This window comes from Escherichia sp. MOD1-EC4550 (assembly GCF_963876935.1).
Lineage (GTDB): Bacteria > Pseudomonadota > Gammaproteobacteria > Enterobacterales > Enterobacteriaceae > Escherichia > Escherichia coli_F.
Window position 1 is genome coordinate 115344 of the sequence record NZ_CAWNSE010000001.1, and the last position, 57671, is coordinate 173014.

Below are 57671 nucleotides of genomic sequence, written 5' to 3' on the forward strand. Positions count from 1 at the left end.
TAATTGCCTGCAAATTACTTCCGTTGCCGGAAATAAGCACCACAATATTCATTATTCGATAACCACGCGTTGTTCGGAATCAGAGGCTTTGATGATACCGATTTTCCACGCGTTTTCACCGTTGGCATTGAGCAGGGCGAGGGCTTTGTCCACTTCCGGAGCAGGCAGGGCAATAATCATCCCGACGCCGCAGTTGAAGGTGCGATACATTTCATGGCGCTCAACGTTACCTGCCGTTTGCAGCCAGTTGAACACTTCCGGCCACTGCCAGGAAGATTCATCAATCACTGCCTGGGTATTATCTGGCAATACGCGCGGAATGTTTTCCCAGAAGCCGCCGCCGGTCAGGTGCGCAATAGCATGCACATCGACCTTTTCAATCAACTCCAGCACGGACTTCACGTAAATGCGGGTTGGTGCCAGCAGATGATCGGCTAATGGCTTACCATCAAGTTCGGTGGTTTGCGGATCACAACCGCTGACTTCGAGAATTTTGCGCACCAGCGAGTAACCATTTGAATGCGGGCCGCTGGAGCCGAGTGCAATCAGTACATCGCCGTCGCTGACTTTAGAACCGTCAATGATTTCTGATTTTTCTACTACCCCGACACAGAATCCGGCGACATCGTAATCTTCACCATGATACATCCCCGGCATTTCTGCCGTTTCGCCACCCACAAGCGAACAGCCCGATTGCAGACAACCTTCCGCAATGCCGCTGATCACCGCTGAAGCGGTATCAACATCCAGTTTTCCGGTTGCGTAATAGTCGAGGAAAAACAGCGGTTCCGCACCTTGCACCACCAGGTCATTAACGCACATGGCGACCAGATCAATACCAATGGTGTCGTGACGTTTTAAGTCCATCGCCAGACGCAGCTTGGTACCTACGCCGTCAGTGCCGGAAACCAGCACGGGTTCACGATATTTTTGCGGCAATGCACACAGCGCACCGAAGCCGCCCAGACCGCCCATCACTTCCGGACGACGCGTTTTCTTCACTACGCCTTTGATTCTTCCAACCAGAGCATTACCCGCGTCAATATCAACACCGGCATCTTTGTAGCTAAGAGAGGTTTTATCGGTCACTGCTTGGGTCCCCACGCGTTACTTGCGGTAGAAAAATAAAATTCGGCGCAATTCTAACAGGGAAAGCAAACGTTTGCGAGACTGCTTTACACAACCTTTTTGCACTTCATTTTCCCAAGCGCGCGGCGAAAGAATAGCTGCACCGTGGCAAAGGATCGTTTTCGGATGGAATAATCTTCTTTCATAACCATTTGAATACAAAATAACTTTATCTCAAACCGTTATCATTTTGACTAAAGTCAACGAAAATAATATTGCCGCCTTGAAGAAAGGAGGTATAATCCGTCGATTTTTTTTGTGGCTGCCCCTCAAAGGAGAAAGAGTATGAAGATCGTGGAAGTCAAACACCCACTCGTCAAACACAAGCTGGGACTGATGCGTGAGCAAGATATCAGCACCAAGCGCTTTCGCGAACTCGCTTCCGAAGTGGGTAGCCTGCTGACTTACGAAGCGACCGCCGACCTCGAAACGGAAAAAGTAACTATCGAAGGCTGGAACGGCCCGGTAGAAATCGATCAGATCAAAGGTAAGAAAATTACCGTGGTGCCAATTTTACGTGCCGGTCTGGGGATGATGGACGGTGTGCTGGAAAACGTTCCGAGCGCGCGTATCAGCGTTGTCGGCATGTACCGTAATGAAGAAACGCTGGAGCCGGTACCGTACTTCCAGAAACTGGTTTCAAACATCGATGAGCGTATGGCGCTGATCGTTGACCCAATGCTGGCAACCGGCGGTTCCGTTATCGCGACCATCGACCTGCTGAAAAAAGCAGGCTGCAGCAGCATTAAAGTGCTGGTACTGGTAGCTGCGCCAGAAGGTATTGCTGCGCTGGAAAAAGCGCACCCGGACGTCGAACTGTATACTGCATCGATTGACCAGGGACTGAACGAGCACGGATACATTATTCCGGGCCTCGGCGATGCCGGTGATAAAATCTTTGGTACGAAATAAAGAATAAAAATAATTAAAGCCGACTTTAAGAGTCGGCTTTTTTTTGAGTAAAGCGCCTATAACACATAATACAGAGGATAATACTATGACGCGCCGTGCTATCGGGGTGAGTGAAAGACCGCCACTTTTACAGACAATCCCGCTTAGTTTGCAACATTTGTTCGCCATGTTTGGTGCAACCGTCCTGGTGCCCGTCTTATTTCATATTAACCCGGCGACTGTACTGTTATTTAACGGTATAGGAACGCTGCTGTATCTCTTCATCTGTAAAGGGAAAATCCCGGCTTATCTTGGTTCAAGTTTTGCCTTTATTTCGCCAGTATTGTTACTGTTGCCGTTGGGTTATGAAGTCGCGCTGGGCGGCTTTATTATGTGCGGCGTGCTGTTCTGCCTGGTTTCTTTTATCGTGAAGAAAGCGGGGACCGGCTGGCTGGACGTGCTGTTTCCACCTGCGGCAATGGGCGCAATCGTTGCCGTCATCGGTCTGGAGTTGGCGGGCGTAGCTGCCGGTATGGCAGGTTTACTCCCGGCTGAAGGGCAAACGCCAGACTCCAAAACCATCATCATCTCTATTACCACCCTGGCGGTCACGGTTTTAGGTTCCGTCCTGTTTCGTGGTTTCCTGGCAATTATCCCAATTTTAATTGGTGTGCTGGTAGGGTATGCGCTCTCTTTCGCAATGGGGATTGTCGATACCACGCCGATTATTAACGCCCACTGGTTTGCGCTGCCAACTCTCTATACGCCGCGCTTCGAGTGGTTTGCCATTCTGACTATTCTGCCAGCGGCGTTAGTGGTTATTGCCGAACACGTAGGGCACCTGGTAGTAACGGCTAATATCGTCAAAAAAGATCTGCTGCGCGATCCAGGTCTGCACCGTTCGATGTTTGCTAACGGCTTGTCGACCGTGATCTCCGGCTTCTTTGGCTCCACGCCAAACACCACCTACGGGGAAAACATTGGCGTGATGGCGATCACCCGCGTTTACAGTACCTGGGTTATCGGCGGGGCGGCGATTTTCGCTATCCTGCTTTCCTGCGTCGGTAAACTGGCTGCTGCTATCCAGATGATCCCATTGCCGGTGATGGGCGGCGTTTCGCTGCTGCTTTATGGTGTTATCGGTGCTTCCGGTATTCGTGTTTTGATCGAATCGAAAGTGGATTACAACAAAGCACAGAACCTGATCCTGACTTCCGTGATTTTGATCATCGGTGTCAGTGGCGCGAAGGTAAACATCGGCGCGGCGGAGCTGAAAGGTATGGCGCTGGCGACCATCGTCGGTATCGGCTTAAGTTTGATCTTCAAACTGATTAGTGTGCTGCGCCCTGAAGAAGTGGTGCTGGACGCAGAAGACGCGGATATAACAGACAAATAATGTACCGACCGGGCAGTGTTGCTGCCCGGTTCAAACATCATGGGATTCTGTGGTAAACTTCTCGCGATTTTGTGAAATCCTGGTTGAGGTATCTCTGAACACACCGGCACAGCTCTCTTTGCCACTTTATCTTCCTGACGACGAAACCTTTGCAAGTTTCTGGCCGGGGGATAACTCCTCTTTACTGGCCGCGCTGCAAAACGTGCTGCGTCAGGAACATAGCGGTTACATCTATCTCTGGGCACGCGAAGGCGCGGGGCGCAGCCATCTGCTGCACGCGGCTTGCGCGGAATTGTCGCAGCGTGGCGATGCGGTGGGCTATGTCCCGCTGGATAAACGCACCTGGTTTGTTCCGGAAGTGCTCGACGGTATGGAGCATTTGTCGCTGGTCTGTATCGACAACATTGAGTGTATTGCAGGCGATGAGTTGTGGGAGATGGCGATTTTCGATCTCTACAATCGAATTCTGGAATCGGGTAAAACAAGGTTGTTGATCACCGGCGATCGTCCACCGCGGCAGTTGAATCTGGGATTACCGGATCTCGCGTCGCGACTCGACTGGGGGCAGATCTACAAATTGCAGCCTCTTTCTGATGAAGATAAGTTGCAGGCGCTACAGTTACGCGCGCGTTTGCGTGGTTTTGAACTGCCAGAAGATGTGGGGCGTTTCTTGCTGAAGCGGCTCGACAGAGAGATGCGCACGTTATTTATGACGTTGGATCAGTTGGATCGTGCGTCGATTACCGCGCAACGTAAGCTGACCATTCCGTTTGTGAAAGAAATTCTGAAACTGTAGACAAGACGTTTATCGTCGGATGCGCGCCCATAGTATTCGTCGGCCGGATAAGACGCGGCAAGCGTCGTATCCGGCAACGTGACTTAACTCGCGAAAAGGCGCATATTAACCCACGATTTCCAGTACCTGCTCCGGTGGACGACCAATCCGCGCTTTGCCATTAGCGACCACAACTGGGCGCTCCATTAGCTTCGGATTATCCACCATCGCCTGAATCAGCGCCTCTTCGCTAAGCGAACTGTCAGCCAGGTTCAGCTCTTTATAAAGATCCTCTTTCTGGCGCATCAACTCACGGGCGCTGTTCATCCCCAGCATTTTCAGCAAATCGCGCAGCGTTGCCGCATCGGCGGGTGTCTCAAGGTAGAGCACCACTTCTGGCTCCACGCCGTTTTCTTTCAGCAGGTTCAGCGTTTCCCGGCTCTTTGAACAGCGTGGGTTATGGTAGATTTTTACCTGTTTGGTCATTGTTCTTCCTTTAATGCGAATTACATTTTTGTATAAGGCTTAAAGCGTTCTTGCAGCTGGCGCAACTGGTCGATGCGCGCATCGTAACGCGCTTGTTGCAGGCTGCCTAATTTCACCTGAGAACTGGCGCTACTCAACAAGGAAATGGCCTGATCGAGTCGTCCGGCGAGCGCATAACCTTCTGCTCGCGCAGCCAGTTCCTGATCGCGGTTATTTAGTGCGGCTTCCGCCTGTGCCAGTAAATCCCAGCCGTTGCTGTCATCTTTATTGTTAAAAGTGTAGCGATTCAGAATATTGGCCGCTTCCTGTGGTTGCCCCCCTTGCAGATAAGCGTTCGCCAGGTTGAGCTGCAACACCGGATTGGTGCGCAAATCGCGGGCATTTTTCAGGCGATTGATAGCGTCATTGGCTTTGTTTTGCCCAAGATCGATATCGGTAGCCAGATCGAGATACCATGCGTTGCCAGGTTCTGCCGCCAGTAACGGTTGCAGCGTTTTACGCGCTTCGTCGTATTTATTGGCTTCCATCGCCTGTAAAGCACGACCATATTGCGCCGCTCGTTGCTGACGAACGTTTCCTTTCGCCCATTCATCCAGCAAATCACTGGTGAGCTGATTACGTCCGGAATTATACATCCCCAGTGTGCGCGCTTTCGCCAGATAGAAATCCTCCGACGACTGCACCACCATCGGGCGCATCTGATTAGCACGGTTGCGGGCATCTGCCAGACGACTTTCCGGCAATGGGTGAGTCAATAAAATTTCCGGCGGACGCGAGGAGTAACGCGCCTGATCGAGCAATTTTTCGAGGAAGGTTGGCATCGCCTGCGGATCGAATCCTGAGCGTTGCAGCACCTGAATACCAATGCGGTCCGCTTCCTGTTCATTTTGCTGGGTAAAACTGATCATACCCTGGCGCGTTCCCGCCAGCGTACCGGTTAGCGCCGCCATCCCTGCTTGTGGACTGGCCATCGCCAGTAAAATAGAACCTAACGCGCCGACCCAGGTAAGTGGTGCGCTGCGCTGTTGATCTTCCATCGCTCGTGCCAGGTGACGTTGGGTGACGTGGGAGATTTCGTGCGCCATAACTGAAGCCAGTTGACTTTCGTTATCGGAATAACGGAACAGGGCAGAGTGCAACACCACGTTGCCGCCAAAGAAAGCAAAGGCATTAATTTCGTCGTTATTGATCAAAAAGAAATGGAACGGCGTCTTAACCGAATTGGCATGCGAAACCAGACGCATCCCCAGCGAATTAATGTACTGCGTTAACAACGGGTCATTAATTAACGGCGCACTGCCGCGTAATTGGCGGACATAATAGTCGCCCATCTGCATTTCCTGACCAATGGAAAGCGTGCTTCCTGCGGAGGTTCCCATATCCGGCAAGGTGTCTGCACTATCGGCAAACGCCGGGGCTACCTGACCAATGGTCATGGCAGCAATGAGGGTTGCAACCAGGTTTTTTTTCAACTGCCTGAACATAACCTCTATCCTGTGTTTCTGGAGATAGTCATTTGACCGATACTGTGAAATATCGTTCCCACCGCGCCGCCTTTGAGTGTAACGGCGAAGATTAGTCCACTCAAATGACTTTTCAGTTTCCTGAATCCGTCATAAAAAGCGAAGTCTTTTTTGTGACATTTCGATACAATTGCGGATCGCAATCCCGCTCTTGAGGTTCAGGGAAGGTCTTTATGCTCGAAATGTTGATGCAATGGTATCGCCGCCGTTTTAGCGACCCGGAAGCGATTGCCTTGCTGGTTATTTTAGTTGCCGGATTTGGCATTATTTTTTTCTTTAGTGGCCTGCTTGCTCCGCTGTTGGTGGCTATTGTGCTGGCCTATTTGCTGGAATGGCCAACCGTGCGCCTGCAATCTATTGGCTGCTCCCGCCGCTGGGCGACGTCGATTGTATTGGTGGTTTTCGTCGGTATATTGCTATTGATGGCGTTCGTGGTAATGCCTATCGCCTGGCAACAGGGCATCTACTTAATCCGTGATATGCCGGGGATGCTCAATAAGCTCTCTGATTTTGCCGCCACGTTGCCGCGCCGCTATCCGGCGTTAATGGATGCGGGGATTATTGATGCAATGGCCGAAAATATGCGCAGCCGAATGCTCACCATGGGCGATTCGGTGGTGAAAATTTCCCTCGCCTCGCTGGTCGGTTTGCTGACCATTGCCGTCTATCTGGTGCTGGTGCCATTGATGGTCTTCTTCCTGCTGAAAGACAAAGAGCAGATGCTGAACGCCGTTCGCCGGGTGCTGCCGCGTAACCGTGGACTGGCAGGACAGGTGTGGAAGGAGATGAATCAACAAATCACCAACTATATCCGCGGCAAAGTGCTGGAGATGATCGTGGTGGGGATTGCCACCTGGCTGGGATTCTTACTCTTCGGGCTGAACTATTCGCTGCTGCTGGCGGTGCTGGTCGGCTTCTCGGTACTTATTCCGTACATTGGTGCATTTGTGGTGACCATTCCGGTGGTTGGCGTGGCGCTATTCCAGTTTGGTGCTGGCACGGAATTCTGGAGCTGCTTCGCGGTGTATCTGATCATTCAGGCGCTGGACGGCAACCTGTTAGTACCTGTGTTGTTCTCCGAAGCGGTTAACCTGCATCCGCTGGTCATTATTTTATCAGTAGTGATCTTCGGTGGTTTGTGGGGATTCTGGGGCGTATTCTTCGCCATTCCATTGGCGACGCTGATCAAAGCCGTGATTCACGCCTGGCCCGATGGGCAAATCGCGCAAGAATAATCTTCAGCCCGACGAACTGTTTCGCCGGGCTGATTTTTAGGGTTCCTGACGTAAATAAATCGCCCGATAACAAATACTCACCAACACTGCACCGCCGATAATATTACCCAGCATCACCGGGAGCAGATTGGCGGTAATAAAATGGCTGACCGTCAGTGCCGGAAAATTGTCTGCGCTACTGTGCGCCAGTTGCCAGAAGGAGGTAGGGGCGAAATGGCGAATGGCAATGGCGAACGGAATCACAAACAAATTGGCGATACAGTGCTCAAAGCCACTGGCGACAAACAGGGTGATGGGCAAAATCATGGCGACGATTTTGTCGCATAATGAACGTCCGCAATAACTCATCCACAGCGCCAGACAAACCATCAGATTGCACATAATGCCGAGGCTGACTGATTCAGTAAATGTATGATGCATTTTGCCCTCGGCGCAGTGTAAAACCGCGACTCCCCACATCGCGTTTTCACTCATCACCAGCCCGGAAAACCAGATTAACAAACTGAAACAGGCAATACCTGCCAGATTACCGCAGGCCACCAGAAGTGCATTAATCAGCCATGTTCGCAAGCTAATAACGCCCCGACTTTTTGCCATCACCGTCATTACCGACGAGGTGAACAGGCTGGTGCCGCAAACCGCCAGCAAAATAAAGCCGAGTGTAAAGCAAAGGCCACCCACCAGATGGGTTAATGCCTGTGAAGACGGGGCATCGGCGATAACGGTAAGGTAAAAAGTAAATCCGATCGCCATAAACACGCCTGCGGACATCGCCATTAAAAAGACCGACACTTTGCTGCGGGCAATTTTATGGGCGGCAATCCGTTCAGCGATTGCCGCTTTTCTGGCGCCCAACTGCAAGTCGAAAGAGAGTTTGTTTCTCATGCATACTCCTGCAAAAACAGATTACAACACCTCGCGAACCGAGATCCCCAGCCGCTGCATTCGTGATAGCAGCGTGGTGCGCTTCATCCCTAATCGCGTCGCCGCGCCACGAGGCCCGGCAACAATGCCATTGGTTTCTCGCAATACCTGAACAATGCGCTGACGTTCTTCTTCGTCATTCTCTGGCGTCGTCGGGTGCAGTAACTGCGCCATTGAACTGCGAAGCGCCGAATTTTCATTTAACGTCGGCAGTAAACGGCTTTGTCGGACATTAAGATGTAAATTCAGACTGTTACCGCGAGTCAGTAGTACCGCTCGCTCAATCACGTTTTCCAGCTCGCGCACGTTGCCCGGCCAGTCCCACGACATCAACTGGCGTAGCGCTTCTGTTGGAATGGCATCAATTGTGCGATTCATATGGCGAGCCATTTTTTGTGTAAAATGTTTTGCTAAAAGAGGGATATCTTCCGGACGGTCGCGTAGCGGCGGCAATTCCAGTGGAAAGACATTCAGGCGATAAAAGAGATCGCTGCGAAACTGGCGATCTTCTACCATTTGCCACAAATCACGGTTGGTGGCGGCAATGACTCTGACATTCACCGGGATCGTTCTACTCCCACCGAGACGCTCAATTTCCCGCTCCTGTAATACGCGTAGCAGTTTGGGCTGAAGTTCTAACGGCAGATCGCCAATTTCATCGAGAAACAACGTGCCGCCATCGGCAATTTCAAAACGACCACGATGAGTGTTAATCGCGCCAGTAAATGCCCCTTTGTCGTGACCGAATAACTCACTTTCCAGAAGACTGGCGGGGATAGCGGCGCAGTTGATTTTGACCAGCGGCTTGTCGCGTCGTGGGCTAAGTTGATGGATCGCTCTGGCGATCACCTCTTTGCCGGTTCCGGTTTCACCACAAATCAACACCGTACTGTCGCTCTTCGCCACAATATCTACCTGCTGGAGCAAATCTTCCATTGCCTGGCTTTGATAGATAATGTCACCGACGCCCAGATTCGAAAGGAGCTGCTCGCTAAGCTGGTGGTTTTCTTGCTGCAAGCTTTCCTGCAAATCGGTCATGCTACGCCAGGCATCGGCATTGCCAACGGCAATAGCGATGCGATCGGCAATATGTTGTAGTAGCTGGCAGTTTTCCTCACTAAAGAGAGTGGGAGAGGTATGCGCCAGCAACAATGCACCCGGTGTATGGTTGCCAAAGGTGAGCGGTATAAGGAGCGCAGATTCGCAGCCGTTAGATGCAAGTAAGTGTAATAACGGGTCGCGTTGCCAGAGAAACAGATCGTCTGCACGGTGCGTCAAGGTCGGTTGTCGGGTTTGTAGCGTTTGTGTCAGCAATACACTTTCGCCAGGCATACAGCGTGGCAGACACGCACAATGTGAGGCAGAAAGATCGCTGCACCACAGGCTGAACTTCTCGTTCTTTCGATGATCGCCCAGTACCATACTGACTGAAGCCAGACCGAAAAAATGATGGATCTCACGAGCGACGTCAGCGATCAGATCGTCGAGATCAAGATGTGACAACACTGCATTAGTGATATCCACCAGTACCCGATGATGATCGCGATCTTTCTCCAGCAAACGCAGCGCCACCTGCTGTTCTTCATCATTGAGCCATGATTGCAGAACAGGAGTGATTATGTGTGCCAGCCAGTTAAACAGTGTGCAATCCTGGGGAGTAAAACGACTGCCGTGGGTGCGAATAAAGCGTAGCTCCGCCATTCCACTACTGCCGAGAAGGACGGCGTGGCGCGAATAATCGACCATCTCGCCCTGATACTCTGTTGTTGCCGTCACATCGCTGCCATCATCATGGTAGCGGTAATAGAAGTTGCTTTTGAGAACATGCAGTTCAATAAGTTGTACCGGGCTGAACGGCGGCGGCAGCGGGATGAAGGCGCGTAATAAAGACGCCTTGCCGTGTTTCTGCGCTAACCGCTCCGCGAGCATTCCGTTTACCGCTTCAATTGTTATTCCTTGTGGCGGGGCAAACATCGCCTCGTCTGACATAGCCATCAACAGTCCTTATTAATGAGAAATCCTTCTCACGCAATTTTTCTGGCCATCATATAGATGGCCGGTTCCTGCACAATTTCATCCAACAGATGAATGAATTGAATGCTACGCGCCTGCCACACAGACGTCGCGTCATCTGCCAGTGGCGCGAATGCCCGGGTCAACAGGGCGGTGTGGCTGGCGTCAATAACAATCTCACCAAAGGTCATCACCCCCAGCATCTTACGTCGGGCTTGCTCCTCTTCGACCTGTGCAAGCCAATCTTCGTATTCCGTCTGTGGGCAGCGGAAGGCGACATTCAGACAATCAATCACGCCAACGTGATGACCGATAGCCAACGAGTAATACATTACCTGGGAGCTGTGTTCCGGCATCTCGTCGCTACTGGCGATAAATTTTTTTCGCAGCGTCCAGAAAACAATTTCCCCGCACTCCTCAGCCATGTAACCCCCGGAGAACGCGAAAGAGTTGCTGAACGATACTATTGAGACGCGGATCGTCGGCTTCGCGCAACCAGGTGTTAACCCGATTTCCTGTAGGATCGTCGCTTAAATGGCGCAGGAGCCGATCGCAAATTTCTCGCCCCTGACGATAGCCCGCCAGCCGCCTCGCTTCTCGCTCAATGGCGATACGCTGTGATGGCGGGATCTGCGGCCACAGCGGTTGCATGGTCACCCCGGTGGGATCGCGATAATCCACCGCGTGAATCTTCTGTTGTAGCAAACCGAGCGCCACGGCGAAACCGTGAATGGTGGCGGCCGGTGTTGGCGGACAGCCGGGGATCCAAACATCAATGGGGACAATGGTGTCGCTGCCGCCCCAGACGCTGTAGAGATCGTGGAAAATACCGCCGCCGACACCGCACGCGCCGTAGGAAACACAGATTTTATGATCGGGGGCAGACTCATATGCCCGAAGTGCAGGCATACGCATCGCCCGGGTGACTGCGCCAGTAAATAACAAAATATCGGCGTGACGAGGTGATGAAACAACCTTAATGCCAAAGCGTTCTGCGTCGAACACTGGCGTGATGGCGGCAAAAATTTCGATTTCGCAGGCGTTGCAGCCGCCGCAATCGACGCGATAAACGTAGGCCGAGCGACGGATATCCTGTAACAAATGCTGCTTCATCTTTTGCGTTTGTTCGTCCAGCGTGATGGGCTGGCTGACATGTTGCGTAAGCACTGGACTCATAGCTGCTCCTTAGCCACCAGCGGTTCATCTGTGTCGTCGTTGATCAGCGTCGCGCGTTGTTTGCATTCCGGGCAGACGCTCGCTTGCGCCCACAACATTTCGCGGTTTTGTGGTGCATTTTGTTGCTGTGCCAACAGTTCTGCAGCCAGTGCGACGGTTTTTTGCGGGGCAAACGGGCGTTCGCAACGGCTGCAACGTTGTAGATGGAACGTCGCGCGGGTATAGAGATCGGCTTTATTGGTGACGGTCAGTTCAAAGTTATTGGTAAGCTGAATGGCTCTGGTCGGGCACACTTCTTCACAACGTCCGCAGTAAATACAACGCCCCAGATAGAGCTGCCAGGTGCGCGTATTTTGCTGGTCGTCGGTCTGGATAGTCAGCGCATTTGCCGGACAAGCACAGGCGCAGGCACCGCAGGCAATACATTGGCTGGGCATCAGGTCAGGTTTCCCGCGAAAGCCTGGGCTGACCTCCAGTGGCGCGAAGGGATATTTCACCGTCGCGGTTCCGGCGCGCATAATAGTTTTCAGTAACTTCAGCATTTTCTGTCCTTACTTCAGCGGCGAACGGTTACGATCAATGCCGTAGCGTTCGATCTCTTTATACGGCACGGTTTTTGACTGGCGCTTGCGCACATCAACCAGCGTCACACGGTCGGTACAGGAGTAGCAGGGATCAAGGCTACCGATAATCAGCGGTGCGTCAGAAACGGTATTGCCGCGCAGCATGTAACGCAGCACTGGCCAGTTGGCGTAGGTGGCGGCACGACAGCGCCAGCGGAACAATTTTTGGTTATCGCCGAGCATGCTCCAGTGCACGTCTTCACCGCGTGGCGCTTCAACAAAGCCCAGCGCGAATGCGTGAGGTTTATAGCTAAAGCCTTCGGTCAGCAGTGGGGTATCCGGCATGTTGTCGAGGGCAAATTCCAGCATTGCCAGCGAATCAAACGTCTCTTTGACACGGACCATCACGCGGGAGAAGACATCGCCGCCGGTAAAGGTAAACAGCGTTTTTGGAATATTGCCGTAGTCGGCGTAGGGGTGATCAAAGCGCAAATCACGGGCAAAACCACTGCCACGGATCAGCGGCCCTACGGGGCTATAATCACGGGCGATTTGTCGGTCGAGAATGCCAATGCCCTGAGTGCGTTGTTCCATATTCGGCGTGGCAAGCAGCATCTCTACCAGCTCCGACACGTCGGCGCGCATCTCGCGCACCAGTTTCATCGTTTGCAGACGTTGCTCTTTGAGAATATCGCGGCGAACACCACCAATCAGATTCAGACCGTAGGTTTTACGCGACCCGGTCAGCAATTCCGCCATCGTCATCGACTTTTCCCGCACGCGGAAAAATTGCATAAAACCGGTATCAAAACCAACAAAATGGCAGGAGAGGCCAAGGTTGAGCAAATGACTATGCAGCCGTTCGACTTCCAGCAGAATCGAGCGAATAGTATGCGCTCGTTGCGGCACCTCAATCCCCAGTGCATTTTCAACCGAGTTGGTATAGGCCACACTGTGGGCAAAACCGCAAATCCCACACACGCGGTCCGACAAGAAGGTCACTTCGTTGTAGCCCATCCGCGTTTCTGCCAGTTTCTCCATGCCGCGATGGACATAAAACAGGCGGTAATCAGCATCGACAATTTGCTCGCCATCCACAAACAAGCGGAAGTGACCTGGTTCATCGGAGGTGATATGCAGCGGGCCAACAGGGATCACCCGCGCATCGCTGTTGCCCTCGTTGATAAACGGATACGTTTCGGTATCAGTCGTCGGTTCAGGGCGCAGTCGATAATCCATCGCGTCTTTGCGCAGCGGATGCATATCTTCCGGCCAGTCATCGGGCAACACCAGGCGACGCTGATCCGGCAGGCCAACCGGAATCAGCCCGTACATATCGCGAATTTCTCGCTCGCCCCAGACCGCGGCAGGGACGCGCGGTGTGACTGACGGAAACTCCCGACTGTCGGCATCGACCAGTGCCTTCACCACGATCCAGCATTTTTCGGCCCCTTCCATTGAAAGGGCATAATAAACCGCGTAATGACCGTTAAGTGTCCGCTCGTCGTTGCCAAACAGGACCGGAAGCCAGCCATCATGTTGATAATAAAGATAATGTACAACGTCAGGCAGCAGATTTATTTTCACCGTAATGGTGACCTGTTCAGGCGTTTGTCGCTCTTCATCCAGCACCGCGCCGGGGAACTGCGTTTTCAGGGCGGCGAGAATCGCTTCGCCACGATTTGACGATGAATTAACGTTCACTGTGTTTCTCCGAAACAGATGCGGTGCCTGAAGGCAAAAAATCATGCCAGGTGCTACGTTGTGCAGGCAGGTCGTGCGTCCCTGAGAGGACTATAGTGGAAGCGCCCGCCAGGATCCTGATGACAGGTTGTGGAATATGCGTTCCCATCGCCAGCATCATGACCAGCAGAATCACCATTGGCGAGGTGGTCAACCAGCCAAGTTCACCCCGGTTAACGGCCTGCGGCGGTTTCGCCATTAACACCCGCGCAGCCATCCGTACCAGGCCCGCCAGTACCAGCGTTAACAGCAATAACAGCAGGACGATAATCAACAGGTGATTACGAGCCAGTCCGGCGGTAACGGTCATAAATTCGCTAAGAAAAATGTTGAAGGGCGGCATCCCGGCCAGCGCCAGCGCACCGCCGCCAAACAGCACGGCGGTAAATGGCATGATTTTGAGCATTCCGCAGACGACGTTGAGATCGCGTGTGCCGTACTTGAGCAGTACATTGCCGGAACCGCAGAACAGCAGCGTTTTTGCCAGACTGTGGTTTAAGGTGTGCAGCAGCGCAGCAAAAATTCCCAGCGGCCCGCCAATGCCTAGCGCCACCGCGACCAGTCCCATGTTCTCCACGCTGGAGTACGCCAGCAGACGCTTAATGTCCCGCTGTACCAGAATGAAAAATGCCGCCACGGCAACCGACAACATGCCGAAGATGAGCAACAACCGGTTGGGGAAATCGCTGCCGATGGCCTGGCAAATAATGATGTAATAGCGAATCAGCACCAATAGCGCGCAGTTCAGCAATACGGCGGAGAGCAGGGCGCTGACCGGACTCGGCGCTTCACTGTGAGCATCCGGCAGCCAGGCGTGCATGGGAAATAGCCCGGTTTTGGTGCCAAAGCCAATTAGCACAAACACAAAGGCCAACAGCATTAATGTTGGGTCAAGCAAGGACGATTGCTTAAGAACCTCGCTCCAGAATATCGCCATTTCTGCCTGCGGCATAACGCTGGCGGCGTTGGCGTATACCAGCACGGTACCGAACAGACCAAAAGCGACACCAACAGTACAAATAATGATGTACTTCCATGCAGCTTCCAGAGATGAACGCTGACCGTAAATGCCTACCAGAAACGCCGAGCTTAAGGTGGTGGCTTCGATCGCCGCCCACATCACAATCAGGTTATTGCTGGTAACAACCAGCAGCATGGTGAACAAAAACAGATGGAAGAAACCGTAGTAATCGCACAGCGTAACGGGTGAAAGCTCGCCGTGAGCCACTTCATGACGCATGTAGCCAATCGAGTAAACACCGGTGAGAAAGCCAATCACACCAAGAATGGCGAGGAACAAACCGCCCAGACCATCAATATGAAGCCACAGTCCCGCAGCGAATATTTCTCCCGCATCAGCGGCAGTTTGGACCACCCACAGTGCCAGAATCAGCAGCAGTGTGATCCCTAAGCTATGTAGTACTGTCACCGTGCGAGTCGCAGAGTGTCCCCGTTTCCGGCAGGCAAAACAGAGCAGCGAAAAAAGCAGCGGCGTGAGCAGGAGTAAAGCGAACATCACAGAATAACTCATCTCATTATCCCTTCAGCGCGGTCAAGTTGTTCACGTCCAGCGTGCCGTGGGTACGCCATATTTTTCTTGCCAGTAACACCATCACAATGACGGCGAAGATGGCGTCGGTAGCGATACCAATTTCCACCAGTTCCGGTGCACGCCAGGCAAGAAGCGCCAGCACCAGATGGGAGCCGTTTTCCATCAGGCAGTAACCAAAAATTTGCCGCAGGATATTGCGCTGGCTGACAATGCACAGCAGGCCAAGCAGAAAATGACCTAACGCCACCGCCAGCGCCGGTTTCAGCCCGGTAGCCATCGGTAGCTTCACGGGCTGAACGACAAATGCGCAAAGCAGGACAATTAATGCCGCGAGCAATGCCATCATTGCCGGACCGAATAACGCTTTTTCCGGGAGGTTCTGGGGAATATTTCGTGCAGCGTAAATCATGATTAACGGTACCATCAGTACTTTGGTGATAAAGGCGCTGGCGGACCAGATCAGCAGTTGCTCTGCGGCGAACAGGCACGAGAGGGTGGCGAAAATAGACACCAGCACCAGCGACTGGCAGGCGTAAAATCCGCATGACAGGCGATAGCTTTTGACACTAATCACAAACAGCGATGTCAGCATCATCAGTCCCGCCAGATTATTTACGATCATAGAACCGGTCATTCATCATCTCCTTACTGCAACCAGGTCGCGGCGAATACGCTGGAAATCAGCGACATCACAATCAGTACAATCAACACCAGGCGCATTGATCCTGGCAGCGGTGCGGCATCGGCGACGGCTTCGCTCGGTTTGCCAGGCACGACGCGACCAAACCAGCGAATAAACCAGGCGAAACTGGCGACCGATTCAATCATCAGCAGAATCATGGCGGGCAGCAGGATCCAGTACTCCACTGACAACGAAAAACCGGCAGCAAACAGTGGGAATTTACTGAAGAAGCCGTTGAACGGCGGCACGCCAGTAATCGCCAGCGCGGCCACGCAGAAACCCACGCCTGGCAACGGCAGGGTGTGCAATACGCCACGCAGACGCGGCAACAAGCGCGTGCCGCAGCTGTAACTCAGCGCACCTGCTACAAGGAAAAACAGGCTTTTAGCGAACGCGTGGTTGACGATGTAGGCGATGCTGCCCTCCAGTGCCAGCCGCGAGCCGAAGATGGAGAGCGACAAGCCGAAGAACATCCAGCCAAGTTGAGTGATGGTCGACCAGGCCAGCAACCGCTTCATATCCTGCTGCGGCAAATACATCAGGAAGCCGTAAAGAATGGTGACCAGTGCCATGACCATGCCAACGCCGCCAATCACATGCGGGATATTGCCGCCGTCGATAATGGCGCGGGCAAAAATGTAAACGCCCACTTTCACCATCGATGCGGCGTGGAGATAGGCGCTGATCGGTGTTGGCGCTTCCATTGCATCCGGTAGCCACGCTTGCATCGGTAGCTGGGCCGATTTTCCCCACGCGGCAAACAGGATGCCGCCATAAACCAGATAACGTGCGTCGCCGTGTAACTCGCTCATCGCGCTAAGCGCAAACGTTCCGGTCTGCAAAAACAGCGTGGCGGCGGCAAGATACAACCCCAGCGAACCGATATGAGTGATAAGTAACGCTTTTAGTGCTGAACGCTGCGCTTTATCGCTCTGGTAATAACTGATCAACGCCCAGGAGCAGCCGCCCGTAATTTCAAAAAACAATAACTGACCGAGCAGCGTCGAGGAGAGTACCAGTCCCGCCATCGCGCCGATAAAAACCAGCAAAAATGCGTAATAACGATTCGTGCCGTTATGCGGGTGTTCGCGATTTTTATCCGTCAGATAACCCGTGGAGTAGATCGTGACCAGCAAACCGAGGAACACCACCACAAACAGAATCAGCGTACTCACGCGATCAATGACCAGGCCAAACAACGCCACATCCCCCACGTTGACCAACGTCAACGTGACGGCAACTTTATCGGCCTGATAAAACGCGGAGATCAGCGACAACATGCACAGCGTGGTCAGCGCGGCGAACAAAATCCCCCATTCGGCGGCCCGACGTTGTGGCGAAAACGAAACGACCAGTGCGCCGATAAAAGGCAGCAATAACGTCGTCAGAGCAAGATTTTCCATATTCCGTCAGTGCTCCTTACAGACCGGTTAACCAGAAGACCCAGGCAAGCGCAGCAAGGCTGAAGCCAAGCCAGGTCACATGGTGAATGAGTAAAAAACGCCCGCGTGCCAGCGTGTTTTCTGCGATAGAGGCCAGAACAAAAATCAGCAAAACCTTGAGCAGCGTAACGACAAGTGAAGTCAGCAGGCAGGTGAGAGAAAGCTCTTGCGCGCGCCCAAAGGGCAGAAACAGGGCCACAAACAGTGATGCCATCACGACCTGTTTCAGCCCCAGCCCCAACTTCGCCAGCGCCAGCCCGGCACCGGAATATTCGGTCAGCGGGCCTTCCTGTAATTCCTGTTCTGCTTCAGCAACATCAAAGGGAATTTTTCCCATCTCAATGAAGCAGGCAAAACCACAGGCCAGTAACGCCAGTACGGTGGTTAGCGGCGAGTTCCAGCCCGTCGCCAGCGTCTTGCTGATCATCTCGATATGCGTGGAATCCGCTATCAGCGCCAATACCAGCAGTGAGAGAATGAGCATGGGTTCGACCAGAATGCCGAGCGTCAACTCGCGACTGGCACCGACTCCCGCAAACGGGCTTCCGGTATCCAGCCCGGAAAGAGCAAAGAAAAAACGAAACAGGGCAAGAAGATAGATAAGGGTGATCAGATCGCCGCCGCCCGCAAAAGGGGAAACAGTAATAAATAGTGGTAGGGCCATCGCCAGCACCAGCATGCTGCTGATTAATACCCACGGCATCAGGCGGAACATCAGACCTGAAGATGTCGGCGCAACTTCCTGGCGTTTAAACAGTTTGTGGATATCGCGATAATCCTGCCAGATCCCCGGTCCGCGACGGGAGTGCATACGCGCGCGTATCTGCCGGGAAATCCCCGTAAAAAGCGGGGTTAGCGCCAGCAGAATCACGGCCTGTGCTAACGCAAAAATGATCAGATATCCGTCGCAAAGAGTTTGTCTCATGGTGATTTCCTTAGACGGCAATAGCGATTAGCAGCACAACCAGTGCGGCGACCACATACAGGCAATAGAGACGAAAGTCGCCGCTTTGCAGATGCTGTATTTCTTTGGCCAGCCGTTGGGTGGCGCTCACGATGGGGCGGATCACCCGCTCATCCCAAAAGGGTTCTGTTCGTTTCGCGGTACGGGTTAATCCCGTGAGACCGTTATTTAACTCTTCGGTGGGATCCAGTTGTCGACGCAGACGAAACAGCGCAGAAAAGACCACACGCAGCGGCTGCATCACGCCATTGCCTGACGGGGCCATCGCATTTTCCCAGCCGTAGCCGCATGCCCAGGCATCTCCTGTGCGACGAAACGCTGCGCGGCGCGAACGACACCACAGCCAGTAAAGGCCAGGCAGCAAAGGCATCGCCAGTAGTAACAGCAACAGTAATGAGGGAGTGACCCGTGTATGAAACGTGCCGGGTACAAGTGCTATTCCGCTGGCGACAGTGACGGGAGGGGTATTGGTAAACGCATGGGCAATGTGCATTATCTTCGGTGCCAGCCAACTGGCACTAAGCGCAATGAATACGCAGAGTGCCGCGAGCAGTAGCATGGCGACGATCATCGTATTTGGCACGTCCTGTGCCTCTTCAGCGTGTGTACTGCGCGGCGCACCACAGAAAGTAATGCCGTACATTTTGACGAAGCACATTACTGCCAGCCCACCAGTGACTGCCAGCATCACCATAGCAATAGGACCCGCAAGTTGTAGCGCTACGGCTTCCACACGACTTAGTGAGAACAGCGACTGCCAGGTGTACCATTCGCTGATAAAACCATTCAGCGGAGGAATGGCTGATATCGCGAGGCAACCAATCAGGCATGCTGCGGCTGTCCACGGCATCCGTTTTGCCAGTGCCCCCATTTTTTCCATGTCGTGGGTATGCAAACGCGAAATAATCGCACCCGCGCCGAGAAATAGCAGCCCTTTGAACAGCGCATGGTTGAGCAGATGAAACAGTGCGCCGAGCAGTCCAACCACGGTGAGCAGCGGGTCGTGCAGTGACAGACCGACCATGGACACACCGACCGCCAGCAAAATAATGCCGACGTTTTCGACGGTACTCCAGGCCAGCAGCCGTTTGATATCCTGTTCCGCCAGCGCATACAGCACGCCCAGGAGCGCGGAGATTGCGCCGATCGCCATCACCAGAATGCCCCACCACAGCGGCAAACCCGTTTGCGCCAGCAGATCCATCGCCACTTTCAGGATGCCGAAAATACCGATTTTGACCATTACGCCAGACATCAACGCCGAAGCGTGCGATGGTGCGGCAGGGTGAGCGCGCGGCAACCAGCTGTGCAACGGCATCATCCCGGCTTTCGCGCCAAAACCGAAGAAGGCCAGCAGGAACACCGCCGACGCCAGCCCCGGAGAAAGTGAAAGCGTGCGGAAACTGGCAAAATCGAGGTTGCCGCTTTCGCGCCACATCAGCAAGAAGGCAATCATAATCAGCACCGATCCGGCGTGGGCGATAAAAAAGTAGAGCATGCCAGCGTTGATTGACGTTTTATCCTGCCTGGCAATGACCAGAAACCAGGAAGACAGCGACATCATTTCAAACAGCACGATGAACCAAAAAGCGTTGTCCATCACCAGCAGGGCAACCATCGATGCGATGAAAAGATTCATAAAGAAGCCCATCGCCGCCGCGCCTTTGCCCTCGTATTCGCGCATATAAGTCAATGAATAGAGCGAACAAACCACCACCAGCAAGGAGATAACCAGCACCATAAATGCCGAGAGGCTATCCATTCGCAGGGTTAAATCGGCAAAGTCAAAAGGCGTGGCAAAACGGGCGACTAAAGTTACGCCTGCATGTAATTGCGTAATTCCGCTGATGATGCCAATCGCGCCGCCCACCAGCGATGTGATGCCGGAAAGCTTAATAGCCAGTCTGTCCAGACCGAGTAAAAACAGCGAAGCCAGACTGGCAAACAGATAGAGGATCAGCGACCAGATTAATAATTGCAGGGCATCCATTAGCGTTGCTCCTGAGTGAGTGAAAGGGGATCCTCCCCGCCATTGGCAAACCAGCTTGCGGCAAGGCGCTGTTTTTCTTTCATCTGACGTTGCAGGCTATCGTCGGTGATCAGCCGTAACGCATGATTCGGGCAAGCGCGAACGCAGGCCGGACCTTCTGGCAAGAAATCACACAGGTCGCATTTCACCGCGACGGTCTGGACACCCGGTTCCCAGCGCAGCAAAGCATGTTGGGTCGGCGCGTTTTCTTCGCCGTCTTTGAGTGAGCCGTCAGCCTGAAAAACATATTGCGCAGGGGCATTCACCGGACGGCTTCCTGAAGCGCTGATTGCGCCAAATGGGCAGACCACGGCGCAAAGCTTGCAGCCAATACAGAGGCTTTCGTTGAGTTGGATCGCATCATCTCTCTGGGAGATGGCATTGACCGGGCAGACCTGCTGGCAAGGGGCTTCCTCACAGTGATGACACACGACAGGGGCAGTGAGTGTTGACGTCTTCGCCAGGGCCAGGCGCGGGTGTTGCTGTAAACCTTGCGTTTTATGCACGTCCGAACAGGCAGCGAGACAGGTATTACATCCTGTACACCACAGTGGTTCGGCCACCACAAAGCGGTTCATGTCGGCTCCTTGAAAATGATATGAAACATTGCATTTCATATTGCATAAAGGATGCCAGTCTGATTAATTTAATATATTCAATAAGTTATGTGTTAACTGGATTCTGAGCGGTACAAAAATGATGGTCATTAACGTTCAGCAATAAATGGATTCGACACCCGTGTCGCAGGGGAAAGCGAGAATGTGATCTTGATCACGAGAAGTGAGGTGTGCTGGCCGCAAGCGCAGCCAGCACTGAATGGAGCAAAGTAATCAGGCGTGTTCTTTCAGCCAGTTCAGCACAACGTCGTGGTGATTGCTGGTTTTGAAATCGTCAAAGACATGTTCGATTTTGCCATCAGCGTCAATCAGGAAGCTGATGCGATGAATACCATCGTAGGTTTTGCCCATGAAGGACTTTTCACCCCAGACGCCGAATTGTTCGCACACCTGGTGGTCCTCATCAGACAGGAGCGTAAAGTTAAGCAGCTCTTTTTCCGCAAAACGGGAGAGTTTTTCGGGTTTATCGGTGCTGATACCCAGCACATCAACGCCCGCTTTTTTCAATTCATCCATGTTATCGCGTAAGCCGCAGGCCTGTACGGTACAGCCGGGAGTCATGGCTTTTGGGTAAAAATAAACCAGAACACGCTGTCCCTGGAAGTCGGTCAAATTAACTTGTTCTCCGTCTTGATCCGGCAAGCTAAATTTCGGTGCGATATCACCGGCTTTCAGTGGATTCATTACTTAACTCCATCCTGTTCATCATGTGGGGAATAATTGACGACGTTTATACTGCCTTGTGCATTGAGTTCTGTACATAGGGCTTTAAACGCTTGCTCAATATTTGCTGCATCCGCAGAGGCGGGACTGTGGGCGGTTATCTGAATATGCAACTGTGCAGCCCGTTCATTTTCAGCAGGTTGCGTGCGCGACACCAGCTCCGCAATGTTCATATGGTGCGCGTCGAAAAGTGCCGTGAAGCGTTCAATTAAATGCGGGGAGTCTGCCACATCGACCTGAACCCAGACAGATGCCGGCATTGGCGGACGCGGACGCGCCGTCGTGCGCTTCATCACGATTAAAAGATCCAGTTCGGCACCTTTCAACGGTAACGTTGATTCAATCAGAGTGATGGCATTCCATGAACCGGAAAGCAGCATGATAAACGTGAACTCTTCTCCCAGCATTGCCAGGCGACTGTCTTCGATATTACAGCCGCAACTACTGACATGACGGGTGATGGTGTTCACAATTCCAGGGCGATCGGCACCCAACGCAGTGATCACCAGATAATGTTGCGATGACAGTGTCAAACTGGTTATTCCTTTAAGGGGTGAGTTGTTCTTAAGGAAAGCATAAAAAAAACATGCATACAACAATCAGAACGGTTCTGTCTGCTTGCTTTTAATGCCATACCAAACGTACCATTGAGACACTTGTTTGCACAGAGGATGGCCCATGTTCACGGGAAGTATTGTCGCGATTGTTACTCCGATGGATGAAAAAGGTAATGTCTGTCGGGCTAGCTTGAAAAAACTGATTGATTATCATGTCGCCAGCGGTACTTCGGCGATCGTTTCTGTTGGCACCACTGGCGAGTCCGCTACCTTAAATCATGACGAACATGCTGATGTGGTGATGATGACGCTGGAGCTGGCTGACGGGCGCATTCCGGTAATTGCAGGGACCGGCGCTAACGCTACTGCGGAAGCCATTAGCCTGACGCAGCGCTTCAATGACAGTGGTATCGTCGGCTGCCTGACGGTAACCCCTTACTATAATCGTCCGTCGCAAGAAGGTTTGTATCAGCATTTCAAAGCCATCGCTGAACATACTGACCTGCCGCAAATTCTGTATAATGTGCCGTCCCGTACTGGTTGCGATCTGCTCCCGGAAACGGTGGGCCGTCTGGCGAAAGTAAAAAATATTATCGGAATCAAAGAGGCTACAGGGAACTTAACGCGTGTAAACCAGATCAAAGAGCTGGTTTCAGATGATTTTGTTCTGCTGAGCGGCGATGATGCGAGCGCGCTGGACTTCATGCAATTGGGCGGTCATGGGGTTATTTCCGTTACGGCTAACGTCGCAGCGCGTGATATGGCCCAGATGTGCAAACTGGCAGCAGAAGGGCATTTTGCCGAGGCACGCGTTATTAATCAGCGTCTGATGCCATTACACAACAAACTATTTGTCGAACCCAATCCAATCCCTGTGAAATGGGCATGTAAGGAACTGGGTCTTGTGGCGACCGATACGCTGCGCCTGCCAATGACTCCAATCACCGACAGTGGTCGTGAGACGGTCAGAGCGGCGCTTAAGCATGCCGGTTTGCTGTAAAGTTTAGGGAGATTTGATGGCTTACTCTGTTCAAAAGTCGCGCCTGGCAAAGGTTGCGGGTGTTTCGCTTGTTTTATTACTCGCAGCCTGTAGTTCTGACTCACGCTATAAGCGCCAGGTCAGTGGTGATGAATCCTACCTGGAAGCAGCACCGCTTGCGGAGCTTCATGCCCCGGCTGGAATGATTTTGCCGGTGACCTCCGGTGATTATGCAATCCCGGTGACCAACGGTAGTGGTGCTGTCGGTAAGGCGCTGGACATTCGTCCACCAGCCCAGCCGCTGGCACTGGTTTCTGGCGCGCGTACCCAGTTCACGGGCGATACCGCTTCATTGCTGGTGGAAAATGGTCGTGGCAATACTCTGTGGCCGCAGGTGGTTAGCGTGCTGCAGGCGAAAAACTACACCATCACCCAACGTGATGATGCGGGTCAGACGCTGACCACCGATTGGGTACAATGGAACCGTCTGGACGAAGACGAGCAGTATCGTGGTCGTTATCAAATCTCTGTTAAGCCGCAGGGTTATCAGCAGGCGGTTACGGTTAAACTGCTGAACCTGGAACAGGCGGGCAAACCGGTTGCAGACGCGGCTTCCATGCAGCGTTACAGCACGGAGATGATGAACGTTATTTCCGCCGGTCTGGATAAATCTGCCACTGACGCCGCGAACGCTGCGCAAAATCGTGCCTCCACCACTATGGACGTACAAAGTGCAGCTGATGACACCGGTTTACCGATGCTGGTTGTACGCGGGCCGTTCAATGTGGTTTGGCAACGTCTGCCAGCGGCGCTGGAAAAAGTGGGCATGAAAGTGACCGACAGCACCCGTTCGCAGGGCAACATGGCCGTAACTTACAAGCCGCTGTCTGACAGCGACTGGCAGGAACTGGGCGCGAGCGATCCAGGCCTGGCATCCGGTGACTATAAACTGCAGGTTGGCGATTTAGATAACCGCAGCAGCCTACAGTTCATCGATCCGAAAGGTCATACTCTGACTCAGAGTCAGAACGACGCGCTGGTAGCTGTCTTCCAGGCTGCGTTTAGCAAGTAAAAATACAGGGCTGGAGTCATCCGGCCCTTTTTTCTGATATGATACGCAAACGTGTGCGTCGGCAGAAAAATGCGATTTTAGCGGTAATTCGCACGAAATTTGTTTGTCGGACGTAGGTCGGATAAGGCGTTCTTGCCGCATCCGACAAAACATCTGGCACATCAGACAGCAAAAGATTTTAAAACGTTAATTCACACCCAGGAGTGATAAAGATGCAAAAGCAAGCTGAGTTGTATCGTGGTAAAGCGAAAACCGTATACAGCACGGAAAACCCGGACCTGTTGGTGCTCGAATTCCGCAATGATACGTCAGCAGGGGATGGCGCGCGCATTGAGCAGTTTGATCGCAAAGGTATGGTGAACAACAAGTTCAACTACTTCATTATGAGCAAACTGGCTGAAGCGGGTATCCCGACTCAAATGGAGCGTCTGCTCTCCGATACCGAATGTCTGGTGAAAAAGCTGGATATGGTGCCGGTTGAGTGTGTCGTGCGTAACCGTGCTGCTGGCTCTCTGGTGAAACGTCTTGGAATCGAAGAAGGTATTGAGCTGAACCCGCCGCTGTTCGATCTGTTCCTGAAAAACGACGCCATGCACGATCCGATGGTCAACGAATCTTACTGCGAAACCTTTGGCTGGGTAAGTAAAGAGAACCTGGCGCGTATGAAAGAGCTAACCTACAAAGCGAACGACGTGCTGAAAAAACTGTTCGATGATGCTGGTCTCATTCTGGTCGACTTCAAGCTGGAGTTTGGTCTGTACAAAGGTGAAGTGGTACTGGGCGATGAGTTCTCCCCGGACGGCAGCCGCCTGTGGGACAAAGAAACGCTGGAGAAAATGGATAAAGACCGTTTCCGCCAGAGCCTCGGTGGCCTGATCGAAGCCTATGAAGCCGTTGCCCGCCGCCTGGGTGTACAGCTGGACTGATTTTTCTATTCATCATCTTGCCGTGCTGCTGGCACGGCAAGACAACCGCTCTCATAAGATGTGCATTGAACGCTCATTCCTCCGCCATTTCATCCCGCTTTCCTGTGGTAATCTTCCTCTGAACCACCTACGATCATTTCTATAATGAATATATTGTTGAGGTATCTATGCGTTGGCAAGGGCGACGTGAAAGTGACAATGTTGAAGACAGGCGCAATAGCTCCGGTGGTCCGTCAATGGGCGGTCCCGGTTTCCGTCTGCCAAGCGGTAAAGGCGGGCTGATTTTACTGATAGTCGTGCTGGTTGCAGGCTACTATGGCGTTGATTTAACCGGGTTGATGACCGGACAGCCGGTTTCCCAACAGCAATCAACGCGGTCAATTAGCCCAAATGAAGACGAAGCCGCAAAATTCACCTCGGTGATTCTGGCAACCACCGAAGACACCTGGGGACAGCAGTTCGAGAAGATGGGTAAGACCTATCAGCAACCGAAGCTGGTCATGTATCGTGGAATGACGCGCACAGGCTGCGGGGCGGGTCAGTCCATTATGGGGCCGTTCTATTGCCCGGCGGATGGCACGGTTTATATCGATCTCTCCTTCTATGATGACATGAAAGACAAACTTGGCGCGGATGGCGATTTTGCCCAGGGGTACGTTATCGCCCATGAAGTCGGTCATCATGTGCAGAAACTGTTAGGCATCGAGCCGAAAGTCCGTCAACTGCAACAAAACGCGACGCAGGCGGAAGTGAACCGCTTATCTGTGCGTATGGAACTCCAGGCCGACTGTTTTGCCGGTGTCTGGGGGCATAGCATGCAGCAGCAAGGCGTTCTGGAAACCGGCGATCTGGAAGAAGCGCTGAACGCGGCGCAGGCCATCGGCGATGACCGTTTACAGCAGCAAAGTCAGGGGCGAGTCGTACCAGACAGTTTCACTCATGGCACTTCTCAGCAACGCTACAGCTGGTTTAAACGTGGTTTCGACAGCGGCGATCCGGCACAATGCAATACTTTTGGTAAAAGCATTTAACTTTCGGGGCAGGGATGGCTGAACTGACTGCGCTTCACCCATTAACAGCGCAAATGAAACGTGAAGGGATCCGCCGCTTGCTGGTGTTGAGCGGGGAAGAACGTTGGTGCTTTAACTGTGCGCTTAAGTTGCGTGATGCTTTACCTGGCGACTGGTTGTGGGTTTCACCGCAGCCAGTCGCTGAAAACCACTGTACTCCCTCGGCGCTACAAACTTTACTTGGACGCGAGTTCCGGCATGCGATATTCGACGCCCGCCAGGGCTTTGATGCCGCTGCCTTTGCGGCACTTAGCGGAACGTTGAAAGCGGGAAGCTGGCTGGTGTTGTTACTCCCTGTATGGGAAGAGTGGGAAAACCAACCGGATGCCGATTCGCTGCGCTGGAGTGATTGCCTTGACCCTATTGCCACGCCGCATTTTGTCCGGCACCTCAAACGCGTACTTGCGGCGGATCACGACGCTATCCTCTGGCGGCAAAACCAGCCGTTCACGTTGACGCATTTTATTCCCCGTACTGACTGGCAACCCGCGACTGGCGCACCACAACCAGAACAACAGCAACTCTTACAGCAGCTACTCACCATGCCGCCGGGTGTGTCAGCGGTAACTGCTGCGCGTGGGCGCGGTAAGTCGGCGCTGGCAGGGCAACTCATTTCTCGTATTGCGGGCAGTGCGATTGTCACCGCGCCTGCAAAAGCGGCAACGGATGTACTGGCACAATTTGCGGGCGAAAAGTTTCGCTTTATTGCGCCGGATGCCTTGTTAGCCAGCAATGAGCAAGCCGACTGGCTGGTAGTCGATGAAGCCGCAGCCATACCTGCGCCGTTGTTGCATCAACTGGTGTCGCGTTTTCCTCGAACGTTGTTAACCACTACGGTGCAGGGCTACGAAGGTACCGGACGTGGTTTTTTGCTGAAATTTTGTGCGCGTTTCCCGCATTTACACCGTTTCGAATTGCAACAGCCGATCCGCTGGGCGCAGGGATGCCCGCTGGAAAAAATGGTCAGCGAGGCACTGGTTTTTGACGATGAAAACTTCACTCACGAACCACAAGGTGACATCGTCATTTCCGCTTTTGAACAGACCTTATTGCGAAGCGATCCGGATACACCGTTAAAGGTATATCAGCTATTGTCTGGCGCGCACTACCGGACCTCGCCGCTGGATTTACGCCGCATGATGGATGTACCTGGGCAACATTTTTTCCAGGCGGCTTGTGAAAACGAGATCGCCGGGGCGCTGTGGCTGGTCGAGGAGGGCGGATTATCTCAAGAACTCAGCCAGGCGGTATGGGCAGGTTTTCGTCGCCCTCGGGGTAATCTGGTAGCCCAGTCGCTGGCGGCGCACGGCAGCAATCCACTGGCAGCGACATTGCGCGGACGGCGGGTCAGCAGGATAGCAGTTCATCCAGCTCGTCAGCGTGAAGGCGTTGGGCAACAGCTTATTGCCCGTGCTTTAAACTATACGCATGACCTCGACTATCTTTCGGTGAGTTTTGGCTACACCGAGGAGTTATGGCGTTTCTGGCAACGCTGCGGTTTTGTGCTGGTGCGAATGGGTAATCATCGTGAAGCCAGCAGCGGTTGCTATACGGCGATGGCACTGTTACCGATGAGTGATGCGGGTAAACAGCTGGCTGAACGTGAGCATTACCGTTTACGTCGCGATGCGCATGCTCTCACGCAGTGGAATGGCGAAACGCTCCCCGTCGATCCACGAAATGATGCCGTCCTTTCTGAGGACGACTGGCTTGAACTGGCCGGTTTTGCTTTCGCTCATCGTCCGCTATTAACGTCGTTAGGTTGCTTAACGCGTCTGCTACAAACCAGTGAACTGGCATTACCGGCGCTGCGTGGTCGTTTACAGAAAAACGCCAGTGACGCGCAGTTATGTACCACACTTAAACTTTCAGGCCGCAAGATGTTACTGGCCCGTCAGCGAGAAGAGGCCGCGCAGGCGCTGTTCGCACTTGATAATGTTCGCACTGAGCGTCTGCGCGATCGCATAACGCAATGGCAATTTTTTCACTGACTCCTTCAATTTTCTCCCATGGTCATTGTGAGTCAGCGGCGTAAAATTAATGACATCAGTTAAGGAGTTCGCCATGAAACATGACCATTTTGTTGTTCAAAGCCCGGATAAACCTGCACAACAGTTGTTACTGCTTTTCCACGGTGTCGGGGATAACCCGGTAGCGATGGGTGAGATCGGCAGCTGGTTTGCTCCGCTGTTTCCTGATGCACTGGTGGTGAGCGTCGGTGGCGCGGAGCCGAGCGGTAATCCGGCGGGGCGTCAGTGGTTTTCGGTGCTGGGTATTACGGAAGATAATCGCCAGGCGCGTGTGGATGCCATCATGCCGACGTTTATTGAGACGGTGCGCTACTGGCAGAAACAGAGCGGAGTAGGGGCAAACGCCACGGCGCTAATCGGTTTCTCACAAGGCGCGATTATGGCGCTGGAGAGCATTAAAGCCGAACCGGGTCTTGCTTCGCGCGTCATTGCCTTTAACGGACGTTATGCCAGCTTGCCGGAAACCGCGTCTACAGCCACGACAATTCACTTGATTCATGGCGGTGAAGATCCGGTTATCGATCTGGCGCATGCGGTTGCGGCGCAGGAAGCGTTAATCAGTGCAGGTGGCGATGTGACGCTGGATATTGTGGAGGATTTAGGCCATGCAATCGACAATCGCAGTATGCAATTTGCCCTGGATCACTTGCGTTATACCATACCGAAACATTATTTCGACGAAGCGCTAAGTGGTGGCAAACCTGGCGATGATGATGTAATTGAAATGATGCAATAATAGCCTGGTAGGCCTGATAAGACGCGTGAGCGTCGCATCAGGCATCGTTCACCATTGCCGGATGCGGCATTAACGCCTTATCCGGCCACTTAGCTTACTTCTTCGGTTGATCCTTTTTCGGCCAATCGTCGTCATCGTCCCACTTATCGTTGAAATCACGATGCGGGGGAAGCTCCGGCTTGTTGGCGAGAAATTTCTTATGGTCGACGCGCTTGAGATCTTTAATCACGTTCAGCAGGACGCCAACCAAAAAGACAATCACCAGAATCCACCAATATTTAGCCAGCCAGTCCATGCTTATTTCCTCTTGCAGAACCACTCATCAGGCGACGAGCTGTTCCATGATACGTTGATACATACGGGCAAGTAGCTGCAGGTCGGCAGCATTCACACATTCATTAATTTTATGAATAGTGGCATTGACCGGCCCGAGTTCCACCACCTGCGCCCCCATGCGGGCAATAAAGCGCCCGTCAGACGTTCCGCCTGTGGTCAGTAGCTGCGGTTTAATTTCATTATAGTGCTCAACCGCGTTAACGACCGCATCCACCAGTTTGCCGCGCGCGGTCAAAAATGGCTGCCCGGAAAGCCACCAATCCACCGTATAACGCAGTTGATGTTTTTCAAGCAGGGCAAGCACCTGCGCTTTGATCATCTCATCCGTCAGTTCGGTGCTAAAGCGGAAGTTAAACTGCACAAACAGTTCACCCGGAATAACGTTGTTACTGCCCGTTCCCGCCTGAATATTGGCAATCTGCATACTGGTCGCCGGGAAAAATTCATTACCCTGATCCCACTCGATAGCCACTAGCTCATTTAGGAAAGGTGCTGCGCGATGTACCGGGTTGTCAGCCAGATGCGGGTAGGCTACATGCCCCTGCACGCCATGAATGGTGAGGTTGCAGGTTAACGATCCGCGACGACCATTTTTCACCACGTCACCAACCACTTCGATGCTCGATGGTTCGCCGACCAGGCAGTAATCGAGACGCTCATTACGCGCCATTAACGCTTCGACGACTTTTACCGTACCGTTGTGGGCACTGGCTTCTTCATCAGAAGTGATCAGGAATGCCAGTCGACCTGTATGGTTGGGATGTTGCGCGACAAAACGTTCTGCTGCTACCACCATCGCCGCCAGTGAGCCTTTCATATCTGCCGCGCCGCGCCCGAACAACATGCCGTCACGAATGGTTGGTTCAAACGGCGGATTAATCCAACGGTCTGCGTCGCCAGGCGGTACCACGTCGGTATGTCCGGCAAAGGCTAACGTTTCGCCCTGCCCACGCCACGCCCAAAAGTTTTGCGTATCGGCAAAGTCCATGCGTTCAACGGTAAAACCGATCGCCTGCAGACGTTCGATCATGATTGCCTGACATCCCGCATCATCAGGGCTTAAGGATGGGCGGCGAATAAGCTGCTGGGTCAGCTCAATAACCGGGCACGACATAGACTACACCTCATGGAAAAATTGCTGATAACTGGAATCACTGAAACCCAGCAGCATAGGCTTCCCGGGCGCACAGAGCAATGGGCGTTTGATAATTGCAGGCATTTCAGTCATTAATGCCGCCGCAGAGGCCGCATCGGTGATTTTATTGCGGGTGGTTTCGTCCAGTTTACGCCAGGTTGTACCACGGGTGTTGAGTAACGCTTGCCAGCCTAATTCGTTGACAAAACCGTTCAATAATCCGCTGTCCAGCCCATCAATGCGGTAATCATGAAAACGATAGGCGATGTTATTGGCTTCCAGCCAACGGCGAGCCTTTTTAATGGTGTCACAATTTTTGATGCCGTAAAGTGTAACCATAATGAATCCTTTTTCGATTTATGAGAATAAATACTCATTTAAGGGTGAAAACATTTTGCCTGCAAATCATTATCAAGAAATATAACATTATCGAAGTATTCAAATTAACAACTATTAAATAATATTAAACATTTTTAACGTAAACATTAAGAATATTCATCTTGTTATCTGCCTGTATTTTAAACAGAATTAAACCAGTACTAGATTCCGTATGAATATCTCGAAATGTTGCTGTGTATCACATACAAATCATTGCTGCAGGACCATAGTATTTACATAAAGTTTGTCCCCCGGAGGTAGTCATCGCAGCAATCGAGTAAATTAGCTTCACCACGGTATATTGTTTCCGTAGAATACCCATAATTATAAGAGAGGTTGTTATGATTGAACGTGAACTGGGGAACTGGAAAGACTTTATCGAAGTTATGCTTCGTAAGTAATTCCTGAGACAAAGTACAAACAGAAAGTACCTGCTGAACAGGTTCTTTATCGGAAAGTTGAAAAAGGCGACACATTGGTATGTCGCCTTTTTAATTGATTATTCCGGGCGTGGCTTCAGCGGGAAGCGGCGGCGCACCAGCACAAAGAACAGCGGCACGAAGTAAATAGCCAGAATCGTGGCCGAAATCATCCCGCCCATTACGCCAGTACCCACCGCATGCTGGCCACCGGAACCGGCCCCCGTGCTGGTTGCCATTGGCAATACGCCGAAGATAAAGGCCAGAGAGGTCATCAGAATCGGACGTAAACGCTGACGGCAGGCGTGGAGCGTCGCTTCAAACAGGTCGTGGCCTTTTTGGTTCATCTCGTTAGCAAACTCGACGATAAGGATGGCGTTTTTCGCCGATAAACCAATCACCGTTAACAGGCCTACCTGGAAGTAAACGTCGTTTTCCAGCCCGCGCAGCCAGGTTGCCAGCAGCGCGCCGATAACGCCCAGCGGCACGACCAGCATTACCGAGAACGGCACTGACCAGCTTTCATACAGCGCCGCCAGACACAGGAATACCACCAGCAATGAAATGGCATACAGCGCCGGAGCCTGCGCGCCGGAGAGTCGCTCCTGATACGACATCGCCGTCCATTCCAAACCAAAGCCGCTTGGCAACTGCTTCACTAACGATTCCATAATATCCATCGCCGTACCGGTGCTGACCCCCGGTGCGGCTTCCCCGACAATCTCTACCGCTGAATAACCGTTATAGCGTTCCAGACGCGGCGAGCCTGTTTCCCAGCGTGAGGTCGCGAAAGCAGAGAAGGGGACCATGCCACCATCTTTATTTCGTACATACCAGAGATTGATGTCATCTGGCAGCATGCGATATGGCGCAGCGGCCTGCACATAGACTTTCTTCACGCGACCGCGATCCATAAAGTCATTCACATAGCTCGAACCCCACGCGGTTTGCAGCGTGTCGTTAATATCGTCGATAGCAACGCCCAGCGCCTGAGCTTTACGCTGATCGATATCAATCTGCAACTGCGGACTGTCGTCGAGGCCGTTATGGCGTACACGGGTTAACTCCGGATTTTCCGCCGCCAGAGCCAGCAACTGGTTACGTGCTGCCATCAGCGCATCGTGACCCGCACCAGCGTGGTCCTGCAACTCCATATCAAAACCCGCAGAACTGCCAAGGCCGCTAATTGCTGGCGGGCTGCTGGCGATAACGCGAGCTTCTTTAATCTTATTAAATTCCTTCGTTGCACGTTCGATAATGGCAAACGAGGTGCCGGTCTTACTGTCGCGTTCGCTCCAGTCTTTCAGGCGGATAAACATTCGCGCCACGTTTTGCCCGTTACCCCCAGGGCCAGAACCAACGGTGGCAAACACTGACATGATGTTGTCTTTTTCATGGGTGAAGTAATATTTCTCGATTTGCTCAACGACTTTCAGGGTCTGTTGTTGGGTTGAACCGCTGGGCAACTGTACCGAGGTAGTAAACATGCCACGGTCTTCCAGCGGCAAGAACGACGTCGGCAAACGCAGGAACAGGAACACCATGCCGCCAAGCAGCAGGACATAAATCACAATCCAGCGCAGGCTACGGTGGAGAATTTTTGCTACCCCTTTTTCGTAGCGTTCGGCGTTACGATTAAACATCTGGTTAAACCAGGCAAAAAAGCCTTTTTGCCCGTGATGCTCACCTTTTTTCAGTGGCTTAAGTAGCGTGGCGCACAGAGCCGGAGTGAGGATCATCGCTACCAGTACTGACAGCACCATCGCCGCAACAATGGTAATAGAGAACTGGCGATAGATAGCTCCGGTGGTGCCGCCGAAGAAGGCCATTGGCACAAATACCGCCGACAGCACCATCGCAATCCCGACCAGTGCTCCCTGGATCTGCCCCATCGATTTACGTGTGGCTTCGCGAGGAGTGAGTCCTTCCTCACTCATAATACGTTCGACGTTTTCCACCACCACGATGGCGTCATCCACCAGCAGACCGATCGCCAGCACCATCGCGAACATGGTTAAGGTGTTGATGCTGTAACCGAAGGCGTAAAGTACGGAGAAGGTTCCCATCAACACCACCGGCACGGCGATAGTTGGTATCAGCGTGGCACGGAAGTTTTGCAAGAACAGATACATAACGAGGAAAACCAGGGCGATAGCTTCCAGCAGCGTTTTCACCACGTCTTCAATGGAGGCTTTAACAAATGAGGTGGTTTCATATGCCACCTTGTATTCCAGTCCGTGTGGGAAGTACTGTGCCAGTTCGTCGAGACGATTGAGTACCAGCTCCGCTGTTGCCATTTCGTTCGCGCCGGAGGCCAGTTTTACCCCCAGCCCGGAGGCTGGCTTACCGTTGAAGCGGCTGAGATAATCGTATTTCTCTGCCCCCATTTCGACGGTGGCGACATCGCCCAGCCTTACTTCTGAGCCGTCCTGATTCACTCGTAAGGTGATATCGCGGAACTGTTCTGGTGTTTGCAGCAGTGACTGGGCGTTAATGGTGGCGTTGAGCGCCTGCTTATCGACGGAAGGCGTACCACCAAGTTGCCCAACCGCAATCTGCGCGTTCTGTGACTCAATGGCATCAGTGACATCTTTAGCCGTCATCTGAAAACTGTTGAGTTTCGCCGGGTCCAGCCAGATACGCATTGAATATTGCGAACCATAGGCATCGATATCCCCGACGCCATTCACGCGGCTTAATGGGTCCTGAATATTACTGGCAACGTAATCGGCAATATCCTGCTTATCCATCGAACCATCGGTAGAGACGAAGGCAATGGTAAGAATGTTGGTATCGCCGGTTTTACGCACCGTCACGCCCTGATTTTGCACCGCCTGCGGCAACTTTCGCATGGCTGATTGCAGCTGGTTTTGTACTTGCTGCACTGCTTCGTCCGGATCGGTGCCCGCTTTAAAACTTAAGGTGACAGATGCCTGACCGGTGCCACTGCTTTGAGACGACATATACATGAGATTATCGAGGCCGGTCATATTTTGCTCGATAACCTGGGTCACGGTGTTTTCCAGCGTCTGAGCCGATGCGCCGGGGTAGTTAGCGGTTACTCGCACGTTAGGCGGTGCAAGATCCGGGTATTGTTCAACGGGCAATGAGAAAATCGCCAGGGTTCCTGTCAGACACAACAGGATTGCCAGCACCCAGGCAAAAATGGGGCGATCAATAAAGAAATTCGCCATTAAAAGAGGACCTCGTGTTTCTGCGTATTGTTGTTGGCATGCCTTGCTTCACTGTAGCGGCAAGGTACGGACCAATCGTGGAGAAAAAAAGGAGTTAATGTAAATTATCATGCCCTTTTATACTGAACCTTAAGTGCAAGTATTCTTTGGTCAGTAGGTGGTATTACATTAGCTGGCTTTCCTCACCCTCCGCAGAGCGAAAGCTAATACTCACTAACGTGCCGCCACCGGAAGGTTGTGAAAAAGTCAGCGTTCCACCCAGTCGTTCCGCGCGTTCGCGCATGATATTCAGACCATAGTGACCTTCGGGTTCTTTCGGTTCTCCGATGCCAATCCCGTTATCACGGATATAGACTGTGTGATTGCCGTCCGGCGCGGTGACGCAGCTGACGGCAATTTCGCTGGCGTTGGCGTGCTTCATCGCATTGAGTACCGCTTCGCGAATAATTTGCAACAAATGCACCTGCATTTGCGCATCCAGCGCCAGTGTTGGCAGACGGCAGTCGAGAGTCAGTTTTGCGCTGGTTTGATTTTGTAACGTATCCAGCATTTCCCGCAACGCGGAGGGAAGATCCGCTTGCTGCAGCGTCAGGCGGAACGTGGTCAACAGCTCGCGTAACTGTCGATAAGCATCATTCAATGCCTGGGAGAAATCGGCCATGATATTTTGTGCGGTGGCGTTATCTTCCGGTATCGAACGTTTAAGTAACGTCAACTGGATACGTAAGTAAGAAAGCACCTGGGCCAGCGAATCATGTAATTCCCGTGCGATGGTGGCACGTTCTTCCATCAACAGTAACTGCTGAAAATGCTTCTGCGCCTGATTAAAGTACAAACCGCGCCCCAGCATCGACGAAACGCTGTTAAGCAGCGGTTCTGATGATGACACGTGGCTATTTTGCCAGTGCAGTTCGCCGTAAACCGTCTCTTGCATCGTTACCGGTAAAATCTGCATCGGCAATTCGGGGTTTGGTTTCCCTTCACTAATCCGCCAGTTTTCACCGACATTCAACTCCAGATATTCAGCCGCTTCATTGTCGCGAACAATCTGCAAAATATGGCGGAAACAATGCACATCTATCTGGCTGGTGTTCAGCGCCTGCGAACACTGATACAACACCTCCAGGCGACGCTTGGCCTCGTGGAGATCACGGGTTTTTTCTTCTACTGACGCTTCCAGCGAACGATACAATTTATGCAGCTCGCTCGACATCTGGTTAAAGGTTTTGGCCAACAGTCCCAGCTCATTGGGCAGACTTGTATCCAGCGGCGGCGAATCGAACTGGCCGTGTTCAATACGCTGACTGGCGGTAACCAGCTGATTCAGCGGGGCAACCACCTGATGGCGTATGCGGCGCAGAGTAAAAAAGACCAGCGTGAAAATACCGATGCCGCCAGCCAGGGAGATCGCCACCACCAGCAGCATTTTGCGTTCGGCGTAGTGCTGTAAAGCCAGCACGAACAGGTCTATCTGATTAACATAATTATTAATATTGGCCTGATACCACGGCAAATCGCCCTTGCTGAGCCGATTATTCATCTCCAGCCAGTTGGCATTCAGATGCGCATAGCGGGTTTTTACTGCCTCTGGCACATACCAGACGTTGAGATTGGTTAACACCGGTGAGTGCAGTGCCTGTTGGAACAGCTGGCGATGCGCATTGAGTTGTGGACTGCCGCTTTGCAAGTCGTAGCCCAGGCGGTAACTCTGCATACGCAACGATCCGGCAATATTGATAGCCTCAGCGTCGCGCAAACTGCTCGCCAGCGTTAGCAGAGCGATACCCGTGGAAAGAATCGACAGCAGCACAATGTAAAAAAAGGCCCGGGCCAGACTGGCCGAGACGGGGCGTTTAACAATCACACGCGTCTTCTCCACATAAAATCATTAATGTTCCAGTTTGCTGAAATGCAATTTAATCAGTGATGGGATTATTTGATCTGCCACAGTTTATAGCGAAATAGTGACTTATTCTGGGCACATGAACATTGCCGATTCCCCTGTAAGTCGGGTAATAACAACACTCATATAAAGAATAAGGTTTTTACAACCAAAAAAGAAGGTCGTTATGAATCGTTTTATTATGGCCAACAGTCAGCAATGTCTGGGTTGTCATGCTTGTGAAATCGCCTGTGTCATGGCTCACAATGATGAGCAACATGTCCTGAGCCAACACCATTTTCATCCCCGAATTACGGTTATCAAACATCAGCAGCAACGTAGTGCGGTGACCTGTCACCATTGCGAAGATGCGCCCTGCGCCCGTAGTTGCCCTAATGGCGCGATCAGCCATGTTGATGACAGCATTCAGGTCAATCAGCAAAAGTGTATTGGCTGTAAATCCTGCGTGGTAGCTTGTCCATTTGGTACGATGCAAATCGTCCTGACACCCGTCGCGGCAGGCAAAGTTAAAGCCACGGCGCATAAATGCGACCTTTGTGCAGGTCGCGAAAGCGGTCCTGCCTGTGTCGAGAATTGTCCGGCGGACGCTCTGCAACTGGTCACTGACGCCGCACTCTCCGGCATAGCGAAATCTCGCCGCCTGCGCACCGTACGTCAGGAGCATCAACCGTGGCATGCCAGTACTGGGGCACCAGAAATGCCGGCGATGAGTAAAGTCGAGCAAATGCAGGCAACCCCCGCGCGAGGCGAGCCGGATAAACTGGCGATTGAAGCGCGCAAAACTGGTTTTGATGAAATTTATCTGCCATTTCGCGCCGACCAGGCACAACGGGAAGCCTCGCGTTGCCTGAAGTGCGGCGAGCACAGCGTTTGTGAATGGACCTGCCCTCTGCATAACCACATTCCACAGTGGATAGAGCTGGTGAAAGCCGGAAATATCGACGCCGCCGTCGAGCTTTCTCACCAGACCAACACCCTGCCAGAAATTACCGGACGCGTTTGCCCGCAAGACCGTCTGTGCGAAGGAGCCTGTACCATTCGCGATGAGCACGGAGCGGTAACTATCGGCAACATCGAACGCTACATTTCGGATCAGGCGTTGGCGAAAGGTTGGCGTCCTGACTTAAGCCATGTCACCAAAGTGGATAAGCGGGTGGCGATTATCGGTGCAGGTCCGGCAGGGCTAGCCTGTGCGGATGTTCTGATCCGCAATGGCGTGGAGGTGACGGTGTACGATCGCCATCCAGAAATCGGTGGCCTGCTCACCTTCGGCATTCCTTCTTTCAAACTGGATAAGTCCCTGCTGGCGCGTCGCCGGGAAATCTTCAGCGCGATGGGGATTCACTTCGAACTCAATTGTGAAGTGGGTAAAGATGTCACTTTGGATTCGCTTTTGGAACAATACGACGCGGTCTTCGTTGGCGTAGGCACTTACCGTTCCATGAAAGCGGGTTTACCTAATGAAGATGCGCCGGGCGTTTATGACGCGCTGCCATTCCTCATCGCCAACACTAAACAGGTGATGGGACTTGAAGAGTTACCTGAAGAGCCGTTTATCAATACCGCCGGACTCAATGTCGTGGTACTGGGCGGTGGCGACACCGCGATGGACTGTGTGCGTACCGCGCTGCGCCATGGCGCGAGTAACGTCACCTGTGCCTATCGTCGTGATGAAGCTAACATGCCTGGCTCGAAGAAGGAGGTGAAGAACGCCCGCGAAGAGGGGGCAAACTTCGAATTTAACGTCCAGCCGGTGGCGCTTGAGCTGAATGAGCAAGGTCATGTTTGCGGAATTCGTTTCCTGCGTACGTGTCTTGGCGAGCCGGATGCCCAGGGGCGTCGGCGTCCGGTGCCGGTGGAAGGCAGTGAGTTTGTGATGCCAGCCGATGCGGTGATCATGGCATTTGGTTTTAATCCTCATGGTATGCCGTGGCTGGAGTCGCACGGTGTAACGGTGGATAAATGGGGCCGCATCGTAGCGGACGTTGAAAGCCAGTACCGTTACCAGACCACGAATCCGAAAATCTTCGCAGGTGGCGATGCCGTGCGTGGTGCGGATCTGGTGGTTACCGCAATGGCAGAAGGACGTCATGCGGCACAGGGGATTATTGACTGGCTGGGGGTAAAATCAGTCAAATCTCACTGATAGCCTGCGCAGACAAAACTGACTTCACAGCGTAAGATAATTGTTCATTTCGCGCTGTGGAGTCGGTATGACGCAACAAATCACCCTCATCAAAGACAAAATTCTCTCCGATAACTATTTCACACTGCACAACATAACTTACGATCTCACGCGAAAAGATGGCGAAGTTATCCGCCATAAACGTGAAGTTTACGATCGCGGTAATGGTGCGACGATCCTCCTGTACAACGCGAAGAAAAAGACCGTGGTTCTGATTCGTCAGTTCCGCGTCGCTACCTGGGTTAATGGCAATGACAGCGGGCAACTGATTGAAACCTGCGCCGGGCTGCTGGATAACGACGAACCGGAAGTGTGTATTCGTAAAGAAGCGATTGAAGAGACGGGTTATGAAGTTGGCGAAGTCCGCAAATTATTTGAACTGTATATGTCGCCAGGCGGTGTGACTGAGCTAATCCACTTTTTTATCGCCGAATACAGTGACAGCCAGCGCGCTAATGCGGGCGGTGGTGTCGAAGATGAAGATATTGAAGTGCTCGAGCTGCCGTTCAGCCAGGCGCTGGAGATGATCAAAAGCGGCGAAATACGTGACGGTAAGACGGTGTTATTGCTTAACTATTTGCAAACATCACATTTAATGGACTGAAAAATAACAATAATATTTCGTTGTTTATTATTGGCTCAATCCGATAAATCCGATTGAGCCGCGCTACCTGCGCAACGAAGATACGACTTGTGCTGTTTGTTTGAACTTCTGGGGTCGTACCGTCCATGCGCTATCGCATTTTTCTTCTCTTTTTTTTCGCTTTATTGCCGACGTCTTTGGTGTGGGCGGCACCAGCGCAACGGGCATTTTCCGACTGGCAGGTCACCTGTAATAATCAAAATTTCTGTGTAGCGCGCAATACGGGCGATCATAATGGACTGGTCATGACCCTGAGCCGCAGCGCCGGGGCGCATACCGATGCCGTTTTACGTATTGAGCGCGGCGGGTTGAAGTCGCCGGATGCGTCGGAAGGGGAGATAGCGCCACGGCTGCTGTTAGATGGCGAGCCGTTGGCGTTGAGTGGTAACACGTGGCGGATTTCACCATGGTTATTAGTAACCGATGATACGACAACCATCACCGCGTTTTTGCAGATGATTCAGGAAGGGAAAGCGATCACCTTACGCGACGGCGATCAGACCATTTCACTGAGTGGCTTAAAAGCAGCATTGTTGTTTATTGATGCCCAGCAAAAGCGCCTCGGCAGTGAAACCGCGTGGATCAAGAAAGGGGACGAACCGCCGCTCAGCGTACCGCCAGCGCCTGCGCTAAAAGAGGTCGCCGTAGTGAACCCGACGCCGACCCCGCTTTCTCGTGAAGAACGTAACGATTTGCTGGATTACGGTAACTGGCGGATGAATGGTCTGCGCTGTTCGCTTGATCCGTTGCGTCGTGAAGTGAATGTGACTGCGCTGACCGACGATAAAGCGTTGATGATGATTAGCTGTGAAGCAGGCGCGTATAACACCATTGATCTTGCGTGGATTGTGTCGCGTAAAAAGCCACTGGCCTCGCGCCCAGTACGGTTGCGTTTACCGTTCAACAACGGTCAGGAGACCAATGAACTGGAACTGATGAACGCAACATTCGATGAAAAATCGCGTGAACTGGTGACCTTAGCGAAAGGGCGCGGATTAAGCGATTGTGGCATTCAGGCGCGCTGGCGCTTTGACGGTCAGCGTTTTCGCCTGGTGCGTTACGCTGCAGAACCCACCTGCGATAACTGGCATGGACCAGACGCCTGGCCCACGTTGTGGATCACCCGTTAAACATAATAGCGGGGACATGCCAGCCTGATAAGATGCGCCAGGCCGGATAAGACGCGTCAGCGTCGCATCCGGCAATCAGCATCCGGCAATCAGCATCCGGCGATCAGCATCAGGCACCTTTCACTCCCAGTACCTTATGCGCTTTTGCCACAATATTCTCGGCGGTAAAGCCAAAGAACGGGAACAGCTTATCCGCAGGAGCAGATTCCCCATAACCCGTCATCCCGACAATTGCCCCTTTCAGACCAACATATTTGTACCAGTAATCGGCGATGCCTGCTTCCACCGCCACGCGAGCCGCAACGTTAGAAGGCAACACCGACTCACGATATTCCTCATCCTGGGCGTCGAAAATTTCGGTCGAGGGCAGGGAAACAACGCGTACATTGCGACCTTCTCCCGCTAATTTCTCTGCCGCTTGCAGGGTGATTTCCATCTCTGAACCAGTGGCAATCAAAATAATATCCGGCTTGCCGCCGCTGTCTTTCAACACATAACCACCGCGGGCAATCTCTTTTACCTGATCTGGCGTACGTTCCACCTGGGCCAGATTCTGCCTTGAGAGGATAAGCGCCGTCGGCCCGTTGTGACGCTCGACCGCCAGCTTCCAGCCCACCGCAGCTTCCACCTGATCACACGGTCGCCAGGTGCTAAAATTCGGCGTCAAGCGCAGACTGGCCAGTTGCTCAACGGCCTGGTGGGTCGGACCATCTTCCCCTAAGCCAATTGAGTCGTGGGTATAAACCATAATCTGCCGCGCTTTCATCAGTGCCGCCATCCGCGCGGCGTTACGAGCGTATTCAACAAACATCAGGAACGTCGCGGTATACGGCACGAAGCCGCCGTGGTGCGCAATGCCATTGGCGATAGCGGTCATACCAAATTCACGCACCCCGTAGTGAATATAGTTGCCCGCCGGATCTTCCTTCAGCGATACAGAACCTTTCCAGATGGTGAGGTTACTGGGAGCCAGATCCGCCGAACCGCCAAGCAGTTCAGGCAGCATTGGCCCGTAAGCGTTAAGCGTATTTTGCGAAGCCTTACGGGTAGCGATCTTCGCAGGATTCGCCTGCAACTCATTGATATATTTCTGCGTCGTTTTCTCCCAGTCTTTCGGTAAACCACCGCTCATCCGGCGAGTAAACTCTTCTGCCAGTTGCGGATGAGCCTTTTTATACGCGGCAAACTTCTCATTCCATCTCTGCTGCGCTTTTTCGCCTTTTTCGCGGGCATCCCAGGCGTGATAAATCTCTTTGGGGATCTCAAATGGCGGATGGTGCCAGCCCAGTTTCTGTCGAGCCAGCGCCACCTCTTCTTCACCCAGCGGTGCGCCGTGCGCCTCTTCTTTACCTGCTTTATTCGGTGAACCAAAGCCAATCACCGTACGGCAGATAATCAGCGATGGCTTATCTTTTACGCTTTGCGCTTCAAGAATCGCTTCCTTCACCGCCTGCGGATCGTGGCCGTCGATTTCATGGATCACATGCCAGTGATAGGCTTCAAAACGTTTTGCCGTATCGTCGGTAAACCAGCCTTCGGTTTCTCCATCAATCGAAATACCGTTGTGATCGTAAAAACCAATCAGTTTGCCCAGCCCCAGTGTGCCCGCCAGCGAACAGACTTCGTGAGAGATACCTTCCATCAGACAGCCGTCGCCCATAAACACATAGGTGAAGTGATCGACGATCTCATGATCCGGCTGGTTAAACTGCGCCGCCAGTGTACGCTCTGCTATCGCCAGCCCGACGGCGTTAGCCAAACCTTGTCCAAGTGGACCGGTGGTGGTTTCAACACCTGGTGTATAGCCAATCTCCGGGTGGCCTGGGGTTTTCGAATGCAACTGACGGAAGTTCTTCAGCTCTTCCAGCGGCAGGTCGTAACCGGTCAGATGAAGCAAACTGTAGAGCAGCATCGATGCGTGACCGTTGGAGAGAATAAAGCGATCGCGATCATACCAGGTTGGATCGCTGGGGTTATGTTTAAGAAAATCGTTCCACAGCACTTCGGCAATATCTGCCATGCCCATCGGCGCGCCGGGATGACCGGAATTGGCTTTTTGCACCGCATCCATACTGAGTACGCGAATCGCATTGGCAAGGTCTTTTCGGGACATAAAACACTCCGTGGCTGGTTTATAGTTTGACGGCAAGAAGATCTTCCAGTTTGCGTTGATCAACGGCGAACAGGCGGATGCCTTCAGAGAGTTTTTCTACTGCCATTGCATCCTGATTGTGCTCCCAACGGAACTCCGCTTCGCTCATCGGGGCTGGGCGTGGGAACGTCTGAGAAGGCGGGATTAATTTACGCACTACTGGAGAAACTTTTTCCTGCAACTCCTTCAGCAAATTCGGCGCAATAGTCAGTCGATCGCAGCCGGTTAAGGCGAGGATTTGTTCGGTGCGACGGAAGCTCGCGCCCATTACAATGGTTTCGTAGTGGTGTTGCTTATAGTAGTCGTAGATATTGCGCACTGACTTAACGCCCGGATCTTCTTCCACCACATACGGGTCCATCGGCTTACGCGCCTGATACCAGTCATAAATACGCCCGACAAACGGCGAAATCAGAAAAACGCCTGCTTCTGCACAGGCCCGCGCCTGAGCAAAAGAAAACAGTAGCGTCAGGTTGCAGTTAATACCTTCTTTTTCCAGTTCTTCTGCCGCGCGAATTCCTTCCCAGGTTGAAGCCAGCTTGATCAGAATACGTGATTTCTCAACGCCTTGTTGCTGATACAAGTCCACCAAATGGCGCGCCTTCTCAATACTTTTTTCTTTATCAAAAGAGAGGCGTGCATCAACTTCTGTTGACACGCGACCGGGTACGATTTTGAGAATTTCAGTGCCGAAATTGACCGCCAGTTTGTCACATGCAGCGACCACCTGTTGTTCCTGGGTCTTGCCATTTTTTTTACCCCAGGCGATAGCATCGTCTATTAAATGCTCATATTGTGATAATCCGGCAGCCTTGAGTAACAGCGAAGGATTGGTGGTGGCATCCTGGGGATGATAATGGCGAATGGACTCAATATCACCACTGTCTGCCACGACAGTGGTGAACTGTTTGATGCCGTCTAACTCGTTCATAGGAAATACTCCTTGAAAAGTAAAGTGTTAGATGAGTGCGTTAATTCACACTTCTGAGAAATTTCGCTAAACGCATCAAAAAAGCATAGCAGACAGGCATGGTATTGCTGGATTAAGCAGGTAACATCAGTGTTATAGGATTATTACCAAAACATTATGTTAATGGTGAGAGTTTGGACTTGCTCAAAGTCTGTAGGCTCCGGCAAGGTAATAATGTGCGCCACGTTGTGGGCAAGGCTGTTGCTCACACACTTTATTTGTGAACGTTACGTGAAAGGAACAACCAAATGGATGACCAGTTAAAACAAAGTGCACTTGATTTCCATGAATTTCCAGTTCCAGGGAAAATCCAGGTTTCTCCAACCAAGCCTCTGGCAACGCAGCGCGATCTGGCGCTGGCCTACTCACCAGGCGTTGCCGCACCTTGTCTTGAAATCGAAAAAGACCCGTTAAAAGCCTACAAATATACCGCTCGTGGTAACCTGGTGGCGGTGATCTCTAACGGTACGGCGGTGCTGGGGTTAGGCAACATTGGCGCGCTGGCAGGCAAACCGGTGATGGAAGGCAAGGGCGTTCTGTTTAAGAAATTCGCCGGGATTGATGTATTTGACATTGAAGTTGATGAACTTGACCCGGACAAATTTATTGAAGTCGTCGCTGCGCTCGAACCGACCTTCGGCGGCATCAACCTCGAAGACATTAAAGCGCCAGAATGTTTCTATATTGAACAGAAACTGCGCGAGCGGATGAATATTCCAGTATTCCACGACGATCAGCACGGCACGGCAATTATCAGCACTGCAGCCATCCTCAACGGATTGCGCGTGGTGGAGAAAAACATCTCCGACGTGCGGATGGTGGTTTCCGGCGCGGGTGCAGCAGCAATTGCCTGTATGAACCTGCTGGTGGCGCTGGGGCTGCAAAAACATAACATCGTGGTTTGTGATTCAAAAGGCGTTATCTATCAGGGCCGTGAGCCAAATATGGCGGAAACCAAAGCCGCATATGCGGTGGTAGATGACGGCAAACGTACCCTCGATGATGTAATTGAAGGCGCGGATATTTTCCTGGGCTGTTCCGGCCCGAAAGTGCTGGCCCAGGAAATGGTTAAGAAAATGGCTCGTGCGCCGATGATCCTGGCGCTTGCGAACCCGGAACCAGAAATTCTGCCGCCGCTGGCGAAAGAAGTGCGTCCGGATGCCATCATCTGTACCGGCCGTTCCGACTACCCGAACCAGGTTAATAACGTGCTTTGCTTCCCATTCATCTTCCGTGGCGCGTTGGACGTTGGTGCAACAGCCATCAACGAGGAAATGAAACTGGCGGCGGTACGCGCGATTGCAGAACTGGCCCATGCGGAACAGAGCGAAGTCGTTGCTTCGGCGTATGGCGATCAAGATCTGAGCTTCGGTCCGGAATACATCATTCCAAAACCGTTTGATCCGCGTTTGATCGTTAAGATCGCTCCTGCGGTCGCTAAAGCGGCGATGGAGTCGGGTGTGGCGACGCGTCCGATTGCTGATTTCGACGTCTACATCGACAAGCTGACTGAGTTCGTTTACAAAACCAACCTGTTTATGAAGCCGATTTTCTCCCAGGCCCGCAAAGCGCCGAAGCGCGTTGTTTTGCCGGAAGGGGAAGAGGCTCGCGTTCTGCATGCTACTCAGGAACTGGTGACTCTGGGACTGGCGAAACCGATCCTTATCGGTCGTCCGAACGTGATCGAAATGCGCATTCAAAAACTGGGCTTGCAGATCAAAGCGGGCGTTGATTTTGAGATCGTCAATAACGAATCCGATCCGCGCTTTAAAGAATACTGGACCGAATACTTCCAGATCATGAAGCGCCGTGGTGTAACTCAGGAGCAGGCACAGCGGGCACTGATCAGTAACCCGACAGTGATCGGCGCGATCATGGTTCAGCGTGGCGAAGCCGATGCAATGATTTGCGGTACGGTGGGTGATTATCATGAACACTTCAGCGTGGTGAAAAATGTCTTTGGTTATCGCGATGGCGTTCACACCGCAGGTGCAATGAACGCGCTGCTATTGCCGAGTGGTAACACTTTTATTGCCGATACCTACGTCAATGACGAGCCAGACGCAGAAGAGCTGGCGGAGATCACCTTGATGGCGGCAGAAACTGTTCGTCGTTTTGGTATTGAGCCGCGTGTGGCTCTGTTGTCGCACTCCAACTTTGGTTCTTCTGACTGCCCGTCGTCGAGCAAAATGCGTCAAGCGCTGGAACTGGTCAGAGAGCGTGCGCCAGAACTGATGATTGATGGTGAAATGCACGGCGATGCAGCGCTGGTGGAAGCGATTCGCAGCGATCGTATGCCGGACAGCCCTTTGAAAGGTTCCGCCAATATTCTGGTGATGCCGAACATGGAAGCTGCCCGTATTAGTTACAACTTACTGCGCGTTTCCAGCTCGGAAGGTGTGACTGTCGGTCCGGTGCTGATGGGTGTGGCGAAACCGGTTCACGTGTTAACACCAATCGCATCCGTACGTCGTATCGTCAACATGGTGGCGCTGGCCGTGGTTGAAGCGCAAACCCAACCGCTGTAATTCATTCTTAACTCTCACGCTTACCCTGAATATTCAGGGTAAGCGGTTTTACTGTAATATATTAGTAAAGCTTATTACTAAGTTTTCGAGTAATAAAAAAGCAGCATATAAACTATCTCGATATTATTTTATTTATATTCATGCGTTGCATATGAAAGTTTATGCATCACAGTAAATATCTCTCCATTCTTAGTGATCTACCTCACCTTTTAAACGCGCTTGCCGAATTTTGTTATTTACTCTGACGAAAAATTGTCACGATACATGCAAGTTTTTCACAGGCGGCGACTCATGGATAAAGAACGCATCATTCAGGAATTTGTGCCCGGCAAACAGGTCACACTGGCGCATCTCATTGCGCATCCCGGCGAAGAACTGGCGAAGAAAATCGGCGTTCCGGATGCGGGCGCAATCGGCATTATGACGCTAACTCCCGGCGAAACGGCGATGATCGCCGGTGATTTAGCGCTGAAAGCTGCCGATGTGCATATCGGTTTCCTCGACCGTTTTAGCGGCGCACTAGTGATTTATGGCTCGGTGGGCGCAGTAGAAGAAGCGTTATCACAAACCGTCAGCGGTTTAGGACGCTTATTAAATTATACGCTGTGTGAAATGACCAAAAGTTAATACGAGGCATTCATGAAACGAATTGCGTTTGTGGGTGCCGTCGGGGCAGGAAAAACAACGTTATTTAATGCGTTACAGGGGAATTATACCCTCGCAAGAAAAACACAGGCTGTGGAATTTAATGATAAGGGTGATATTGATACGCCGGGTGAATATTTTAGCCATCCCCGCTGGTATCACGCCTTAATTACCACGCTACAGGATGTGGACATGCTGATTTATGTCCACGGCGCGAATGACCCGGAAAGCCGATTGCCTGCCGGGTTGCTGGATATTGGTGCCAGCAAACGGCAAATCGCCGTCATCAGTAAAACGGACATGCCGGATGCTGACGTCGCAGCAACGCGAAAGTTATTGCTTGAAACTGGTTTTGAAGAGCCGATTTTCGAGCTAAACAGCCACGACCCGCAAAGCGTGCAGCAACTGGTGGATTATCTGGCATCTCTCACCGAACAGGAGGAAGCAGGTGAAAAAACTCATCACAGCGAATGATATTCGTGAAGCACATGCGCGCGGCGAACAGGCAATGTCCGTGGTTCTGCGCGCCAGCATTATTACCCCGGAAGCCCGTGAAGTGGCGGACTTGCTGGGGGTTACCATCACCGAATGCACTGAATCGACGCCAGTAGCGGCATCTGTTCCCGTCAGCGTGCCTGCCGATAAAACTGAAAGCCAGCGTATCCGCGAAACCATCATCGCCCAGCTGCCGGAAGGCCAGTTTACCGAAAGCCTGGTCGCGCAGCTGATGGAAAAAGTGATGAAGGAAAAACAGTCGCTGGAGCAGGGGGCAATGCAGCCGAGTTTTAAATCGGTGACCGGCAAAGGCGGCATCAAAGTTATTGATGGCAGCAGCGTGAAGTTTGGTCGTTTCGATGGCGCGGAACCGCACTGCGTAGGCTTGACTGATCTCGTGACCGGAGACGACGGCAGCAGCATGGCCGCCGGTTTTATGCAGTGGGAGAACGCCTTCTTCCCGTGGACCCTGAACTACGACGAAATCGACATGGTACTGGAAGGGGAGCTTCATGTTCGCCATGAAGGCGAAACCATGATCGCTAAAGCAGGCGACGTGATGTTTATCCCGAAAGGTTCCAGCATCGAATTTGGTACGACATCCAGCGTGAAATTCCTGTATGTCGCCTGGCCGGCTAACTGGCAATCCCTATGAAAGATTTCATCACCGAAGCATGGCTAAGAGCGAACCATACGCTCAGCGAAGGCGCAGAGATCCATCTCCCTGCGGACAGTCGCCTGACGCCCTCTGCCCGGGAGTTACTGGAAAGCCGCCATCTGCGCATCAAGTTTATTGACGAGCAGGGCCGCCTGTTTGTTGACGATGAACAGCAGCAGCTACAGCCCGTTCACGTGCTGACCAGTAGTGATGAACATCCGCAGGCGTGCTGCGAACTGTGTCACCAGCCAGTGGCGAAAAAGCCGGACACGCTGACTCACCTGTCGGCGGAAAAAATGGTCGCCAAAAGCGATCCGCGCCTGGGTTTTCGCGCTGTTCTCGACAGCACCATTGCGCTGGTAGTGTGGCTGCAAATTGAACTGACAGAACCGTGGCAGCCGTGGCTGGCGGATATCCGTTCGCGTCTTGGCAACATTATGCGTGCCGATGTGTTGGGCGAACCGCTGGGCTGCCAGGCGATTGTCGGGTTTTCTGACGAAGATCTGCATCGACTTTCTCACCAGCCACTGCGTTATCTCGACCACGATCATCTGGTGCCGGAAGCCAGCCACGGACGCGATGCGGCGTTGCTGAATCTGCTACGCACCAAAGTGCGGGAAACCGAAACCGTCGCGGCGCAGGTGTTTATTACCCGTAGTTTTGAAGTATTACGCCCGGACATCTTGCAGGCGCTGAACCGCCTTTCCAGCACGGTTTACGTGATGATGATCCTGAGCGTAGCGAAGCAGCCGCTAACGGTGAAGCAGATCCAACAACGACTGGGGGAAACGCAATGATTATTGAACGTTGTCGTGAACTGGCGTTGCGAGCGCCCGCCACAGTGGTATTTCCGGATGCGTTAGATCAACGTGTGCTGAAAGCTGCGCAATATTTACATCAACAAGGTCTGGCAACGCCCATTCTGGTCGCCAATCCGTTTGAACTTCGTCAGTTTGCGCTCAGTCACGGCGTGGCGATGGACGGGCTACAGGTGATAGATCCGCATGGCAACCTCGCAATGCGGGAAGAATTTGCTCTCCGCTGGCTGGCCCGTGCGGGCGAAAAAACGCCGCCGGATGCGCTGGAAAAACTCACCGATCCGCTGATGTTCGCTGCCGCAATGGTCAGCGCCGGGACAGCGGATGTCTGTATCGCGGGCAATCTCTCTTCCACGGCAAATGTGCTGCGTGCCGGATTACGCATTATTGGCTTACAGCCAGGCTGTAAAACGCTCTCCTCCATTTTCCTGATGCTGCCACAGTACAGTGGCCCCGCATTGGGCTTTGCCGATTGCAGCGTAGTGCCACAGCCGACGGCGGCGCAGCTGGCAGATATCGCGCTTGCCAGCGCCGAAACCTGGCAGGCCATCACCGGAGAAGAGCCGCGCGTGGCGATGTTGTCGTTTTCCAGTAACGGCAGCGCCCGTCACCCCTGCGTTGCCAACGTCCAGCAGGCGACAGAAATCGTCCGTGAGCGCGCACCAAAGCTGGTCGTCGATGGCGAGTTGCAGTTTGACGCCGCCTTCGTGCCGGAAGTGGCGGCGCAAAAAGCGCCTGCCAGCCCGCTACAAGGCAAGGCAAATGTGATGGTTTTTCCGTCGCTGGAAGCCGGAAATATTGGCTACAAAATCGCACAACGACTCGGCGGATATCGTGCCGTCGGGCCATTGATACAAGGACTTGCCGCGCCGATGCACGATCTCTCTCGTGGTTGTAGCGTGCAGGAAATTATCGAGCTGGCGCTGGTGGCAGCTGTGCCGCGTCAGACAAAAGTGAACCGCGAAAGCAGTTTACACACACTGGTTGAATGAACGGTCCCGTTCTGGACCCCTATAAAGAGGAAAATACAATGGAAGCATTAGGAATGATCGAAACCCGGGGCCTGGTTGCACTGATTGAGGCTTCTGATGCGATGGTGAAAGCTGCGCGCGTCAAGCTGGTTGGTGTTAAGCAGATTGGCGGCGGCCTGTGTACTGCCATGGTTCGTGGTGATGTTGCTGCCTGTAAAGCGGCGACCGATGCCGGTGCCGCAGCGGCGCAGCGTATCGGCGAGCTGGTATCTGTACACGTTATCCCGCGTCCGCACGGCGACCTGGAAGAGGTCTTCCCGATCGGCCTGAAAGGCGATAGCAGCAACCTGTAATCACCCTGTGTGACGTCGATCCGGGCGTCACGCTCTCTCCTGTTTAATTTTACCTTCCGCGGAAGGTAGGGGGAGCTTTTACCTGAAATATGCCACGGAGGCGGGTATGAAACTGGCAGTCGTCACAGGACAAATTGTTTGTACCGTACGCCATCACGGACTGGCGCATGACAAATTGCTGATGGTGGAAATGATTGATCCACAAGGTAATCCTGACGGGCAATGTGCTGTCGCCATCGACAATATTGGTGCGGGAACCGGGGAGTGGGTGTTGCTGGTGAGTGGCAGTTCCGCCCGCCAGGCGCATAAAAGCGAAACGTCACCGGTCGATCTGTGCGTAATTGGCATTGTCGATGAGGTGGTCTCTGGCGGTCAGGTAATTTTCCACAAATAAGGCAGAACATCATGAATCAACAGGATATTGAACAGGTGGTGAAAGCGGTACTGCTGAAAATGCAAAGCAGTGACACGTCGCCCGCCGCCGTTCATGAGATGGGCGTTTTTGCTTCCCTGGATGACGCCGTTGCGGCGGCCAAAATTGCCCAGCAAGGGTTAAAAAGCGTGGCAATGCGCCAGTTAGCCATTGCTGCTATTCGTGAAGCAGGCGAAAAACACGCCAGAGATTTAGCGGAACTTGCCGTCAGTGAAACGGGTATGGGCCGCGTAGAAGATAAATTTGCCAAAAACGTCGCTCAGGCACGCGGTACGCCAGGCGTTGAGTGCCTCTCTCCACAGGTGCTGACCGGTGACAACGGCCTGACTTTAATTGAAAACGCGCCCTGGGGCGTGGTGGCTTCGGTGACGCCTTCCACTAACCCGGCGGCAACCGTAATTAATAACGCCATCAGCCTGATTGCCGCGGGCAACAGCGTTATTTTTGCCCCGCATCCGGCGGCGAAAAAAGTCTCTCAACGGGCTATTACGTTGCTCAACCAGGCGATTGTTGCCGCAGGCGGGCCGGAAAACTTACTGGTTACTGTGGCAAATCCAGATATCGAAACCGCGCAACGCTTATTCAAGTTTCCGGGCATCGGTCTGTTGGTGGTGACCGGCGGCGAAGCGGTGGTGGAAGCGGCGCGCAAACACACCAATAAACGTCTGATTGCCGCAGGTGCTGGCAACCCGCCGGTGGTGGTGGATGAAACCGCCGACCTCGCCCGTGCCGCTCAGTCTATCGTCAAAGGCGCTTCTTTCGATAACAACATCATTTGTGCCGATGAAAAGGTGCTGATTGTTGTTGATAGCGTAGCCGATGAACTAATGCGTCTGATGGAAGGCCAGCATGCGGTGAAACTGACTGCAGAACAGGCACAGCAGTTACAACCGGTGTTGCTGAAAAATATCGATGAGCGCGGAAAAGGCACCGTCAGCCGTGACTGGGTGGGTCGCGATGCGGCGAAAATCGCGGCGGCAATCGGCCTGAACGTGCCGCAAGAAACGCGCTTGCTGTTTGTAGAAACCCCCGCAGAACATCCGTTTGCCGTGACCGAACTGATGATGCCAGTGCTGCCGGTCGTGCGCGTCGCCAACGTGGCGGATGCCATTGCGCTGGCGGTGAAACTGGAAGGCGGTTGCCACCACACGGCGGCAATGCACTCGCGCAATATCGAGAACATGAACCAAATGGCGAACGCCATTGATACCAGTATTTTCGTTAAGAACGGACCGTGCATTGCCGGGCTGGGGCTGGGCGGGGAAGGCTGGACCACGATGACCATCACTACGCCAACCGGTGAAGGGGTAACCAGCGCGCGTACGTTTGTCCGTCTGCGTCGCTGTGTATTAGTCGATGCGTTTCGCATTGTTTAAGGAGTAACCGATGGCGCACGACGAACAATGGCTTACCCCGCGGCTGCAAACGGCGGCAACGCTGTGTAACCAGACGCCCGCCGCGTCGGAATCTCCGCTGTGGCTGGGGGTAGATCTGGGCACCTGCGATGTGGTGTCGATGGTTGTCGACGGCGACGGTCAGCCGGTGGCGGTATGTCTCGACTGGGCCGATGTGGTCCGCGACGGCATCGTCTGGGATTTCTTCGGTGCTGTCACCATTGTTCGTCGCCATCTCGATACCCTTGAGCAGCAATTTGGTCGCCGTTTTAGCCATGCGGCGACCTCATTTCCTCCTGGTACGGACCCGCGTATTTCCATCAACGTGCTGGAGTCTGCCGGGCTGGAAGTGAGCCATGTGCTGGATGAGCCAACCGCAGTCGCGGATCTACTGCAACTGGACAACGCCGGTGTAGTGGATATTGGCGGCGGCACTACCGGAATTGCCATCGTGAAAAAGGGCAAGGTGACTTATTCAGCGGATGAAGCGACCGGCGGACATCACATTTCTCTGACTCTCGCCGGAAATCGCCGTATTTCGCTGGAAGAGGCAGAGCAGTACAAGCGCGGTCACGGTGACGAGATTTGGCCTGCGGTGAAGCCGGTGTACGAAAAAATGGCGGACATTGTTGCCCGACATATTGAAGGGCAGGGCATTACTGATTTATGGCTGGCGGGCGGTTCCTGTATGCAACCGGGCGTGGCGGAGCTGTTTCGCAAACAATTCCCGGCGTTACAGGTGTATTTACCGCAGCACAGTTTGTTTATGACCCCACTGGCGATCGCCAGTAGCGGGCGAGAGAAAGCGGAGGGGCTATATGCAAAATGAATTGCAGACCGCGCTCTTTCAGGCGTTCGATACCCTGAATCTGCAACGGGTAAAAACATTTAGCGTTCCACCGGTGACGCTTTGCGGTCCGGGCGCGGTGAGCAGTTGCGGACAGCAAGCGCAAACGCGTGGGCTGAAACATCTGTTCGTGATGGCAGACAGCTTTTTGCATCAGGCTGGGATGACCGCCGGGCTGACGCGTAGCCTGGCCGTTAAAGGTATCGCCATGACGCTCTGGCCATGTCCGGTGGGCGAACCGTGCATCACTGACGTGTGTGCAGCCGTGGCGCAGTTGCGTGAATCAGGCTGTGATGGGGTGATCGCGTTTGGCGGTGGCTCGGTGCTGGATGCGGCAAAAGCCGTGGCGTTGCTGGTAACGAATCCCGATAGCACGCTGGCAGAAATGTCAGAAACCAGCGTTCTGCAACCGCGCCTGCCGTTGATTGCCATTCCAACTACCGCCGGAACCGGCTCTGAAACCACCAACGTAACGGTGATTATCGACGCGGTGAGCGGGCGCAAGCAGGTGTTAGCCCATGCCTCGCTGATGCCGGATGTGGCGATTCTCGACGCCGCGCTGACCGAAGGCGTGCCGTCGCATGTCACGGCGATGACCGGTATCGACGCGTTAACCCATGCTATTGAAGCGTACAGCGCGCTGAACGCTACACCGTTTACAGACAGCCTGGCGATTGGCGCAATTGCGATGATTGGTAAATCACTGCCGAAAGCAGTGGGCTACGGTCATGACCTTGCCGCGCGCGAGAGTATGTTGCTCGCATCATGCATGGCGGGAATGGCATTTTCCAGTGCGGGGCTTGGGTTGTGCCACGCGATGGCGCATCAGCCGGGGGCGGCGCTGCATATTCCGCACGGACTGGCGAACGCCATGCTGCTGCCCACGGTGATGGAGTTTAACCGGATGGTCTGTCGCGAACGGTTTAGTCAGATTGGTCGGGCGCTGCGAACTAAAAAATCCGACGATCGTGATGCTATTAACGCGGTAAGTGAGCTGATTGCGGAAGTCGGGATTGGTAAACGGCTGGGCGATGTTGGCGCGACATCTGCGCATTACGGTGCATGGGCGCAGGCTGCGCAGGACGATATTTGTCTGCGTAGCAACCCGCGTACTGCCAGCCTGGAGCAGATCGTCGGCCTGTACGCGGCGGCGCAATAAATGCCGGATGCGACGCTTGCCGCGTCTTATCCGGCCTTCGGGATTGCACATGTAGGGCGGATAAGGCGTTCACGCCGCATCCGCCAATGGCGCGGTGCAAGTGCCGGATGCGACGCTTGCCGCGTCTTATCCGACCTGGGGATTACACATGTAGGGCGGATAAGGTGTTCACGCCGCATCCGCCAATGGCGCGGTGCAAGTGCCGGATGCGACGCCTGTCGCGTCTTATCCGGCCTACAGGATTGCACATGTAGAGCGGATAAAGCGTTCACGCCGCATCCGCCAATAAATAACAACTAACAGGGAGTAAAGGCGATGGGAATTAACGAAATCATCATGTACATCATGATGTTCTTTATGCTGATAGCTGCCGTAGACAGGATCTTGTCGCAGTTCGGCGGTTCTGCTCGTTTCCTCGGTAAGTTTGGTAAAAGTATCGAAGGATCGGGCGGCCAGTTCGAAGAAGGCTTTATGGCAATGGGCGCACTGGGCCTGGCGATGGTCGGTATGACCGCACTGGCACCAGTACTGGCCCACGTACTTGGGCCGGTGATTATCCCGGTTTACGAAATGCTCGGCGCAAACCCGTCAATGTTCGCTGGAACACTGCTGGCGTGCGACATGGGCGGCTTCTTCCTCGCCAAAGAGCTGGCGGGCGGCGATGTGGCAGCGTGGCTATACTCTGGGTTGATTCTCGGATCGATGATGGGGCCAACGATTGTGTTTTCCATTCCGGTGGCGCTCGGCATTATCGAACCTTCTGACCGTCGTTATCTGGCGCTCGGCGTGCTGGCGGGCATTGTGACCATTCCCATTGGCTGTATTGCCGGTGGTCTGGTGGCTATGTATTCCGGTGTGCAGATCAACGGTCAGCCAGTGGAATTCACCTTTGCCCTGATCCTGATGAACATGATCCCGGTACTTATCGTCGCGGTACTGGTGGCGCTGGGGCTGAAATTCATCCCGGAAAAAATGATCAACGGCTTCCAGATCTTCGCCAAGTTCCTCGTTGCATTGATCACCCTCGGTCTTGCCGCTGCGGTAGTGAAATTCCTGCTCGGTTGGGAACTGATCCCCGGTCTGGATCCGATCTTCATGGCTCCAGGCGACAAACCCGGTGAAGTGATGCGCGCCATTGAAGTTATCGGTTCTATCTCCTGCGTGCTGTTAGGGGCGTATCCGATGGTGCTGCTGCTGACACGCTGGTTTGAAAAACCGCTGATGAGCGTCGGTAAAGTGCTGAATATGAACAATATCGCGGCAGCTGGCATGGTCGCAACCCTTGCCAACAATATCCCGATGTTCGGCATGATGAAGCAGATGGATACCCGCGGCAAAGTGATCAACTGTGCCTTCGCCGTTTCCGCTGCTTTCGCCCTGGGTGACCATTTAGGCTTCGCCGCTGCCAACATGAACGCCATGATCTTCCCGATGATTGTCGGCAAGTTGATCGGCGGCGTTACGGCGATTGGCGTGGCGATGATGCTGGTGCCAAAAGAAGACGCGACCGCGGCTAAAACCGAAGCGGAGACACAATCGTGAACACTCGCCAGCTACTGAGCGTCGGTATCGATATCGGCACTACCACCACCCAGGTGATCTTCTCCCACCTGGAGCTGGTTAACCGTGCGGCGGTGTCGCAGGTGCCGCGCTACGAATTCATCAAACGCGAAATTAGCTGGCAAAGCCCGGTGTTCTTTACCCCTGTCGATAAACAGGGCGGTTTAAAAGAAGAGGAACTGAAATCCTTAATCCTCGAGCAATATCAGGCTGCGGGCATTGCGCCGGAAAGTGTGGATTCCGGTGCCATCATCATCACCGGCGAAAGCGCGAAAACCCGCAATGCTCGCCCGGCGGTGATGACGCTCTCTCAGTCGCTGGGCGATTTTGTCGTTGCCAGCGCTGGGCCGCATCTCGAATCCGTGATCGCCGGTCACGGTGCCGGGGCGCAAACCCTTTCTGAACAACGGTTATGTCGGGTACTGAATATCGACATCGGCGGTGGCACCGCGAACTACGCTTTGTTCGATGCCGGAAAAATCAGCGGCACTGCCTGCCTTAACGTCGGCGGCCGCCTGCTGGAAACCGACAGCCAGGGACGCGTGGTTTACGCTCATATACCGGGGCAGATGATTGTGGATGAGTGCTTCGGTGCAGGCACTGACGCCTGTTCACTGACCGGCGCGCAGCTGGTGCAGGTTACCCGGCGGATGGCGGAACTGATTGTCGAAGTGATTGACGGAACGCTCTCGCCGCTCGCGCAGGCATTGATGCAAACCGGTTTGCTGCCCGCAGGTGTTACGCCCGAAATCATTACGCTTTCTGGCGGCGTGGGCGAATGTTATCGCCACCAGCCCGCTGACCCGTTCTGTTTTGCCGATATTGGCCCGCTTCTGGCAACGGCGCTGCATGAGCATCCTCGTCTGCGTGAGATGAACGTGCAGTTTCCAGCGCAAACCGTGCGCGCCACGGTGATTGGCGCAGGCGCACATACCCTTTCGCTCTCTGGCAGCACAATCTGGCTGGAGGGGGTACAACTGCCGCTGCGCAATTTGCCGGTGGCGATCCCAATTGATGAAACGGATCTGGTGAGTGCCTGGCAACAAGCGCTAATTCAACTGGATCTTTGCCCCAAAACTGACGCGTACGTGCTGGCGCTTCCCGCCTCGCTGCCTGTGCGTTACGCCGCGGTACTGACGGTCATCAACGCGCTGGTCGATTTCGTCGCGCGTTTTCCGAATCCGCATCCCCTGCTGGTGGTGGCCGGGCAGGACTTTGGTAAAGCTCTGGGCATGTTGTTGCGTCCACAGCTACAACAACTCCCGTTGGCAGTCATTGACGAAGTGATTGTCCGCGCGGGGGACTATATCGACATTGGTACGCCTCTTTTTGGCGGATCGGTTGTGCCGGTGACGGTGAAATCACTCGCATTTCCTTCCTGAGGGAACGACTTATGAAACTAAAGACCACATTGTTCGGCAATGTATATCAGTTTAAGGATGTAAAAGAGGTGCTGGCTAAAGCCAACGAACTGCGTTCGGGGGATGTGCTGGCGGGCGTTGCAGCGGCAAGCTCACAGGAGCGCGTGGCGGCAAAGCAGGTGTTGTCGGAAATGACCGTAGCGGACATCCGCAATAATCCGGTGATTGCCTATGAAGATGACTGCGTTACGCGGTTGATTCAGGACGACGTTAACGAAACGGCATACAACCAGATTAAAAACTGGAGCATCAGCGAACTGCGTGAGTATGTGCTGAGTGATGAAACCAGCGTTGACGACATTGCTTTTACCCGCAAAGGGCTGACCTCGGAAGTGGTCGCGGCGGTAGCGAAGATTTGCTCTAACGCGGACCTGATCTACGGCGCGAAGAAAATGCCGGTAATCAAAAAGGCCAATACAACTATTGGTATTCCGGGCACCTTCAGCGCCCGTTTGCAGCCAAACGATACCCGCGACGACGTGCAAAGTATCGCCGCGCAAATCTACGAAGGGCTTTCTTTCGGGGTGGGCGATGCGGTGATCGGCGTTAACCCGGTGACTGACGACGTGGAAAACTTAAGCCGCGTGCTGGATACCATCTATGGCGTGATCGACAAATTCAACATTCCGACCCAGGGCTGCGTGCTGGCGCACGTTACTACCCAGATTGAAGCGATCCGTCGCGGCGCGCCGGGCGGGCTGATTTTCCAGAG

The 57671-nt window shown here is 53.2% G+C and carries 53 protein-coding genes (2 of these 53 cut by a window edge); 28 read left to right on the forward strand and 25 right to left on the reverse strand.

Annotation, left to right across the window (positions count from 1 at the left end; translation table 11 throughout):
• Both purN and purM read right to left on the reverse strand, forming a co-directional pair.
• A protein-coding gene (gene purN, locus AACU19_RS00490) for a phosphoribosylglycinamide formyltransferase (RefSeq protein WP_001028614.1) crosses the window boundary here: on the reverse strand, positions 1–52 show its 5' portion. It extends 587 nt beyond the left edge of the window; 52 of the gene's 639 nt are visible here — the first part of the coding sequence; the start codon lies at positions 50–52; its stop codon lies beyond the left edge, outside the window.
• On the reverse strand, positions 52–1089 hold the full coding sequence (gene purM, locus AACU19_RS00495; protein WP_001295474.1) for a phosphoribosylformylglycinamidine cyclo-ligase: 1038 nt from the start codon (positions 1087–1089) through the stop codon (positions 52–54). The genes purN and purM overlap by 1 nt, the downstream gene beginning before the upstream one ends.
• Positions 1090–1413: 324 nt before the next feature.
• Here purM and upp point away from each other — a divergent pair, with 324 nt between their 5' ends.
• The 3 genes from upp (at position 1414) to AACU19_RS00510 (ending at position 4211) form a co-directional block, all read left to right on the forward strand.
• Entirely contained in the window at positions 1414–2040 is a 627-nt protein-coding gene (gene upp, locus AACU19_RS00500; RefSeq protein WP_001295473.1) for a uracil phosphoribosyltransferase, read from the forward strand.
• Between the two features lie 85 nt (positions 2041–2125).
• Complete coding sequence (uraA, locus tag AACU19_RS00505; RefSeq protein ID WP_000198328.1) at positions 2126–3415, forward strand: uracil permease; 1290 nt, start codon at positions 2126–2128, stop codon at positions 3413–3415.
• 94 nt (positions 3416–3509) lie between these two features.
• On the forward strand, positions 3510–4211 hold the full coding sequence (locus AACU19_RS00510) for a DnaA inactivator Hda (protein WP_001307333.1): 702 nt from the start codon (positions 3510–3512) through the stop codon (positions 4209–4211).
• A 105-nt stretch (positions 4212–4316) separates the two neighbouring features.
• Here the strand turns inward: AACU19_RS00510 and arsC are convergent, their stop codons facing one another.
• Both arsC and bepA read right to left on the reverse strand, forming a co-directional pair.
• Complete coding sequence (gene arsC, locus AACU19_RS00515; RefSeq protein WP_105277927.1) at positions 4317–4676, reverse strand: arsenate reductase (glutaredoxin); 360 nt, start codon at positions 4674–4676, stop codon at positions 4317–4319.
• A gap of 20 nt (positions 4677–4696) precedes the next feature.
• The gene (gene bepA / locus AACU19_RS00520) at positions 4697–6160 is read right to left on the reverse strand and encodes a beta-barrel assembly-enhancing protease (protein WP_000489665.1); all 1464 of its coding nucleotides are present in this window, start codon (positions 6158–6160) and stop codon (positions 4697–4699) included.
• 212 nt (positions 6161–6372) lie between these two features.
• Between bepA and AACU19_RS00525 the strand changes: the two genes are divergently transcribed.
• On the forward strand, positions 6373–7434 hold the full coding sequence (locus AACU19_RS00525; protein ID WP_000892051.1) for an AI-2E family transporter: 1062 nt from the start codon (positions 6373–6375) through the stop codon (positions 7432–7434).
• Between the two features lie 36 nt (positions 7435–7470).
• On the opposite strand, the gene focB is transcribed toward AACU19_RS00525, so the two are convergent.
• The 14 genes from focB to AACU19_RS00595 form a co-directional block, all read right to left on the reverse strand.
• Positions 7471–8319, reverse strand: a complete 849-nt coding sequence (focB, locus tag AACU19_RS00530) for a formate transporter FocB (protein WP_105277928.1) — start codon at positions 8317–8319, stop codon at positions 7471–7473.
• Positions 8320–8340: 21 nt separating this feature from the next.
• Positions 8341–10353 (reverse strand): DNA-binding transcriptional regulator HyfR, encoded by a 2013-nt coding sequence (gene hyfR / locus AACU19_RS00535; RefSeq protein WP_105277929.1) that lies wholly within the window; start codon positions 10351–10353, stop codon positions 8341–8343.
• Positions 10354–10382: 29 nt separating this feature from the next.
• A complete protein-coding gene (gene hyfJ / locus AACU19_RS00540; protein WP_032184868.1) occupies positions 10383–10796 on the reverse strand; it encodes a hydrogenase 4 assembly chaperone HyfJ in 414 nt (137 codons plus the stop codon).
• The gene (gene hyfI / locus AACU19_RS00545) at positions 10789–11547 is read right to left on the reverse strand and encodes a hydrogenase 4 catalytic subunit HyfI (RefSeq protein WP_000075547.1); all 759 of its coding nucleotides are present in this window, start codon (positions 11545–11547) and stop codon (positions 10789–10791) included. The genes hyfJ and hyfI overlap by 8 nt, the downstream gene beginning before the upstream one ends.
• Positions 11544–12089 carry a hydrogenase 4 subunit H gene (hyfH, locus tag AACU19_RS00550; RefSeq protein WP_000916074.1) on the reverse strand — a complete coding sequence of 182 codons (546 nt, stop codon included), beginning with the start codon at positions 12087–12089 and terminating at the stop codon, positions 11544–11546. The genes hyfI and hyfH overlap by 4 nt, the downstream gene beginning before the upstream one ends.
• Positions 12090–12098: 9 nt before the next feature.
• Complete coding sequence (gene hyfG, locus AACU19_RS00555; RefSeq protein ID WP_001102313.1) at positions 12099–13814, reverse strand: hydrogenase 4 catalytic subunit HyfG; 1716 nt, start codon at positions 13812–13814, stop codon at positions 12099–12101.
• Entirely contained in the window at positions 13804–15384 is a 1581-nt protein-coding gene (gene hyfF / locus AACU19_RS00560) for a hydrogenase 4 subunit F (protein WP_000122523.1), read from the reverse strand. Before hyfF ends, hyfG begins: the two co-directional genes overlap by 11 nt.
• Positions 15385–15388: 4 nt before the next feature.
• The gene (gene hyfE, locus AACU19_RS00565; protein ID WP_000147995.1) at positions 15389–16039 is read right to left on the reverse strand and encodes a hydrogenase 4 membrane subunit; all 651 of its coding nucleotides are present in this window, start codon (positions 16037–16039) and stop codon (positions 15389–15391) included.
• Positions 16040–16050: 11 nt separating this feature from the next.
• Positions 16051–17490 carry a hydrogenase 4 subunit HyfD gene (gene hyfD, locus AACU19_RS00570; protein ID WP_000429082.1) on the reverse strand — a complete coding sequence of 480 codons (1440 nt, stop codon included), beginning with the start codon at positions 17488–17490 and terminating at the stop codon, positions 16051–16053.
• 16 nt (positions 17491–17506) lie between these two features.
• Entirely contained in the window at positions 17507–18454 is a 948-nt protein-coding gene (gene hyfC / locus AACU19_RS00575) for a hydrogenase 4 subunit HyfC (protein ID WP_001353042.1), read from the reverse strand.
• A 10-nt stretch (positions 18455–18464) separates the two neighbouring features.
• Positions 18465–20483 (reverse strand): hydrogenase 4 subunit B, encoded by a 2019-nt coding sequence (hyfB, locus tag AACU19_RS00580; protein WP_105277930.1) that lies wholly within the window; start codon positions 20481–20483, stop codon positions 18465–18467.
• Positions 20483–21100: a hydrogenase 4 subunit HyfA gene (gene hyfA, locus AACU19_RS00585; protein ID WP_105277931.1), complete on the reverse strand. Its 618-nt coding sequence runs from the start codon at positions 21098–21100 to the stop codon at positions 20483–20485. Before hyfA ends, hyfB begins: the two co-directional genes overlap by 1 nt.
• A gap of 252 nt (positions 21101–21352) precedes the next feature.
• Complete coding sequence (gene bcp, locus AACU19_RS00590; protein ID WP_001068682.1) at positions 21353–21823, reverse strand: thioredoxin-dependent thiol peroxidase; 471 nt, start codon at positions 21821–21823, stop codon at positions 21353–21355.
• Entirely contained in the window at positions 21823–22395 is a 573-nt protein-coding gene (locus AACU19_RS00595) for a glycine cleavage system transcriptional repressor (protein WP_000176186.1), read from the reverse strand. The genes bcp and AACU19_RS00595 overlap by 1 nt, the downstream gene beginning before the upstream one ends.
• 145 nt (positions 22396–22540) lie before the next feature.
• On the opposite strand from AACU19_RS00595, the gene dapA reads away from it, so the two are divergent.
• From dapA to ypfH, 6 genes are all read left to right on the forward strand, one after another.
• Positions 22541–23419, forward strand: coding sequence for a 4-hydroxy-tetrahydrodipicolinate synthase (gene dapA / locus AACU19_RS00600; protein ID WP_001295469.1), 879 nt, complete (start codon positions 22541–22543; stop codon positions 23417–23419).
• A 16-nt stretch (positions 23420–23435) separates the two neighbouring features.
• Entirely contained in the window at positions 23436–24470 is a 1035-nt protein-coding gene (bamC, locus tag AACU19_RS00605; RefSeq protein ID WP_032184860.1) for an outer membrane protein assembly factor BamC, read from the forward strand.
• A gap of 212 nt (positions 24471–24682) precedes the next feature.
• A complete protein-coding gene (gene purC / locus AACU19_RS00610; RefSeq protein ID WP_001295467.1) occupies positions 24683–25396 on the forward strand; it encodes a phosphoribosylaminoimidazolesuccinocarboxamide synthase in 714 nt (237 codons plus the stop codon).
• A 167-nt stretch (positions 25397–25563) separates the two neighbouring features.
• Positions 25564–26427 carry a KPN_02809 family neutral zinc metallopeptidase gene (ypfJ, locus tag AACU19_RS00615; protein WP_001267498.1) on the forward strand — a complete coding sequence of 288 codons (864 nt, stop codon included), beginning with the start codon at positions 25564–25566 and terminating at the stop codon, positions 26425–26427.
• Positions 26428–26441: 14 nt separating this feature from the next.
• The gene (gene tmcA, locus AACU19_RS00620) at positions 26442–28457 is read left to right on the forward strand and encodes a tRNA cytosine(34) acetyltransferase TmcA (protein ID WP_105277932.1); all 2016 of its coding nucleotides are present in this window, start codon (positions 26442–26444) and stop codon (positions 28455–28457) included.
• A 73-nt stretch (positions 28458–28530) separates the two neighbouring features.
• Positions 28531–29232 carry an esterase gene (gene ypfH / locus AACU19_RS00625; RefSeq protein ID WP_105277933.1) on the forward strand — a complete coding sequence of 234 codons (702 nt, stop codon included), beginning with the start codon at positions 28531–28533 and terminating at the stop codon, positions 29230–29232.
• 94 nt (positions 29233–29326) lie between these two features.
• On the opposite strand, the gene AACU19_RS00630 is transcribed toward ypfH, so the two are convergent.
• Genes AACU19_RS00630 through AACU19_RS00640 form a run of 3 tightly spaced genes read right to left on the reverse strand, consistent with a single transcriptional unit; the run spans position 29327 to position 31042 of the window.
• Positions 29327–29527, reverse strand: a complete 201-nt coding sequence (locus AACU19_RS00630) for a YpfN family protein (RefSeq protein WP_000383836.1) — start codon at positions 29525–29527, stop codon at positions 29327–29329.
• Between the two features lie 27 nt (positions 29528–29554).
• Positions 29555–30682, reverse strand: coding sequence for a succinyl-diaminopimelate desuccinylase (dapE, locus tag AACU19_RS00635; protein WP_001277784.1), 1128 nt, complete (start codon positions 30680–30682; stop codon positions 29555–29557).
• A gap of 3 nt (positions 30683–30685) precedes the next feature.
• Complete coding sequence (locus tag AACU19_RS00640; protein WP_105277934.1) at positions 30686–31042, reverse strand: ArsC family reductase; 357 nt, start codon at positions 31040–31042, stop codon at positions 30686–30688.
• Between the two features lie 380 nt (positions 31043–31422).
• Between AACU19_RS00640 and ypfM the strand changes: the two genes are divergently transcribed.
• The gene (gene ypfM / locus AACU19_RS00645) at positions 31423–31482 is read left to right on the forward strand and encodes a protein YpfM (protein ID WP_001386977.1); all 60 of its coding nucleotides are present in this window, start codon (positions 31423–31425) and stop codon (positions 31480–31482) included.
• Between the two features lie 98 nt (positions 31483–31580).
• Here the strand turns inward: ypfM and acrD are convergent, their stop codons facing one another.
• Positions 31581–34694: a multidrug efflux RND transporter permease AcrD gene (acrD, locus tag AACU19_RS00650; RefSeq protein WP_105277935.1), complete on the reverse strand. Its 3114-nt coding sequence runs from the start codon at positions 34692–34694 to the stop codon at positions 31581–31583.
• Between the two features lie 163 nt (positions 34695–34857).
• A complete protein-coding gene (narQ, locus tag AACU19_RS00655) occupies positions 34858–36558 on the reverse strand; it encodes a nitrate/nitrite two-component system sensor histidine kinase NarQ (protein WP_001353046.1) in 1701 nt (566 codons plus the stop codon).
• A 205-nt stretch (positions 36559–36763) separates the two neighbouring features.
• Here narQ and aegA point away from each other — a divergent pair, with 205 nt between their 5' ends.
• From aegA to AACU19_RS00670, 3 genes are all read left to right on the forward strand, one after another.
• On the forward strand, positions 36764–38743 hold the full coding sequence (gene aegA, locus AACU19_RS00660) for a formate-dependent uric acid utilization protein AegA (protein WP_105277936.1): 1980 nt from the start codon (positions 36764–36766) through the stop codon (positions 38741–38743).
• Positions 38744–38810: 67 nt separating this feature from the next.
• A complete protein-coding gene (gene nudK, locus AACU19_RS00665) occupies positions 38811–39386 on the forward strand; it encodes a GDP-mannose pyrophosphatase NudK (protein WP_001353047.1) in 576 nt (191 codons plus the stop codon).
• A gap of 125 nt (positions 39387–39511) precedes the next feature.
• Positions 39512–40555 carry a DUF1176 domain-containing protein gene (locus tag AACU19_RS00670; RefSeq protein WP_105277937.1) on the forward strand — a complete coding sequence of 348 codons (1044 nt, stop codon included), beginning with the start codon at positions 39512–39514 and terminating at the stop codon, positions 40553–40555.
• Between the two features lie 109 nt (positions 40556–40664).
• On the opposite strand, the gene tkt is transcribed toward AACU19_RS00670, so the two are convergent.
• Positions 40665–42668 carry a transketolase gene (gene tkt, locus AACU19_RS00675; protein ID WP_105277938.1) on the reverse strand — a complete coding sequence of 668 codons (2004 nt, stop codon included), beginning with the start codon at positions 42666–42668 and terminating at the stop codon, positions 40665–40667.
• A gap of 19 nt (positions 42669–42687) precedes the next feature.
• The gene (gene tal, locus AACU19_RS00680) at positions 42688–43638 is read right to left on the reverse strand and encodes a transaldolase (protein WP_001003725.1); all 951 of its coding nucleotides are present in this window, start codon (positions 43636–43638) and stop codon (positions 42688–42690) included.
• A gap of 287 nt (positions 43639–43925) precedes the next feature.
• On the opposite strand from tal, the gene maeB reads away from it, so the two are divergent.
• The 14 genes from maeB to eutB all read left to right on the forward strand — a co-directional run.
• On the forward strand, positions 43926–46205 hold the full coding sequence (maeB, locus tag AACU19_RS00685) for an NADP-dependent oxaloacetate-decarboxylating malate dehydrogenase (RefSeq protein ID WP_105277939.1): 2280 nt from the start codon (positions 43926–43928) through the stop codon (positions 46203–46205).
• A gap of 291 nt (positions 46206–46496) precedes the next feature.
• Positions 46497–46832, forward strand: coding sequence for an ethanolamine utilization microcompartment protein EutS (gene eutS / locus AACU19_RS00690; protein WP_000356956.1), 336 nt, complete (start codon positions 46497–46499; stop codon positions 46830–46832).
• Positions 46833–46844: 12 nt separating this feature from the next.
• Positions 46845–47324 (forward strand): ethanolamine utilization acetate kinase EutP, encoded by a 480-nt coding sequence (gene eutP / locus AACU19_RS00695; RefSeq protein WP_074500911.1) that lies wholly within the window; start codon positions 46845–46847, stop codon positions 47322–47324.
• Complete coding sequence (gene eutQ / locus AACU19_RS00700; RefSeq protein ID WP_105277940.1) at positions 47299–48000, forward strand: ethanolamine utilization acetate kinase EutQ; 702 nt, start codon at positions 47299–47301, stop codon at positions 47998–48000. Before eutP ends, eutQ begins: the two co-directional genes overlap by 26 nt.
• Complete coding sequence (eutT, locus tag AACU19_RS00705) at positions 47997–48800, forward strand: ethanolamine utilization cob(I)yrinic acid a,c-diamide adenosyltransferase EutT (RefSeq protein WP_105277941.1); 804 nt, start codon at positions 47997–47999, stop codon at positions 48798–48800. The genes eutQ and eutT overlap by 4 nt, the downstream gene beginning before the upstream one ends.
• Positions 48797–49813, forward strand: coding sequence for a phosphate acetyltransferase (pta, locus tag AACU19_RS00710; RefSeq protein ID WP_105277942.1), 1017 nt, complete (start codon positions 48797–48799; stop codon positions 49811–49813). Before eutT ends, pta begins: the two co-directional genes overlap by 4 nt.
• 38 nt (positions 49814–49851) lie before the next feature.
• Positions 49852–50145: an ethanolamine utilization microcompartment protein EutM gene (gene eutM / locus AACU19_RS00715; protein ID WP_000387713.1), complete on the forward strand. Its 294-nt coding sequence runs from the start codon at positions 49852–49854 to the stop codon at positions 50143–50145.
• A gap of 106 nt (positions 50146–50251) precedes the next feature.
• Positions 50252–50539, forward strand: a complete 288-nt coding sequence (gene eutN, locus AACU19_RS00720) for an ethanolamine utilization microcompartment protein EutN (RefSeq protein ID WP_000762196.1) — start codon at positions 50252–50254, stop codon at positions 50537–50539.
• 11 nt (positions 50540–50550) lie between these two features.
• Positions 50551–51954: an aldehyde dehydrogenase family protein gene (locus AACU19_RS00725; protein WP_001075727.1), complete on the forward strand. Its 1404-nt coding sequence runs from the start codon at positions 50551–50553 to the stop codon at positions 51952–51954.
• A gap of 10 nt (positions 51955–51964) precedes the next feature.
• Positions 51965–52801: an ethanolamine utilization protein EutJ gene (gene eutJ / locus AACU19_RS00730; protein WP_105277943.1), complete on the forward strand. Its 837-nt coding sequence runs from the start codon at positions 51965–51967 to the stop codon at positions 52799–52801.
• Positions 52791–53978: an ethanolamine utilization ethanol dehydrogenase EutG gene (eutG, locus tag AACU19_RS00735; RefSeq protein ID WP_001178775.1), complete on the forward strand. Its 1188-nt coding sequence runs from the start codon at positions 52791–52793 to the stop codon at positions 53976–53978. Before eutJ ends, eutG begins: the two co-directional genes overlap by 11 nt.
• 315 nt (positions 53979–54293) lie before the next feature.
• Positions 54294–55520: an ethanolamine utilization protein EutH gene (gene eutH, locus AACU19_RS00740; RefSeq protein ID WP_105277944.1), complete on the forward strand. Its 1227-nt coding sequence runs from the start codon at positions 54294–54296 to the stop codon at positions 55518–55520.
• Positions 55517–56920, forward strand: a complete 1404-nt coding sequence (gene eutA, locus AACU19_RS00745; protein WP_001097507.1) for an ethanolamine ammonia-lyase reactivating factor EutA — start codon at positions 55517–55519, stop codon at positions 56918–56920. The genes eutH and eutA overlap by 4 nt, the downstream gene beginning before the upstream one ends.
• Before the next feature lie 11 nt (positions 56921–56931).
• Positions 56932–57671: the 5' portion of an ethanolamine ammonia-lyase subunit alpha gene (gene eutB / locus AACU19_RS00750; RefSeq protein WP_000769961.1), read on the forward strand. The gene runs 622 nt beyond the window's last position; the window shows 740 of its 1362 coding nt (coding positions 1–740); its start codon is at positions 56932–56934; its stop codon lies off the right edge, out of view.

What these genes read in the sequence shown, in the direction of transcription:
- upp (WP_001295473.1), top strand. Translation starts at nt 1,414, where the DNA reads ATGAAGATCGTGGAAGTCAAACACCCACTCGTCAAACACAAGCTGGGA.
- uraA (WP_000198328.1), top strand. Translation starts at nt 2,126, where the DNA reads ATGACGCGCCGTGCTATCGGGGTGAGTGAAAGACCGCCACTTTTACAG.
- arsC (WP_105277927.1), bottom strand. Translation starts at nt 4,676, where the DNA reads ATGACCAAACAGGTAAAAATCTACCATAACCCACGCTGTTCAAAGAGC.
- bepA (WP_000489665.1), bottom strand. Translation starts at nt 6,160, where the DNA reads ATGTTCAGGCAGTTGAAAAAAAACCTGGTTGCAACCCTCATTGCTGCC.
- AACU19_RS00525 (WP_000892051.1), top strand. Translation starts at nt 6,373, where the DNA reads ATGCTCGAAATGTTGATGCAATGGTATCGCCGCCGTTTTAGCGACCCG.
- focB (WP_105277928.1), bottom strand. Translation starts at nt 8,319, where the DNA reads ATGAGAAACAAACTCTCTTTCGACTTGCAGTTGGGCGCCAGAAAAGCG.
- hyfR (WP_105277929.1), bottom strand. Translation starts at nt 10,353, where the DNA reads ATGGCTATGTCAGACGAGGCGATGTTTGCCCCGCCACAAGGAATAACA.
- hyfJ (WP_032184868.1), bottom strand. Translation starts at nt 10,796, where the DNA reads ATGGCTGAGGAGTGCGGGGAAATTGTTTTCTGGACGCTGCGAAAAAAA.
- hyfI (WP_000075547.1), bottom strand. Translation starts at nt 11,547, where the DNA reads ATGAGTCCAGTGCTTACGCAACATGTCAGCCAGCCCATCACGCTGGAC.
- hyfH (WP_000916074.1), bottom strand. Translation starts at nt 12,089, where the DNA reads ATGCTGAAGTTACTGAAAACTATTATGCGCGCCGGAACCGCGACGGTG.
- hyfF (WP_000122523.1), bottom strand. Translation starts at nt 15,384, where the DNA reads ATGAGTTATTCTGTGATGTTCGCTTTACTCCTGCTCACGCCGCTGCTT.
- hyfE (WP_000147995.1), bottom strand. Translation starts at nt 16,039, where the DNA reads ATGACCGGTTCTATGATCGTAAATAATCTGGCGGGACTGATGATGCTG.
- hyfD (WP_000429082.1), bottom strand. Translation starts at nt 17,490, where the DNA reads ATGGAAAATCTTGCTCTGACGACGTTATTGCTGCCTTTTATCGGCGCA.
- hyfC (WP_001353042.1), bottom strand. Translation starts at nt 18,454, where the DNA reads ATGAGACAAACTCTTTGCGACGGATATCTGATCATTTTTGCGTTAGCA.
- hyfB (WP_105277930.1), bottom strand. Translation starts at nt 20,483, where the DNA reads ATGGATGCCCTGCAATTATTAATCTGGTCGCTGATCCTCTATCTGTTT.
- hyfA (WP_105277931.1), bottom strand. Translation starts at nt 21,100, where the DNA reads ATGAACCGCTTTGTGGTGGCCGAACCACTGTGGTGTACAGGATGTAAT.
- bcp (WP_001068682.1), bottom strand. Translation starts at nt 21,823, where the DNA reads ATGAATCCACTGAAAGCCGGTGATATCGCACCGAAATTTAGCTTGCCG.
- dapA (WP_001295469.1), top strand. Translation starts at nt 22,541, where the DNA reads ATGTTCACGGGAAGTATTGTCGCGATTGTTACTCCGATGGATGAAAAA.
- bamC (WP_032184860.1), top strand. Translation starts at nt 23,436, where the DNA reads ATGGCTTACTCTGTTCAAAAGTCGCGCCTGGCAAAGGTTGCGGGTGTT.
- purC (WP_001295467.1), top strand. Translation starts at nt 24,683, where the DNA reads ATGCAAAAGCAAGCTGAGTTGTATCGTGGTAAAGCGAAAACCGTATAC.
- ypfJ (WP_001267498.1), top strand. Translation starts at nt 25,564, where the DNA reads ATGCGTTGGCAAGGGCGACGTGAAAGTGACAATGTTGAAGACAGGCGC.
- tmcA (WP_105277932.1), top strand. Translation starts at nt 26,442, where the DNA reads ATGGCTGAACTGACTGCGCTTCACCCATTAACAGCGCAAATGAAACGT.
- ypfH (WP_105277933.1), top strand. Translation starts at nt 28,531, where the DNA reads ATGAAACATGACCATTTTGTTGTTCAAAGCCCGGATAAACCTGCACAA.
- AACU19_RS00630 (WP_000383836.1), bottom strand. Translation starts at nt 29,527, where the DNA reads ATGGACTGGCTGGCTAAATATTGGTGGATTCTGGTGATTGTCTTTTTG.
- dapE (WP_001277784.1), bottom strand. Translation starts at nt 30,682, where the DNA reads ATGTCGTGCCCGGTTATTGAGCTGACCCAGCAGCTTATTCGCCGCCCA.
- AACU19_RS00640 (WP_105277934.1), bottom strand. Translation starts at nt 31,042, where the DNA reads ATGGTTACACTTTACGGCATCAAAAATTGTGACACCATTAAAAAGGCT.
- acrD (WP_105277935.1), bottom strand. Translation starts at nt 34,694, where the DNA reads ATGGCGAATTTCTTTATTGATCGCCCCATTTTTGCCTGGGTGCTGGCA.
- aegA (WP_105277936.1), top strand. Translation starts at nt 36,764, where the DNA reads ATGAATCGTTTTATTATGGCCAACAGTCAGCAATGTCTGGGTTGTCAT.
- nudK (WP_001353047.1), top strand. Translation starts at nt 38,811, where the DNA reads ATGACGCAACAAATCACCCTCATCAAAGACAAAATTCTCTCCGATAAC.
- AACU19_RS00670 (WP_105277937.1), top strand. Translation starts at nt 39,512, where the DNA reads ATGCGCTATCGCATTTTTCTTCTCTTTTTTTTCGCTTTATTGCCGACG.
- tkt (WP_105277938.1), bottom strand. Translation starts at nt 42,668, where the DNA reads ATGTCCCGAAAAGACCTTGCCAATGCGATTCGCGTACTCAGTATGGAT.
- tal (WP_001003725.1), bottom strand. Translation starts at nt 43,638, where the DNA reads ATGAACGAGTTAGACGGCATCAAACAGTTCACCACTGTCGTGGCAGAC.
- maeB (WP_105277939.1), top strand. Translation starts at nt 43,926, where the DNA reads ATGGATGACCAGTTAAAACAAAGTGCACTTGATTTCCATGAATTTCCA.
- eutS (WP_000356956.1), top strand. Translation starts at nt 46,497, where the DNA reads ATGGATAAAGAACGCATCATTCAGGAATTTGTGCCCGGCAAACAGGTC.
- eutP (WP_074500911.1), top strand. Translation starts at nt 46,845, where the DNA reads ATGAAACGAATTGCGTTTGTGGGTGCCGTCGGGGCAGGAAAAACAACG.
- eutT (WP_105277941.1), top strand. Translation starts at nt 47,997, where the DNA reads ATGAAAGATTTCATCACCGAAGCATGGCTAAGAGCGAACCATACGCTC.
- pta (WP_105277942.1), top strand. Translation starts at nt 48,797, where the DNA reads ATGATTATTGAACGTTGTCGTGAACTGGCGTTGCGAGCGCCCGCCACA.
- eutM (WP_000387713.1), top strand. Translation starts at nt 49,852, where the DNA reads ATGGAAGCATTAGGAATGATCGAAACCCGGGGCCTGGTTGCACTGATT.
- eutN (WP_000762196.1), top strand. Translation starts at nt 50,252, where the DNA reads ATGAAACTGGCAGTCGTCACAGGACAAATTGTTTGTACCGTACGCCAT.
- AACU19_RS00725 (WP_001075727.1), top strand. Translation starts at nt 50,551, where the DNA reads ATGAATCAACAGGATATTGAACAGGTGGTGAAAGCGGTACTGCTGAAA.
- eutJ (WP_105277943.1), top strand. Translation starts at nt 51,965, where the DNA reads ATGGCGCACGACGAACAATGGCTTACCCCGCGGCTGCAAACGGCGGCA.
- eutG (WP_001178775.1), top strand. Translation starts at nt 52,791, where the DNA reads ATGCAAAATGAATTGCAGACCGCGCTCTTTCAGGCGTTCGATACCCTG.
- eutH (WP_105277944.1), top strand. Translation starts at nt 54,294, where the DNA reads ATGGGAATTAACGAAATCATCATGTACATCATGATGTTCTTTATGCTG.